This is a genomic window from Variovorax sp. P1_G12 (assembly GCF_056405555.1).
The window spans coordinates 1-55342 of the sequence record NZ_JBFUBW010000017.1 but is presented as its reverse complement, the minus strand read 5'-3'; the positions used below and the strand labels follow the sequence as shown (position 1 = coordinate 55342).

The window sequence follows — 55342 nt, the reverse complement described above, 5'->3', positions numbered from 1 at the left end:
CAAGCGGCTCGACAACCGCGTCGACCTGGTGATCAGCGGCCACACGCACTCGGCCTACAACTGCTCGGCCAGCACGGTCGACGTCAAGAACGTCAACGGCGTGGCGGTCAGCGCACCGCGTCCGACGGGCTTGCCCAACAGCGAGGGCCGCCTGGTCCCCGTCACCAGCGCCAGCGCCTTCGGCCGTGTGCTGAGCGACATCGACCTGACCCTGCATCCGCGTTCGCACAAGGTGCTTGCGGTGTCGGCGACCAACCGGCTGGTCGATCGCACGGACGTCGCGATCAACGACGCCATCCGCACCGACCCCAGCGTCAAGAACATCGTGGACGGTTACAGCGCGCTGGTGTCGCCGCTGGCCAACCAGGTCATCGGCACGATCGCCGCGCCGCTGCCCAACAGCGCGAACAGCGCCGGCGAAATGCCGGCCGGCAGCCTGATCGCCGACGCCCAATTGCAGGCCACGCAGCCCGCTGCGCTCGGCGGCGCGGTGATGGCTTTCATGAACGCGGGCGGGGTGCGCAGCCCGGGCTTCGCGATCGCCGGTAGCAGCTACCCGTACCACGTGACTTACGGCAATGCCTTCACGGTGCAGCCGTTCGGCAACAGCCTGGTCACGATGACGCTGACCGCGCAGCAGCTGAAGAACCTGCTGGAGCAGCAGTTCGTCGGCTGCCAGGGCCAGACTGCGCAGCGCATCATGCAGGTGTCGAACGGCCTGAAGTATTCATGGAGCGCCTCCGCCGCGCCGTGCTCGAAGATCGTCAACGTGGTGCTCACGCCGACCGATGTCACCGTGACGCCGCCGGTGCCGACCGGCGCGTCCGAGACGATCGTCGCCAACGGCGTGGTGCAGAACGCGGCCAGGACCTACCGGGTCACCGTCAACAACTTCATGGCCAGCGGCGGAGACGGCTTCACGGTGCTGCTGGGCGGCACCGGCGTGCTGGGCGGCGCGCAGGACGTCGATGCGCTCACGGCCTATTTCAACGCCGGCTACAAATCGCCGAAGCCGGCCTACGACCCGACGCTGCCGGCCCTCGCGATCCCGCGCATCACGGCCTTGCCCTGACGGTTCGAGGATTGGACTTGAGCCATCGGGCCGCATGCTTCGCAGTCGCCATCGGGCTCGGGCTCTGCGGCGCGCAGGTCGATGCACAGCCGGCAACGGCCGGCGCGTTGCCGCGCTCTGCCGCATCGATCACGGACATGCGGGTGCGCGACCCGGCGCTGATGGAGGCGCGCTCGGCACTGCTGGGCAGTGCCGAGGCGGCCCTCGCGCGTGGAGACACCGTGGCGGCCACCGACGTGCTGGACCGCGCCGCGATGATGCTGCACGCACCCGACACCGAGATGGGACTGGTGCGGGCTTACATGCAGGCCGGCCAGTACCGGCGTGCACTCGCGTTTTGCGCCCACACCTCGGGGGCGCACCTCGAATCGGCAGCGGCCGGCGCGCTGTACGCGTGGCTGCTGCGGGTCGGCGGCCAGGACGCGTTCGCGCAGCGGGTGCTGGACGGCACCCTCCAGAGATCGCCGCAGGACCCGGTGCCATTGGAGGTCCGCCGCGCCTTCGCGGCGCCCTTGCCGGTGGCGGCGGGGCCCTTGCTGCAGACGCCGCACCGGATGGCGCCGCAGGCCGTGATGGAGCGAGGGCAGGCGGCGATGCCGGACGCCGCGCGCGTGATCGCAAGCGCTGTCCTGATCGGCGATGGAACGCTGGCCCTGGTGCCGAACGCCGCCGTGCGGCTGGCGCCCGCCAGCACGCTGTGGGTGCGCAATGGCCTGGGCCGGACCACCCGGGCACGGGTGGACGCCGGCCTGCCCGCGCTGGAGGCGCTCGGCGTCGCGGTGCTGCGCCTCGACGCCGCATTGGACGCGACGGCATCGCAGGCCGTCGCGCCGCGCGATCCCTTCGCCGGAAGCCCCGGCTTTGCCCTGCAATATGCCGAGTCGGGCGCCGCCGTGCCCGCCTGGCCGTGGCTCAGCCAGGGCTTCTTCGGCTCGTTCCAGGGCAGCACCGGACTCCGGCGCCTGGGCATCCCGGTCGCCGACGGGCCGCAGGGCGGGCCGGTGCTCGATGCCCAGGGACGCCTTGCGGGCATGGCTTTGCCGGGGCCGGACCGCGAGGTCCTGATGCTGCCCGCCGCGCGCTGGCAAGTGCTCTCCGAGACCGCCGCCGCACCCGCGCCGCCGAGTGAGCCGGGCGCCGCGGCATCGGCGCGGCCATCGGGTGCGTTGCCGGCCGACGAGGCCTATGAACGCGGACTGCGCCTCGCGCTCCAGGTCCTCGCCGTTCCCTGATCGCCGCCGCCCATGGTTCATCCGGTTGTCACGCAGGACGCCTACCGTGCCGAGGCACACACCCACAGGAGATCTCCCTTGACCCACCCAAAGAAGTTCTGCGCCGCCCTGCTCGGCATGGGCATGCTGTTCGCATCCGTGGCGCCTGCCGTGGCGCAACAAGAGCAGGCACGACGTCGGGCCGACAACGCGCCGCTGGTGATCGGCCACCGAGGGGGCGCCAGCGGCTATCTGCCCGAGCACACCCTGGAAGCCTATGCACTGGGCATCGCCCTGGGGGCGGACTACATCGAGCCCGATCTGGTCGCCACCAAGGATGGGCAGCTGATCGCGCGGCACGAGCCCAACCTGATCGACACCACCAATGTCAAGAGCCTGCCGCAGTTCGCCGATCGGCGGCGCACCGTCATGCTGGACGGGGTCGCGACCGACGGCTTCTTCGCCAGCGACTTCACGCTGGCGGAGATCAAGCAGCTGCGCGCGGTCCAGTCCTTTCCCGAACGCGACCAGGCCTTCAATGGCAAGTTCCAGATCCCGACGTTCGCCGAGGTGATCGAACTCGCCAAGCGCAAGTCGCGCGAAGAAGGGCGCCGCGTCGGCATCTATCCGGAGACCAAGCATCCGACCTACCACCAGGGCATCGGCCTGCCGCTGGAAGACCGGCTGCTGGCCGTGCTCGGCGCGGCCGGTTGGAACCACCGCAACGCGCCGGTCTTCATCCAGTCCTTCGAGACCGCCAATCTCCGGTACCTGCGCAGCAAGACCAGCGTGCGGCTGATCCAGCTGGTCGATGCCAACGACGTCAAGCCCGACGGCTCGCTCGACTTCAGCAAGCCCTACGACAAGCCGTACGACTGGGTGGTGTCGAACCGCGACGGCCTGTTCAAGGACCTGCTGACGCCGCGAGGCCTGCAGGAGGTGAAGGGCTATGCCGACGGCATCGGGCCGTGGAAGCCCTACCTGATCCCGAGCGCCTGCAAGTCGGTGCAGGGCGGGGCCTGCGTCGACGTGACGGGCGACGGCGTGGTCGACGAGCGCGACCGCGTCCTGCTGCCGCCCACCGATGTGATCGCCAATGCGCACCGTCTGGGGCTGCTGGTGCATCCGTACACCTTTCGCAGCGAGCAGAAGCGGCTGACCGGCAGCTTCGGCGGCAACCCGGTCAACGAATACCTCGCGTTCTACGAGGCCGGCGTCGACGGGGTGTTCAGCGATTTCGCCGACACCGCGGTCGCCGCGCGTGCGATGTTCCTGCTCAAGCACGATCCCGACTACGCCGGCTGCCTGGTCAATTCGCGCAAATGCGAACGCAGCAACGATTGAGCTGGCGCCGCCGTCCCTCCGGCATCCGGATGCGCAGGCTTCGGCTCGCGAGTGTCGTCCTGGCCGCCGCGGCGTTCGGGCCATGGGCCCATGGCGAAGGCGGTTTGCCCGGCTCGCCCGGCGCGGTCGTGTCGAACGCCGCCGCGGCGGAGCCGTCAGGGGATGAGGCGTCGAGCCACGCGGCCGCCGGGGAGGCGGCGCGGGGCGGCGCGGTCTTCAGCCCGTTTGCCGAGGCGGCGCCAGCGGCGCCGCCACCGTCGGCGCGGATGGCCCGCGATGACGAATCGCGGGCGCCGGGCTTTGGCCTGACGCTGGTGGCGGGCCTTGCCGGCATCGCCGCGATCGGCTGGCTCGTTCTTCGCGCCTTGTAGGGCTCGCTGTTGCGTCGATGGCGCAGAGCCCCGGCGGCGGCGGCGCGGCGTAAATCAGGGCGATCCCGCCCGCGCGACAATCGCCCCATGAATTTCAGCAAAATCCTCGTCCCCGTCGGCGGCCTCATCCTGCTCGGCGTGGCCTATCGCAGCTACGGCTGGGCCGGCGTGGCACTGGTCGGCGGCGCCATCGTCATGTTCCTGCTGATGCACTTCAACCGCACGATGCAGGTGCTCAAGCGCGCCGCCGACCGGCCGATCGGCACGGTCGCGAGCGCGGTGATGCTCAACGCCAAGCTCAAGCCCAAGGTGACCCTGCTGCACGTGATCGCGATGACGCGCGCGCTCGGCGAGCAGCGCTCGCCCAAGAACGAGCAGCCCGAGCTGTTCCGCTGGACCGATGCCGGCGGCTCCTGGGTCGATGCCACCTTCGTGGGCGGCAAGCTCACCGAATGGACGCTGGTGCGGCCCCCGGTGGCCGAGGACGACGCGTCGCCGGCCGATGCGCCCAGCGCCGACGCCGTCAAGCCCGGCGCCGCCGACGCGCTGCGCCCGCCGGTCTAGGGCCGGCCAGCCCGGATCAGAACGGCGCCGAGTCGTCGTCGACCAGCGCGGCCTCGGCATCGGCCTTGGGCGCTGCCGAAGCAGCAGGTGCCGCAACCGCCGCCGCCGTGCCCAGGCGCATCTCGCCGCCCAGCGCTTCGAGCAGCTCGGGCACCAGCTGCCCCAGCTCGCCGGTCGCGATCGCCGCGTCGGCATCGAAGTTGTCTTCCTTGCCCGAGGCCGGCGCGTCGTCGAGCGTGCCTTCGAGGAACACGATCTTGCGCAGCTGCAGGCCTTCGGTCAGCTCGAAGGAGACGCGGTCGTCCCAGGTCATGGCGAGGCGGGTCGGGCGCTTGCCGTCGGCAATGTGCTGGCGCACCTCGTCGATGTCCAGCGGGTGCTTGGCGTAGCGCACCACGGCCTTCGATTCGTCGGTGGCCTTGAGCTCGCATTCGCGGTCGATCGTGAAACCGGCGGGCGGCTCCTGGCTCGACAGCCACTCCGACATCGCGACCGCAGGCTCGACCTGCGAGTTGACCAGCGCCACCGCGAAGCCGTCGAGCGACTTCACGAGGCTGGTGACCACTTCGTCGGCACGCGCCGCGTTGCTGGCGTTGACCACCAGCCGGTGCGCCTTGGGGTCGATCCATACCGCGACCCGGGCGTGCCGCGTGAAGGCCAACGGGAGCAGCTCGTGGGTGACGTCTTCCTTGAGCTCCTTTTTTTCCTTCTTGCCGGGCTTGCGGCCGGTGGTGGCCTCGATCTGCGCGGCGCGCTCCTCGACCTTGCGGCGCACCACCGAGGCCGGAAGCGTCTTGCTTTCGATCATGAATTCGAGCAGCCACTGGCCGGCGACCGATTCGGCGAGCGGGCCGTGGTCTTCGCCGCGGGGCTCGACCCAGCCGGCGGACCTTTCCTGCGACGGGCTGCAGGGGGCGAAGCGCTGCGTGCCGAGGCCCAGTTCGACCTGGTCCAGCGACTGCGACCACGTGGTTTCGATGCGGTAAACGATGACGTTCTTGAAGACGGACACGGAATCCCTTTTCTGGCTGTTTGGCAAAACCGACCATTGTCGGTGCCGCGCCTGCGGTCGTCGCCGGTAAAATCGAAAGCTTTTGCGACATACCCCCCGGTTGAAGGACAAAGACATGAGCGCGCTGCCCCCCGCACTGGACGACCGTGACGGCAAGATCTGGATGGACGGTGAACTCGTGGACTGGCGCGAAGCCAAGATCCACGTGCTGAGCCACACGCTGCACTACGGCTGCGGCGTCTTCGAGGGCGTGCGCGCCTACGACACGGTCGACGGCACCGCCATCTTCCGGCTGGCCGAGCACACCGAGCGGCTGTTCAACAGCGCCAAGATCCTGCGCATGAAGATCCCGTTCACGCAGGAACAGGTCAACGAGGCCCAGAAACAGGTGGTGCGCGAGAACAAGCTCGACAGCTGCTACCTGCGCCCGCTGGTCTGGATCGGCTCCGAGAAGCTCGGTGTCAGCCCCAAGGGCAACAGGATCCACGCGATGGTCGCGGCCTGGGCCTGGGGCGCCTACCTCGGCGAAGAAGGCATGAAGCGCGGCATCCGCGTCAAGACCTCGAGCTACACGCGCCATCACGTCAACATCACGATGACGCAGGCCAAGGCGGTCAGCAACTACAGCAACTCGATCCTGGCCAACATGGAAGCGCTCGACGACGGCTACGACGAGGCGCTGCTGCTCGACGCCAGCGGCTTCGTCTCCGAAGGCGCCGGCGAGAACATCTTCGTGGTCAAGGGCGGCGTGGTCTACACGCCCGACCTCTCGGCCGGCGCGCTCAACGGCATCACGCGCAACACCATCCTGCACATCTGCAAGGATCTCGGCATCGAGGTGGTGCAAAAGCGCATCACGCGCGACGAGGTCTACATCGCCGACGAAGCCTTCTTCACCGGCACCGCGGCCGAAGTCACGCCGATCCGCGAACTCGACCGCGTCGAGATCGGCATCGGGTCGCGCGGCCCGGTCACCGAGAAGATCCAGAACGCCTTCTTCGACATCGTGAACGGCCGCAATCCCAAGTACGCCCACTGGCTCACCAAGGTCTGAAGACGATGTCCACCGCCAAGAGCACCATCGAACTCCTCGCCAAGGACCTGAACGACCAGGGCGGCGTGTTCTGCCCCAATCCCAAGGCCGACATGCAGCTCTGGAGCGCGCACCCGAAGGTCTACCTCGACGTGGCCCGCACCGGCGAGGCCAAGTGCCCGTATTGCGGCACGGTGTACCGCCTCAAGGCGGGCGAGGCTGCGGGGCACCACCACTGAGCTGGCCCGGGCGTCTCGCGCGCAGCGCGTGAAGGCGCGCCGTGGCGGCACGGCGCCGGGAGCGAAACCAATGTTTGGCTTGTTCAAGTCAAAGCAGCCGACGCCTCCGGCGCGCGGCTTGTTCCTCATCAACGTCAAGGTCGGGCGAGGCTCGAACGGCAAGTTGCCGTCGACGCTCGCCGGCGCCTATGTCTCGGCCTACGCGACGGCTGCGGACCAGGAGGCCGCCATGCGGCTCGCGGTGGCGAAGCTGAGGTCCCAGGGCTTTGAATTCCTGGCCACCCAGGGGCCGGTCACGCGGCTCGACCCGGGCGAGTGGTCCCGCCACGTCGCCCAGTCCTGGCCCGAGTTCATCGACGAGCTTCCCAAGCAGCACGAAGTCGCCGCGGGCCTCGAGGGCGAGATGGTGTTCTTCGGCCCGTTCGTGGGCTATGAGCGGGGCCTCGAGGGCTGAGCTCGGGCCGGCGTCGCGGCTCGGCTCTATGCGTCGTTGACCGTCTCGTGTTCGGCGGGCATGAGGATCTCGAGGAGCTCGCAGTCGTCCGACCAGCCGACGACCGTGTGGCGGATGCCGGGCGGCTGGACCCAGCACGATCCGGCGACCAGCCGCTGCGGTCCGACGCCCTCGAAGTCCGTCTCGAACCAGCCCTTCAGGCAGTAGACCAGCTGGAATTGCACATCGTGGTGATGTCGCACGCTGAGTTCGGTGCGGAACGGCGCCACCATGCGGATCACATGGGCATCAGCCAACCCGTTCGTTGCAGCCGCGACACCCAGGTCGCGGTAGGACGAGTAGGCTCGCAAGCCACCGGTCTTGAAATCGGCCTCGTGGTGGTGGCTGATCACGAAGCGCTGCGGTGCCGCATGAGACGGGTGGTCCATCCGATTCTCCGAAATGTTCGTCAGACCGTAATCTGATCGCCAAATCAGAGCGGCGCAAGTGCAGCGGCCGGTGCCACCCCATTTCGCCGCGGCGGCACCAGCCCGCGCCACGAATCCCCCGGCTCCTGCGCCAGCCGCAGGTAGACCATCGCCACCCACAGCAGCGCCAGCCCGATCTGCGCATCACGCAGGGCCGAGTTCACGCTGGTGGCGATCAGCATGACCAGCGTCGCGACGAAGGCCAGGCGCCCGGCGAGGTCGTCGCGCCGCCAGGCCACCCAGACCGCCACGAGGCAGATGACCAGCAGGCTCAGGGCGCCCGGCACACCGCTCTGCGCGCCCATCCAGAGGAAGTCGTTGTGGGGCATGTTCTTGTAGTCCAGCAGCTTCGGCCCGCGCAGGTGCCACTGCTCGGTCCAGCCGCCGATGCCCCAGCCCGTGAGCGGCCGGTCGATGATCATGCGGGCGGTGTCGCGGTACATGTAGTAGCGCACCACCCAGCTGGCCTCGGAGATCTCGCCGGCCTGCGCGGCCTCGATCTCCTGGATGCCGACCGCGAACTTCTGCTGCACCACCGGCGAGTTCCACAGCCCGCCGATGGCGACCACGCCGCCGACCATCAGCACCAGCGCCAGCACCTTGAGCTGCCGCCGCCACTGGTGCACGCAGGCGGCCGGGATCACCAGCAGCAGCGCCAGCAGCGAGGTGCGCGAAGGCAGCGTGAAGGTGATGATCGCGATCACGGCCGGGACCAGCGCGAAGGCCGCCACGGCTCGCCAGGGCCGATGCTCGGCGAGCGACTTGAGTCCGTACACCGCGGCGGAGGCGCCCATGATCGTGAACAGCAGCGCATTGCTGATCGACTTGTTGCCGATCAGGATCAGCACGCCGCGCCAGGGCTCCCACATCGGGAAGCCGACCGTGTAGTACAGCGCGATCATGACGATGTTCGCGAGCCCCATGAGCCAGAAACCGCGCACGGCCCAGATCGCCTCTTCGCGCGTGAGCGCCAGCGCCATCAGCACGGTGGCCGCGATGCGCAGTCCGTGCACCAGGTTCGAGGCTGTCTCGGGGTAGTGCGGCCCGATCGCCAGAATGACCAGCGTCCAGATCACGTAGGCCATCACCGGCCACCACATCGGGTTGCGGCGCAGCCGCACCGCCCGCTCGCGCCAGCCGCCGGCGGCCGCGAGCGCGACGATCAGCAGCAGCGCTGCCAGGTAGGTGACGCCGACCGGCATGAACACCGTGAGCCCCCAGAACATGGCCGCGGCCCGAACGAATTGCGATCTCAGCATGGTGCCGGATTCTAGAAGGTGGCCGCTGCCCCCCGGAGCCCGGCCGGCGAAGCCAGGCCGTGCTGGTGAAACACCGCGGAACCGGCTCCGCCGGGCCGCTGGTGTTGCCCCCGGAAGGGGGCTGAGGAGCCGCGGCTCCAAGCCTGCCTGCGCAGGCTTGGACGGCTCCGAAGAGCCGCTGCCTCTGGCAGCGACTCGAGGCGGCTACACGAAGTGAGCCAACCTGGGGGCGAGCCTAGTGCGGGAGGGTGATTACAAAACTCGCGCCGCCGCCGGGGCGGTCCTCGCAGCGCACGCTGCCGCCATGGCGCTCGGTGATCGACTTCACCAGCGCCAGGCCAAGCCCGACGCCGCCGTTGCGCTCGCTGGCGCCCGGCAGGCGGTAGAAGGGCTCGAAGATGCGCTCGCGCAGCGCCGCCGGCACGCCCGGGCCGCGGTCGTTGACGCGGATCTCGGCCTGGCCGGCCCGGCTGCCGATCTCCACGCTGGTCTCGCCGGCGCCGTAGCGGCCCGCGTTCTCGAGCAGGTTGCGGATCGCGCGGCGCAGCAGGCGCGGCACGCCCCGCACCGTGAGGGCGTCGCTGTCGGTGCCTTCCCTGACTTCGAGGTCGGCGTCGACGCGCGCGCATTCCTCGGCCGCGAGGCCCGTGAGGTCGACGGTCTCGACGGTGCCCATGTCGGCTTCCTTGGCGTCCAGCCGGCTGGCCAGCAGGATCTCGTCGATCAGCTGGTCGAGCTCGGCGATGTTGCGCGAGATCTCCTGGCGCGCGGCCGGGCCGGGCCGCTCGCCCATCAGCTCGAGCCCCATGCGGATGCGCGTCAACGGCGAGCGCAGCTCGTGCGAGGCATTGGCGAGCAGCGACTTGTGCGAGCGCACCAGTTGTTCGATGCGGGCCGCGGCGGCATTGAAGCCGCTGGAAAGATCGGCCACCTCGTCCTGGCCGTCTTCGGGCACGCGCGCCGACAGGTCGCCTTCTCCCCAGCGCTGCACGCCGCGCTGCAGCGCCTCGAGCCGCTTGGTGAGCCGGCGCACGATCGGGTAGACGCCCAGTGCGACCGCCACGCCCACCAGCGCCACCATCCAGCCGAGGCCGAAAGGCGTGCGCCAGGGCGACATGCCCGGCGGCCCGCCCGGGCCGCGGTCGCGCGGCGCCACCTGCAGCGAGAGCGTCCGGCCGTCGTTCAGCGTGACGTCGAATTCCAGCCCCTGGCCCGGCACGCGCATGGCCTTGCCGCTGCCGATGCGGCGGTCCTGCGAATCGAGCACCACGACCTCGCGCGGCACCGGCGCCAGCCGCTCGCGCTCGCTCTCGGCGGCCTCGCGCACGATCCAGTTGGCCGTGAGGGTCAGGATGAAGACGCCCGCCACCACCGCCAGCCAGACGCGGACGTAGAGATGGCGGCGGTAGAGATTGAGGAGCATGTCAGTCCGCCGCCGGGCCGCCCCAAGGCGGACTGGGCCCCCTCGGGGGGCAGCGAGTACACGAAGTGAGGAGCGTGGGGGCCATGTCCGCCGCCGGGCCGCCCCAAGGCGGACTGGGCCCCCTCGGGGGGCAGCGAGTACACGAAGTGAGGAGCGTGGGGGCCATGTATTCAGTCTTGCTGCTTGGCGAAGACGTAGCCCACGCCGCGCACCGTGAGGATGCGCTTGGGGTTCTTGGCGTCGACCTCGATCGCGGCCCGGATGCGTCCCATGTGGACGTCGATCGAGCGGTCGAAGGCCTCGAGCTCGCGTCCGCGCACGGCTTCCATGATCTGGTCGCGCGTGAGCACGCGGCCGGCGCGCTCGGCCATCGCCACCAGCAGGTCGAACTGGTAGGAGGTGAGGTCGGCCGGCGCGCCGCCCACCGTGACGGTGCGCGCGTTGCGGTCGATGTCCAGCGTGCCGAAACGCATCACGGCGGGCCCCTCGGAATTGCTCGCGGTTTCGCCGCGGCGGCGCAGCACGGCGCGGATGCGCGCCAGCAGCTCGCGCGGCTCGAAGGGCTTGGGCAGGTAGTCGTCGGCGCCGATCTCCAGGCCGATGATGCGGTCCATCGGATCGCCCTTGGCGGTCAGCATCAGCACCGACACCTTGGCCTGGCCGCCCGGCAGCGCGCGGATGCGCCGGCAGACCTCGAGGCCGTCGGTGTCGGGCAGCATCAGGTCGAGGATCACGAGGTCGGGCGAGCGCTGCTGCAGCATCTCGAGCCCGCTGGCGCCGTCGGCGGCGTGGGAGAAGCCGAAGCCCGACTGCGTCAGGTATTCGCCCACCATCTGCGCCAGGCGGGTGTCGTCTTCGATCATCAGGAGTTGCGGGGTGCTCATTCGGGGTGTCTCCGCGCGGTGTGCCACGGTGGTTGTACTCAGGGGGCTAGCTTCCTCCTGCGGGGTGGCGCAGGCTTGAACGCTTCGTAAAGTTGGGTAAACCTTGCCGCCGGCGGTTTCATCCGGCGGCGAAAAGAAGGGCCCCGGGCGGCGCGCCGGCGGGTGCGGTCGCCTGCGCCAGCAGCGCGGACAGCGCGCCGCCGTCCAGGCCCGGGTGGTCGCGGCTGGCGCGGGCCAGCATCTCGCCGGCCAGGGCGCTCAGCCGGTCCACCGACTGGCGCATGCGGTGCCTGAAGGCGTCGTCGTCGAGGGTGTCGTTCAGGCTGCGGTTGAGTTCGGCGAACCACGGCAGCGCGGCCTGGTCGAGCAGCACGGCCGGATTGCGCCGGTGGCTCACGGCGGACCAGTCGCGGAAGAAGGCCTGGGCCGCGACGTTGAGGCGCTGGCCCTGCTGCAGCTCGCCGCGCAGGCTGCCCAGCAGGGCGAGGTCGGTGAGCCGCCGCTGGAAGAAGATCTGCGCCAGCACGCCCCAGTAGTAGCTGTAGTCCCAGATCACCTTCACCGGCAGCACCTCGGGGTCGCCGAACAGCGGGTACTGGTCGGTGTAGAGCGCCAGCGTGCTCTCGTAGAACGAGTGGTAGATCTGGTCGTAGAGCTGGGCCCGCGCCGCCAGCGCGAGGCCGGCGCGGTCGCGTCCGACCAGGTCGCAGATGTAGGTGTTGGCCACCGCGATGAAGTCGCTGCCCGGCGAATAGAAGGGGTCGAGGAACAGCCCGGCATCGCCTGTGAGCGCCCAGCGCCGGTCCGAGAACACCTGCTTGCAGCCGTAGGAAAAGTTGCGCAGAAAGGCGAAGTCCTGCAGCCGGTGGCGCTTGCCGTCGAGCGCATCGAAGAGGCGCGGCTGCCAGGTTTGGAGCCACAGCATCGCCTTGTCGAAGGTGTCCATCCGCTCCAGCGGGTGCAGGCGCGGGTCGGCGACGATGCCCACCGAATGCGAGCCCGAGGCCAGCGGGATCAGCCAGACCCAGTAGCCGGCGCCGACCAGGTGGTTGGTCGACAGCCAGCGCGACGGCGGTTCGCAGCAGCGCGTGCGCCAGTGCGGGTCGTCGGACCAGTCGTCGATCGCGATGTGCTCGCCGATGCGGAACCAGACCGCGTTGCAGTCGTGCGCGTTGGCCTGCTCGAGCCCGAGCTTGCGCTTGAGCAGGCCGGCTCGGCCGCAGGCGTCGACCAGCCAGCGGGTGTGCATCTCGAGCGTCTCGCCGCCCCGCGACCATTCGATCCGATGCAGCCGGCGCGGATCGTCGGCCAGGTCGATCCGGCGCACAGTCGCGTGGTCGATGAAGCGCGCGCCCTGGCGCCCGGCCTCTTGGGCCAGGTAGTTCTCGAAGATGCCGCGGTCGATCTGGTAGCTCGGCACCGAGAGGTAGCGGCTGGCGCCGATCTCGGTCACCTGGTCGACGTCGCGCCGGCCTTCGCTGAAGAAGAAGCGGAAGCCGAACTTGCGCAACTGGGCGCCATGAAGGTGCGGCTTGAGGCCGAGCACGGTATCGAAGTAATGGGCGCCGATCTCGACCGATGATTCGCCCACCTTGTGGGTCGCGTGCGGCACCGGATGCGTGCGGCGCTCCAGCACCACGACATCGATCTCGGAAAAGCGCTGGCGAAGTTGCAGCGCCAGCGTGAGGCCTGCGAGCCCGCCGCCCATGATCACGACATCGTGTGCGGGGCGGCTCGCGTCCATGGGGCGTCAGTCCTGCGGTTCGAGCTGCAGTTCCGGTTGCAGCTGGAGCTGCAGCGACAGCGTGGCCGACAGCGGCAGGCTCAGCGACTCGGACTCGCCGCGCGCCAGCGCCTCGAACAGCGGCAGGGCGTCGGCCATCGCGTTGACTTCCAGCGCGCGTGCCGCGGCGCAGCGGGCCCGCGTCGCCGGCAGGGCGCCGCCGGCCAGCGACCACTCGAAGGACGCCACGGTGCGTTCGGTGCGCGTGGGCGACAGCACCAGGGCCACGGCCAGCATCTCGCGGCTGGTCGTCACCGAGGCCAGCGCGCCCACGGCCGGCATGTCGTAACCGGCCAGCAGCACGGCGCGCTGGTCGGCGGCGCACTGCGCCGCCGCTTCCAGCAGGCCGGCAGCGAAGCTGCTCTCGTAGGCCGCGAGCGAATTGCTGGCCGCCATGCAGCCGGTGCCGATGGTCCAGTAGCCGACCGCGGCGTTGTGCACCGAGTTGTGGAACTTGATCGGCGACAGCAGCAGCGGATCGGCCGCCAGCGTGCCGCACATGTAGTCGTTGATGCCCAGGTCGCCATGCGCCGAGGCGAAGACGCAGGGCAGGTCGGCCGCGTTGCGGCCCGAGCCGGCCACGGCGGCGGCGGCCACTTCGAGCGCCAGCGCCACGGTGTCGGGGGCGCGCCGGCGTTCGGCCGGCGCCAGCAGCTGCGGCGAGGGCCGCTTGGCCGGCGGGTCGGCCGGCGTGCCCTCGCCGCGGAACACGGCGCTGGCGATCTCCCAGCCGGGCAGCGTCGCGGCCCAGAAGGCCGGGCCTTCGATGTAGAGCGTGGGGGTCTTGTTCGTCGTCATGTGGCGGCTCCCTTGCCGAAGACCAGCGAGCAGTTGTTGCCGCCGAAACCGAAGGAATTGCTCAGCGCGTAGCGCACCTCGCCGCGCGCGGGCTGCAGCTTGATCTGCGGTCCGCACTCGGCATCGAGCGTGGTGGTGTTGACGGTGCCCGGCTTGAGGCCGGTCTCGATCGCCAGCAGGCTGATCACGGCCTCGACGATGCCGGCCGCGCCCAGCGTGTGGCCGGTGAAACCCTTGGTCGAGCTGGCGTGGATAGTGTCGGGGAATCGGCGCGTCACCAGGGCCCCTTCGACCTCGTCGTTCTTGGTGCTCGCGGTGCCGTGCATGTTGATGTAGTCGATGGCGTCGGCCGCGAGGCCGGCGCGCGCCAGTGCGTCGTCGAGCGCCTTCTCGGCGCCCAGGCCCTCGGGATGCGGGGTGGACATGTGGTGGGCGTCGCTGGCCTCGCCATAGCCCAGCAATTCGAGCCGGCCGCGGCCGCGCTCGACCAGCGCGAAGCCCGCGGCTTCGCCGAGGCTGATGCCGTCGCGTGCGGCATCGAAGGGGCGGCAGGGCGCGGACGAGACCAGTTCGAGCGAGTTGAAGCCGAACAGCACGCTGCCGCACAGCGTGTCGACGCCACCGACCACGGCCGCGTCGACCAGGCCGAGGCGGATCAGCCGCTCGGCCGAGGCGAACACCTTGGCGCTCGACGAGCAGGCGGTGGAGATGGTTTCGGCCGGGCCTTCGAGGCCCAGCGCCTGCTGCACGAAGAGGGCGAGCGAGTGCGGCGTGTGAACCATGGGGCGCTGCTGGGCGGCGGGGAAGGCGCCGTCGACCAGCTGCGTGTAGGCGGCCTCGGTCTCGCCGATGCTGGAGGTCGAGGTGCCGAGCACCAGCGCGATGCGCGTCGGGCCGTAGCGCTCGCGCGCGGCGGCGACCGCTTCATTGAAGCCGTCGGCCTGCAGCCCGAGCCAGGCCAGGCGGTTGTTGCGGCAGTCCCAGGCCGCGAGTTCCTCGGGCAGCCGGAGCGCCTCGAGGCCGTCGACGCGGCCGATCCAGGTCGGCAGCGGCGAGGCGCCGAAGTCGTTGGCGCGCAGGCCGCTGCGCGAGTGCTCGAGCGCGTCGAGCAGCGGGGCCTTGCCCACACCGACGGCCGAGGTCGCGGTGAAGGCGCTGATCTGCAAGGGGAGGATGCGGGAAGGTGTCACGGTGGGCACGTTGCGATGGCTGAAACACGACAGCCTACCAGTTGGGCGCGATCCACCGCGGTCGGTCAGGGCTTGGACCCTGCGGCCGGGCGCCTCAGGGCAGGGCGCCTAGGGCGAATCAGGCGCATCGGCCTTGCCGCGCTTGGCGGCCTGCGACGCCAGCGCCACCAGCAGCAGCACCGGCACCCCCATCACCGCCGTGCCGATGAAGAAGGCTTGGTAGCCAAAGGCGTCGACGAAGACGCCCGAATAGCCGGCGATGAACTTGGGCAGCAGCAGCATCAGCGAGCTGAACAGGGCGTACTGGGTGGCCGAGTAGTTGATGTTGGTCAGGCTCGACAGGTAGGCGATGAAGGCCGCCGAGGCGATGCCGCCGGCCAGGTTGTCGGCCGACACCACCAGCACCAGCGCCGTGAGGTCGTGCCCGCGCGAGGCCAGCCCGGCGAACAGCAGGTTGCTGGCGGCGCTCAGCACGGCGCCCAGCATCAGCACCCGCATCACGCCGAGCTTCATCGACAGCACGCCGCCGACGAAGGCGCCGACCAGCGTCATCACCACGCCGTAGATCTTGCTGACCGTGGCGACCTCGTCCTTGGTGAAGCCCATGTCGACGTAGAAAGGGTTGGCCATGATGCCCATCACCACGTCGCTGATCCGGTAGACCGCGATCAGCGACAGGATCAGCACCGCCTGCCAACGGTAGCGGCGGATGAAGTCGGCGAAGGGCTCGACCAGCACGCTCTCCAACCAGGCGGCGGCGGTCTTCGGCTGCGGCAGCGTGGCGCGCACCGGTTCCGGCGACAGCAGCACGGTGAGCACGCCCACCGCCATCGATGCGGCCATCACGAGGTAGGCGGTCTTCCAGGCGTTGTTCTGGTAGCCCGCGAGGCCGGGCAGTTCAGCCCATGCCGCGACCCAGAGCACGCCCGCGCCGGCCCAGATCATCGCCAGCCGATAGCCCGTCTGGTAGGCGGCGGCCAGCGCGGCCTGCTTGCGCGTGGCCGCCGATTCGATGCGGAAGGCGTCGAGGGCGATGTCCTGCGTCGCCGAGGAGAAGGCGACCAGCAGCGCGCACCACACGAGCGGCGGCAGGCCGTCGCGCGGGTCGTTGAAGGCCATGCCGGCGAGTCCTGCGATCACGCCCATCTGCGCCAGCAGCAGCCAGCCGCGGCGGCGGCCCAGCAGCGTGGTCAGCGGCGGGATCGGCAGCCGGTCCACCAGCGGCGCCCAGACCCACTTGAAGCCGTAGGCGAGCCCGACCCAGCTCAGGAAGCCGATGGTGGTGCGATCGACCCCCGCCTCGCGCAGGCGAAAGCTCAGCGTGCCGAGCACCAGCAGCAGCGGCAGGCCCGCGGAGAAGCCCAGCGCAAGCATGCGCAGAGTTGCGGGTTCGAGATAGACCTTGAGCGCGTCGCGCCAGGGCAGGGAAGGTGGGGCTTCGTCAGCCGATGGTGCGGACATTGAGAGAGGTTCGTTGGGGCTGCTTATTATTCCCGCATGTGTTTGCTCTGCGATTTTCGATCCGCTCCCGCTCGCGGACGCCGCGCCTTCCTGCTGGCGGCGGGCGCTGCCGCCGCATCGCCCGCCCTGGCGCAGGTCGACGTCGGCGAGGCGTCGGTGGCGCGCAACCTGGTGCCTGCGGAGAACATCGAGCGCGCCGGCGTCCAGCAATACCACCAGATCCTGGCGCAGGCTCAGGCCAAGGGCGCGCTCGCGCCCGACAGCAATGCCCAGTTGCAGCGGCTGCGGGCCATCGCCTCGAAGATCACTCCCTTCACGGCGCAATGGAACCCGCGTGCCGCGTCGTGGAAGTGGGAAGTCAACCTGATCGGCAGCAAGCAGATCAACGCCTTCTGCATGCCGGGCGGCAAGATCGCCTTCTTCACGGGCATCCTCGAACAGTTGAAGCTCAGCGACGACGAAGTCGCGATGGTCATGGGCCACGAGATGGCGCACGCGCTGCGCGAGCATGCGCGGGCGCGGCTTGCCAAGAACGCGGGAACGGGGGCGGCGCTGTCGATCGCGGCGCAGTTGTTCGGTCTCGGCCAGGCCGGCGATCTGGCGGCCCGGGCCGGCACCCAGCTCATCACGCTCAAGTTCAGCCGCAGCGATGAGACGGACGCCGATCTCGTCGGTCTCGAACTCGCGGCGCGCGCGGGCTACGACCCGAAGGCGTCGGTGTCGCTGTGGACCAAGATGGCGAAGGCATCGAAGAGCGAAGGCGCGATCGGCTTCCTCTCGACGCATCCGAGCGGGCCGGACCGCATCAAGGTGCTGCAGGCCAACGTGCCCAAGGTCGAAGGCCTGTCAGGCCGTCTTCGCGCAGCGCAATAAGCGCGACAGACTCAGCGCGGCTGACGCGCCCTGACGCCCGGGAGAACCGCGGCGCATCCGCCCGTGCTTGCGAAGGCCTGGCACATCCTTTGCAAGGCATCTTGTACACAAGACAGGATGCTTGATGATGGTGCATGACAAGGCCCCGCCCACGGGCGCGGCCGACGAACAGGTGAAGGCCCGGGCCGCGGCGGCGTGGATCGCGCGCTTCGCGGCGCCTCTGGGCGGTGCTGCCACCGGCCCGCTGGCCGGCCTGCGCTTCGCCGCCAAGGACAACATCGACGTCGCCGGCGTGCCCACCACGGCCGGCTGCCCGGCCTTCGCCCGCACCCCGACGGCACACGCCCAGGTGGTGCAGCGGCTGCTCGATGCCGGTGCGGCGCTCCTGGGCAAGACCAACCTGGACCAGTTCGCCTGCGGGCTGAACGGCACCCGCTCGCCCTACGGCGCGGTGCCCAACAGCTTCGACGCGCGCTACGTCTCGGGCGGATCGAGCTCGGGCTCGGCCTACGTGGTGGCGACCGGGCAGGCCGATTTCGCCCTCGGCACCGACACCGCCGGCTCGGGCCGGGTGCCGGCCGGGCTCAACAACATCGTCGGCCTCAAGCCCTCGCGCGGACTGCTGAGTGCGCGCGGCGTGGTGCCGGCGGCGCAGAGCGTCGACTGCGTCTCGATCTTTGCGCGCACGGTGGCGGTCGCAGCGCGCGTGCTGCACGCGGCGATGGCCTACGACCCCGAGGATCCCTTCGGGCGCAGTCTGGCGCTGGAGACCCGGCCGCTGTCCGCGGGCTTTCGCTTCGGCGTCCCGTCGGCGCTGAACTTCTTCGGCGACGCCCGGTCGGCCGAGGCCTTCGCGCGCGCCATCGAACGGATGCGTTCGCTCGGCGGCACGCCGGTCGAGATCGACTACGCGCCGCTTGCCGAAGCCGCCGCGCTGCTCTACGACAGCGCCCTGGTCGCCGAGCGCTACGCCGCGGTGCGCGAATTCTTCGATGCCCACGAAAGCGAGGTGATGGAGCCGGTGCGCGGCATCCTTGCGCAGGGGCGCGGCTACAGCGCCGCCGACTTCGTCGATGCCCGCACGAAGCTGCAGGCGCTGGGCCAGCGCGCCGCGGCGATGTGGAGCGACATCGATGTGCTGCTGGTGCCCACCGCGCCGACCCACTGCACGATCGAGGCGATGCGGGCCGACCCGGTGGCGCTCAATCGCCAGCTGGGCGAATACACCAACTTCGTGAACCTGCTGGACTACGCGGCGATCTCGGTGCCGGCCAGCCTGCGCGACGACGGCCTGCCCTTCGGCATCACGCTGATCGGCCGCGCCGGCAGCGACTTCCAGCTGGCCGAGTTGGGCCAGCGCTTCCACCACGCCACCGGGCTCCCGCTCGGCGCCACGCGGGAGCCGTTGCCCGCGCCCGAGCCGCTTCCGGTGCTTGCCGAGCCGCCGACGGTGGCCGTGGCGGTGGTCGGCGCCCACCTGTCGGGCATGCCGCTGAACAGCCAGCTCACCGAGCGCGGCGCCCGTCTGGTCGCGGCGACCCACACGGCGTCGGACTACCGGCTCTATGCGCTGCCCGGCACCGTGCCGCCCAAGCCCGGGCTGCTGCGCGTGGCGCCCGGCGAGGGCGCGGCGATCGCCATCGAGATCTGGGACATGCCGCTGGCCCACTACGGCAGCTTCGTCGCCCTGATCCCGGCGCCGCTGGGCATCGGAAGCCTCGTGCTGGCGGACGGTCGCAGCGTGCAGGGCTTCCTCTGCGAGGCGCTGGCGGTGGCCGGCGCCGACGACATCACCGCCCTCGGCGGCTGGCGCGCCTACATCGCGGGGCGCAGCACGGCCGCGACCTGAACCCCTTCCCACTTTTCATCCGGAGTACGCCATGGCCCACAGCAAGAAACCCCTGACTCTCGCCACGCCGGCCTCGCGGCGCCAACTGCTGCAGGCCGGTGCGGCCGGCCTGGCGGTGCTCGCCGCGCCCGCGATCGTGCGAGCCCAGGGCGCGCCCAGGATCCGCATCGGCTACTGGCCGATCGCGGCCGGCCTGCCGTTCTACGCCGCGGTCGAACTGGGCTACTTCAAGGCGGCCGGGCTGGACGTCGAGGTGCAGCGCTATGCCGGCGCGCAGCAGATCATGGAAGCGATGCTGGCCGAGCGCTGCGACGGCAGCGCCAACGGCACCGGCTCGGCCAACATCGCGATCGGCGAGATCGCCGCGCCGGGCAGCTTCAAGATCTTCTGCTCCAACCCGAGCAACGCGCGGAACGTGCTCGACCAGGTGCTGGTGCCGACCGCGAGCACGGCCAAGGTGATGGCCGACCTCAAGGGCAAGCGCGTGGCCTCCGGCCCCGGCATCCAGAACGTGACGCTCGCCAAGGCGGTGCTCGAACGCGGCGGCGCCACGGGCGCCACGGTGGTCGAGCTGCCGATCGGCCAGCATGTCGCGGCGCTCGCGGCCGGCCAGGTCGACGGCTGCTACACGCTGGAGCCGACCGGCACCATCGGCCGCCTCAACGGCAGCACCCGTGTGCTCGAGGCCGGGGTGATCGCGAAATACGTACTGGGCGATCCGATGGCCCCGTGGTTCGGCGGCTCGGCCTCGCTGACCTCGGCGCTGATCAAGAAAAATCCCGACGCGGCGAAGAAGTTCATCGCCGCCTATGGCCAGGGCGTGGCCTTCGTGCGCAGCAAGCCGGCCGAGGCGCGCCAGTACCTCAAGGGCTACACCGCGATCGAGGGGCCGCTGACCGGCGAGGTGCCGCTGGCGGCCTACACGATGTACAACGAGTTCACGCCCGGCGACATCGCGTACTTCCAGAAGTTCTTCGACCTGTTCTCCGACAAGGGCATCTTCTCGTCGCGCCTGATGGTCGACACGATGCTCTACAAGGGCTGATGGCATGACGACGCCCTCGTCCGGCACGGCGCCCTGGTCGCCCCCCGCAACCGGAGCCGACGCCGCGCCGCCGCGCGAATCGCACTGGGTCAAGGCGCTGCCCTTCATCGGCCCGGTGGTGCTGTTCATCGTCTGGGACCTGGCCGTGCGGCTCGGCTTCATCAAGGCGATCCTGCTGCCGATGCCGGGCGACACGCTGCTCACCCTGGTCTCGGGGCTGGCCGGCGGCGCGCTGCTGACCGACTTCGCGGTCACGGTCTGGCGCACGCTGCAGGCCTTCCTGATCGCCGCCATCGTCGGCGTGCCGCTGGGCGTGCTGCTCGGCAGCAACGAGCGCGCCTACCGCAGCGTCGAGTTCCTGATCGACTTCTTCCGCTCCACGCCCTCGTCGGCGCTGATCCCGCTGTTCCTGATGATCTTCGGCGTGTCGGACGTCAACAAGGTGGCGATCGCGGCCTTCGGCGCGCTCCTGATCGTGGTCTTCAACAGCGCCTACGGCGTGATGAACGCGCGCAAGCAGCGGGTGATGGCGGCCAAGGTCATGGGCGCCTCGCGCTGGCAGATCTTTCGCGACGTGCTGGTCTGGGAGAGCCTGCAGCCGACCTTCGTCGGGCTGCGTTCGGCGGTGTCGATGGCGCTGGTGATCGTGATCGTGGCCGAGATGTTCATCGGCTCCGACAGCGGGCTGGGCCACCGCATCATCAACTCGCAGCAGGTGATGAACGTGAAGGACATGTACGCCTCGATCCTCGCGGCCGGCGCGCTGGGCTATGCGCTCAACATCCTTTTCCTCGTGGCCGAGCGCCGCATCGTGCACTGGAGCGGAAGATGAGAGCCAGCGTCGAGAACGTCATCAACGGCCCGGTGTACGCCGACGTGCCGAAGCCGGTCTTCACCCCGGGCCCGGCCGGCACCCACATCACCATCCGCGGGCTGACCAAGCACTTCGCGGGCTGGCCGCTGTACCAGAACTTCGACCTCGACATCCCGAAGCACAGGATCGTCTCGGTGTTCGGGCCCAACGGCTGCGGCAAGTCGACGCTGATCAACATGATCGCGGGCCTGATCCCGATCGACGCGGGCGAGATCCTGTTCGACGGCAAGTCGCTCAAGGACACCAAGATCGGCTACGTGTTCCAGAACTACCGCGAGGCGATGTTCCCGTGGATGCGCACCATCGACAACATCGCCTATCCGCTCAAGCTGGAAGGCCGCTCCAAGGCCGAAGTCGACCGGCGCATGGCGGAGCTGGTGGCTTCGTTCGACGTCAAATTCGACCTCAAGCGCTATCCCTACGAGCTCTCGGGCGGCCAGCAGCAGACCGCCTCGATCATGCGGGCGCTGGCGCCCAACCCCGAGGTGCTGTTCCTCGACGAGCCGTTCTCGGCGCTCGACTTCGAGATGACGCTCTTCATCCGAGAGAAGCTGCAGGAGGTGTTCATGAAGACCGGCACCACGATGCTGCTGGTGTCGCACGACCTCGAGGAGGCGGTGTACCTCGCCGACCAGGTGCTGCTCCTGACCAAGCGGCCGACCAAGGTGGCCGAGATCCTCGACTACCGCGACGAGCGGCCGCGCACGCTCGAGACCTTGAGCTCGGCGAGCTTCGTCGCCATGAAGAAGCTCAGCCTCGAGATCTTCCAGCGCGAAGTGCGCCGCTAGGAGTCCCGCCATGACGCCTTCGGAGATCGAAGCCTATGTCGATGCATCGGCGGCCATGCTCGGCCTGAAGCTCAGGCCCGACCAGAGGCCCGGCGTGCTGCGCTACTTCGCGCTGGCCGCGGAGTTTGCCGCGCTGGTCGACGCCGTGCCGCTCGGCGAGCGCGACGAGCCGGCGCTGAGCTTCTCGCCGGTCGCGCCGCGGGAGACGCAGGCATGAACGCTTCGGACTTGCTCCGGCAGGATGCGTCGGCGATGGCCGGTGCGGTGCGCGCCGGCACGGTCGGCGCGGTCGCGCTGGTGCAGGCCAGCCTGGACCGCATCGAGGCCACCGACGCCCGTGTCAACGCCTTCACCGAAGTGGTTCGCGCGCGCGCGCTGCGGCGCGCGGCGCAGGTCGATGCGTCGCTGGCTTCGGACCAGGGCGCGCGCACGCGCGAGCTGCCGTTGCTGGGCGTGCCGTTCGCGGTCAAGAACCTGTTCGACATCGCCGGCCTCGCGACCCTGGCCGGATCGAAGATCGAGCGCGAAAGCATGCCGGCGCGCGACGACGCCGCGCTGGTGCGGCGGCTCGAGAGCGCGGGCGCGGTGCTGGTCGGCGCGCTCAACATGGACGAGTACGCCTACGGCTTCACGACCGAGAACAGCCACGTCGGCGCGGCCCACAACCCGCACGACCTGACACGCATCGCGGGCGGCTCCTCGGGCGGCTCGGGCGCCGCGGTCGCGGGGGGCCAGGTGCCGCTGACCCTGGGCTCCGACACTAACGGCTCGATCCGCGTGCCTTCGTCGCTGTGCGGCGTGTTCGGCCTCAAGCCGACCTTCGGGCGCCTGCCGCGCACCGGCAGCTTTCCCTTCGTGTCCAGCCTCGATCACCTCGGGCCGTTCGCGCGCACGGTGCGCGACCTGGCGCTGGCCTACGACGCGATGCAGGGCCCCGAAGGCCCCGGCCCGCGCGACCCGGGCTGCGCGCAGCGCGCGGCCGAGCCGGTGGCCGCGGCGCTGGCGCTCGGCGCACGGGGGCTGCGCATCGGCGTGCTGGGCGGCTACTTCCGTCAGCATGCCCAGCCGGAGGCGCTGAGCGCGGTCGACGCGGTGGCCCAGGCGCTGGGCGCCAGCCAAACGGTCGAACTGCCGATGGTCGAGGTCGGACGGGCCGCGGCCTTCCTGATCACCAACGCCGAAGGCGCGGCACTCCACCTGCCCGACCTGCGCACGCGCGCGCAGGACTTCGAACCGCTGTCGCGCGACCGCTTCCTGGCCGGCGCGCTGCTGCCGGCCGCATGGGTCGCGCGCGCGCAGCGCGTGCGGCGGCTCTATGCCGAGCAGGTGGCGCGGCTGTTCGAGCGCTTCGACATCCTGCTGGCGGCCGCCACGCCCTCGGCCGCGACGCCGATCGGCGCCGAATGGTTCGAGCTCAACGGCCGACGGCTGCCGGTGCGTCCCAACCTGGGCCTGCTGACCCAGCCGATCTCCTGCATCGGCCTGCCGGTGTGCGCGGTACCGGTGTGGGGCGCCCACCCCGCGCTGCCGATCGGCGTGCAGGTCATCGCGGCGCCGTGGCGCGAAGACCTGGTGCTGCGCGTCGCCGCCGCGCTCGAGTCGGCCGGCGTGGTGCGGTCGCCGGTCGCAACGCTTTGATGAAGGAGGGACGATGAACCAGCCCATCAACCTGCCCGAGGTGCTCGCCGAAGTCGAGGCCGCCTGCGACCGCTACGAAGACGCCCTGGTCCACAACAAGGTCGAGGTGCTCGACGAGCTGTTCTGGAACAGCCCGCACACCCTGCGCTACGGCGCCACCGAGAACCTCTACGGCTACGACGAGATCCAGGCCTTCCGCGCCGCGCGGCCCTCGCAGGGCCTGGCGCGCGAAGTGCTGCGCACGGTCATCACCACCTACGGCCGCGACTTCGCCACCGCCAACCTCGAATTCCGGCGCGAAGGAAGCACAAGGACGGGGCGCCAGAGCCAGACCTGGATGCGCACCGCACAAGGCTGGCGCGTGGTGGCGGCCCACGTGAGCCTGTTGGCCTGATTTCGGGGGCAAGGCGCTGGTACGGTTTTTGCACACCAACTTGTATCCAAGACAGGACACCCCGGCCTTCTGATTCTTCCATCACCTGGAGTAAGCACCATGAGCCAGTTCAACCGTCGCGATTCCCTCAAGTCCCTGGCCGCGCTGGCCTCCGCCACCTCGCTGGGTGGATGGAGCGCGCTGGCCCGTGCGCAGAAGCCGCTGACCGTCGGCGTGATCTATGTCGGCCCGCGCGACGACTATGGCTACAACCAGTCGCATGCGCTGGCGGCGGCCGAACTCAAGAAGATGCCGGGCCTCAAGGTGGTCGAGGAAGAGAACGTGCCCGAGACCGCGGCGGTGCAGAAGACCATGACCGGCATGATTTCGCAGGATGGCGCCAAGCTGCTGTTCCCGACCTCCTTCGGCTACTTCGACCCGCACATCCTGGCCGTGGCGCCGAAGAACCCGGACGTGCGCTTCTCCCATTGCGGCGGCCTCTGGAGCGAGGGCAAGCACCCGAACAACGTCGGCAGCTTCTTCGGCTACATCGACGAGTGCCAGTTTCTCAACGGCGTGATCGCCGGCCACATGACGAAGAGCAACAAGATCGCCTTCGTGGCCGCCAAGCCGATCCCGCAGGTGCTGCGCAACATCAATGCCTTCACGATGGGCGCGCGCTCGGTCAAGCCCGGCATCACCTGCAGCGTGATCTTCACCGGCGATTGGTCGATGGCGGTGAAGGAAGCCGAGGCCACCAACAGCCTGGCCGACCAGGGCTGCGACGTGTTCACGATGCACGTGGACGGCCCCAAGGTGGTGGTCGAGACGGCTGCCAAGCGCGGCAAGATGGTCTGCGGCTACCACGCGAGCCAGGCCAAGCTGGCACCCAACGCCTACCTCACCGGCGCCGAGTGGAACTGGCTCACCGCCTACAAGACCGTGGTCGATGCGGCGCAGGCCGGCAAGCCGCATCCGAACTTCCTGCGCGGCGGCCTCAAGGAAGGCTACGTGAAGATGTCGGCCTATGGCCCGATGGTCACGGACCCGGCCAGGAAGAACGCCGACGAGATCAAGGCCAGGATGCTCGCGGGCAGCTTCGACATCTTCCAGGGCGGCCTGAAGGACAACAAGGGTGTGGTCGTGATCCCGGCCGGCAAGGCGCTCAAGCAGACCGACCTCGAGCTCGAGAAGATGAACTACCTGGTCGAAGGCGTCGTAGGTTCCGTCGGCTGAATACCTGACTTCGCGAGCCGACGATGCGCCACGCATTGAAAGAGATCGCGCTGCCGGTGTTCGCCATCGCGGCGGCACTGCTTCTCTTCGGCGTCTTCGTCTGGTTCGCCGGCGTGAGTCCGCTGGAGGTCTGGGTCATTCTCTTCAAGGGGGCCTTCGGCGACTGGTTCTCGTGGCAGAGCACGCTGCAGCGCGCCGCGCCGCTGATGCTGACCGCGCTGTGCGTGGCCATTCCCGCGCGCGCCGGGCTGGTGATCATCGGCGGCGAGGGCGCCCTGGTGCTCGGCGGACTGGCCGCCGCGGCGCTGCCCTATGCGCTGCCGCTGCCGGCCAATCTCGCGGGCACGCTGCTGCTGTGCATCGCGGGCGCCATCGCCGGCGCTGCCTGGATCGCGCTGGCGGGCTGGCTGCGCCAGTACCGCGGCATCAACGAGACCATCAGCAGCCTGCTGCTGGCCTACATCGCGATCGGGCTTTTCAAGCACCTGGTCGAGGGCGTGCTGCGCGATCCGGCCAGCCTCAACAAGCCGGCGACCCGTTCGCTCGCTGACGGCCTCGCGATCGGCGGCATTGGCGGCTCCGACGTGCACTGGGGGCTGGTGATCGGCATCGTGGCCTGCGCGATCTCGGGGCTCTGGCTGCGTGCCACCGCATCGGGCTTCTCGGTCCGCGTGGTCGGCGGCAACCCGCGCACCGCGCAGTTGGTGGGCCTGCCGGCGAACGGGCTGATCCTGGCGGCCTGCGGGCTGGGCGGTGCCTTCGCCGGCGTCGCCGGCGCGGTGGAGGTCGCGGCGGTCCATACCAATGCCAACGCCTCGCTGATCGCGGGCTATGGCTACGCCGGCATCCTGGTCGCGTTCATCGCCCGCCACAACCCGGTGGCGGTGATCCCGGTGGCGATCCTGTTCGGCGGCTTTGGTGCCGCGGGCAGCCTGCTGCAGCGGCGCCTGGGCCTGCCCGATGCCTCGGTTCTGGTGCTGCAGGGCCTGGCCTTCGTGCTGATCCTCGCGAGCGAGGGGCTGCGGATGATCGACTGGAAGGCGCTGCTGAAGAACCGCATGCCGCGTGCGGTGCAGCCGCGCCTGACCAAGGAGCCCGTATGAGACGCCGGGCCGCTCCCAAGTCGAATACCGCAGCGCGCAGCGCGGAGGTTGCTCTATGACTTCCGACCAGTGGATCGCGCTCGTGGCCGGCATCGTCGGCGGCGCATTGCGCGTCGGCGCGCCCTTCCTCTTCGTGAGCCTGGGCGAATGCCTGACCGAGAAGTCGGGCCGCATCAATCTCGGCCTCGAGGGCGTGCTGGTTCTTTCCGCCATGGCCTCGTTCGGCGGCGCCTGGCTCACCGGCTCGGCCTGGCTCGGCGTGCTGGCCGGCGCCGCCGCGGGCGCGCTGCTGGCGCTGCTGCACGGGCTCCTGTGCTCGCTCGACCGCGTCAACGACGTCGCCACCGGCATCGCGCTGATGCTGTTCGGCACCGGGCTCGCCTTCTACCTGGGCAAGCCGCTGATCCAGCCGCAGGCACCGCAACTGCCGGCGATTCCGCTGGGCGACTGGAGCGACAACCCGGTGATCCGGTCGGCGCTGCAGGTCAACGCGCTGGTGCCGGTGGGCATCGCGCTGGCGGTGTTCCTGTGGTGGGGCTTCGCGCGCACCCGCGCCGGCTTGCTGGTGCGCATGGCCGGCGACTCGGCCAATGCGACGCGGGCGCTCGGCTATTCGGTCGCCGGGCTGCGCATCGCCGCCACCACCGCGGGCGGCTTCATCGCCGGGCTCGGCGGCGCCTCGCTCACGCTGTTCTATCCGGGCAGCTGGAACGAGGGCATCTCGAGCGGCCAGGGCCTGATCGCGGTCGCGCTGGTGATCTTCGCGCGCTGGAGCCCGCTGCGCTGCATCGGCGCGGCGCTGCTGTTCGGCGGCGCCGGCGCGATCGGCCCGGCGCTGCAATCGATCGGCGTCGGCTGGGGCTACCACCTGTTCAACACGGTGCCCTACGTGCTCACGCTGGTGATCCTGGTGCTGACCTGCAGGCCCGGCAGCGTCGCCGCGGGCAGCCCGGGCGAACTCTCGTCCACACGTTGAACCACAAGGAGTCTTCGCCATGAGCAGTCCCGCCGCCGGCCGACCTGGCGACTCCGGCTCGATGGACCTCGCGGCCGGCCTCGACACGCGCGCGACCTTCGTCGCGGCCGATCCGTATCCGTGGCCCTACAACGGCGCGCTCAGGCCCGACAACACCGCGTTGATCGTGATCGACATGCAGACCGACTTCTGCGGCGAGGGCGGCTACGTCGATGTGATGGGCTACGACCTGTCGCTCGTGCAGGCGCCGATCGCGCCGATCGCACGCACGCTGGCGCGGCTGCGGCCGCTGGGCTTCCACATCATCCACACCCGCGAAGGCCACCGCCCGGATCTCGCCGACCTGCCGGCCAACAAGCGCTGGCGCTCGCGCCAGATCGGCGCCAACGGCGTGGGCATCGGCGACGAAGGCCCGTGCGGGCGCATCCTGGTGCGCGGCGAGCCGGGCTGGGAGATCATTCCCGCGCTGGCGCCGCTCGCCGGCGAAGTGGTGATCGACAAGCCCGGCAAGGGTTCGTTCTACGCCACCGACCTCGAACTGGTGCTGCGCACGCGCGGCATCGAGAACCTGATCCTCGCCGGCATCACGACCGACGTCTGCGTCCACACCACGATGCGCGACGCCAACGACCGCGGATTCGAATGCCTGCTGTTGTCGGACTGCACTGCGGCCACCGACCACGGCAACCACCTCGCGGCGCTCAGGATGATCACCATGCAGGGCGGCGTGTTCGGCGCGCACGCGAACTCGGGCGCGCTGCTCGAGGCGCTGCCACAGCCCTAGACCGGAGAGAACGGCATGATTGCCCCCGTCGCCCCGCTTCCTCCCGCCACCGGCGCGCTGGCGCTCGACACCTACGAGCTCACCAAGCGCTTCGGCAGCTTCACGGCGATGGACCGCGTGACCCTGCACGTCGAGCCCGGCACGGTGCACGCGCTCCTGGGCGAGAACGGCGCGGGCAAGAGCACGCTGGTGAAATGCGTGGCCGGCTTCCAGCGCGCCGAAGAGGGATCGATCCTGATCGACGGCCGCGAGCAGGACATCGCCAACCCGGTGGTCGCCCGCATGCTCGGCATCGGCATGGTCTACCAGCACTTCACGCTGGCACCCGGCATGACGGTGGCCGAGAACCTGCTGCTGGCCGGCGGCAAGACGCCGGCGCTGATCGACTGGAAGCGCAAGCGCGCCGAGCTCGAGGACTTCCTGGCCGGCACGCCCTTCCGCCTCGCCCTCGACGCGCGTCCGTCGGAACTCGCGGCCGGCGAGAAGCAGAAGCTCGAGCTGCTCAAGCAGCTCTACCTGAGGCCGCGCCTCCTGATCCTCGACGAGCCGACCTCGGTGCTGACGCCGCAGGAGGCCGACGAGGTGCTGGGCCATGTGCGCGAGTTTGCGCAGAGCGGCCTGTGCACCGTGCTGATCATCACGCACAAGTTCCGCGAGGTGATGGCCTATGCCGACAGCGTCACGGTGCTGCGGCGTGGCAAGGCGGTGCATCACTGCAAGGTGGCCGACACCACGCCCGCGCGGCTGGCGGCGGCGATGATGGGCGAGGGCGAAGCGCCGCCGCCCGCCGAGGGCGACACCGCCGCGCCGATCGGCCGCGCCCTGCATGCGATGCAGCCGACCCCGCCCGACGCCCCGATCGCGCTGCATGTCGACGGCCTTCGGGCCCTGGGCGACCGCGGCACGCTGGCGGTGCATGACCTGAGCCTGTCGGTGCGTTCCGGCGAGATCCTCGGCGTGGCCGGCGTCTCGGGCAACGGCCAGCGTGAACTGGTCGAGGCCCTGGTCGGCCAGCGGCCGCGCCTCGCGGGCCGCGTGACCGTCATGGGCAAGCCCTACGCCGCCAAGCGCGAGGAGAACCGCCGCCTCAAGGTGCGCAGCCTGCCCGAGGAGCCGCTGCGCAACGCCTGCGTCGGCGACCTCAGCGTGGCCGAGAACATGGCGCTGCGCGACTTCGACCAGCCTCCTTTGGCCTGGCCGGCGTTCGGTGCCGACGTGCTGAACTTCCCGCTGTGGCGCAGCCGGGCCCGCGAATGGATCGCCGAGTACGGCGTCAAGACCCAGGGGGAGGGCGCGCCGATCCGCAGCCTGTCGGGCGGCAACGTGCAGCGCGCGGTGCTGGCGCGGGAGCTGGCCGGGGACATCAACGTGTTGATCGCGGCAAATCCGGTGTTCGGCCTGGACTTCGCGGCGGTGGCCGAGATTCACAGCCGCATCGTGCAGGTGCGCGCCCGCGGCGGTGCCGTGCTGCTGATCAGCGAGGACCTGGACGAGCTGCTCGAGATGGCGGATCGGATCGTGGTGATGAGCGAAGGGCGGATCGTCTACGAGACCGATGCTGCGACTGCCGAGCGACATGTTCTTGGCGCGCACATGGGGGGCGGTGATCACCATGCGCCGGTGGCTGCATGAGGCTCTTCGTTTCCGTTTCCTTGGAAGCGCGCCCGGCATGCGGTGCGGGCCGGACGACCCCACTGCGCCGGCCCTTCGGGCTCCCTTGCGGTGCTCGCTCCAGGCGGGGTCCGCGCAAACTCGCTGCGCTCAAACACGCGCGGCCCTTGATCCGCCTGAAGCTGCGCTCCTCAGCGGCGCAGAGGGGATCGCTCGTCCCGCACCGCATGCCGGGCTTCGGGGGGGACCCACGGACGGGCGCGCCTCCAGCGTCGAGGGCCTGCGGGTCAGAGCAGCTGTGGCGGGGGGCTGTTCACCCCCAACGTTTCCACGGCGGTGGGCGGTATGCCCCGGGCCGGCCGTTGAGGCACCGCCGAGCAGCGCAGCGGTACGCGGATCAGGGCTCGCGACTGTTTGAGCCGAAGGCGAGTTTGAGCGAGACCCCGCGTACCGCGAGCAGCGCAGGGCAGCCCGAAGGGCCGGTGACGTCGGCCGGCCCGGGGCATACCGCCCGCCGCCGCCCACGCGCCCACAACCTGACATCGTCGAAAGCCAAGACATGAAGATAGAAGCGCAACCCTTCGCCTACGAATTCGACATCAACAAGACCGCCCTGGTCCTGATCGACATGCAACGGGACTTCATCGAGCCCGGCGGCTTCGGAGAAACCCTGGGCAACGACGTCTCCCTGCTCGAGGCCATCGTCCCCGCCACGAAGAAGGCCCTCGAAGCCTGGCGAACGGCAGGCGGCCTTGTCATCCATACCAGAGAGGCCCACAAGCCCGACCTCTCCGACTGCCCACCGGCCAAGCGCAACCGCGGCAATCCCGCCTTGCGCATCGGCGACGTCGGCCCCATGGGCCGCATCCTCGTGATGGGCGAACCGGGCAACCAGATCATCGATGCGCTGGCACCCGTCGAAGGCGAGATCGTGGTCGACAAGCCCGGCAAGGGCGCCTTCTACGCCACCGGCCTGCACGAGACGCTGAAGCGGCGCGGCATCACCCACCTGCTGTTCGGCGGCGTCACGACCGAGGTCTGCGTGCAGACCAGCATGCGCGAGGCCAATGACCGCGGCTTCGACTGCCTGCTGCTCGAGGACTGTACCGAGAGCTACTTCCCCGCCTTCAAGGCGGCTGCCATCGAGATGATCCGCGCCCAGGGCGCGATCGTCGGCTGGACCGCGCCGAGCGCCGCCTTGCTGGCCGCGCTGGGCAAGCACTAACATGGCCTGTGTGACGACCGTCCGAACGCCTTCCCAGTCCGCTGCATCGGCACCCGTGTTCCGCACCCGGGCCGACGAGGTCTATGCGCAGCTCAAGCGCGACGTCGCCGAGTTCAGCCTGGTCCCGGGCGACCGCTTCACCGAGAACGAGATCAGCGAGCGCCTCGGCGTCTCGCGCACGCCGGTGCGCCAGGCGCTCTTCAGGCTGCAGCAGGAAGGCTACGTCGAAGTCCTGTTCCGCAGCGGCTGGCGCGTGCTGCCCTTCGACTTCGAACAGTTCGAGCAGCTCTACGACCTGCGCATGGTGCTCGAGACCACGGCCGTGCACCGGCTCTGCGAGAGCGACCATCGCGTCGACCGCAGCCTGCTCGACACGCTGGCCGGCATCTGGCTGGTGCCCGCCGCCCAGCGCAGCGCCGACTCGGTGCAGGTGGCGCAGTGGGACGAGGCCTTCCATTGCTCCCTGGTCGCGGCCGCCGGCAACGCCGAGATGGCGCGCGTGCACCGCGACGTCACCGACCGCATCCGGATCATCCGCCGGCTCGACTTCACCAAGCAGCCGCGCATCGACGCGACCTACGACGAGCACGCCAAGATCCTGAAGGCGATCCGCGCCAACCGCGGCGATCAGGCCGCCATGCTGCTGCGCGCGCACATCGAGACCAGCCAGGCCGAGGTGCGCAAGATCACGCTGCACGAGGTGCACATGGCGCGGCACGCGGGGCGGGCTCAGGCCGCGGAGGCCGTGCCCGCCGTCTCTGTCAGCCGCTTGCGCAGGAATTCCGCGAACGCATAGGCGATGACCGGCAACTGGCGTCCGCGCAGGCTGGCCAGCACCAGTTCGCCGCGCGGAAAGCCCCGGTCCTCGATGTCGCGCGCCACCACGTCGTGGTCGTCGCTCGACACGACTTCCGACGGCGCCTGTCACTTCTTGTAACGATTGTGTAAAAATCGCTCGTCCGCATTGGGCGGGCAGGCGCAGCAGATGGCTGCGCCGGCGTTCACAGGGAAAAGTCGTAGTCCACCGTGATCGGCGCGTGGTCGCTGAACTTGACGGTCTTGAAGATCGCCTCATGTCGCGCCAGGGCGCCGAGCTTCGGCGTCGCCAGGTGGTAGTCCAGCCGCCACCCCACGTTGTTCGCATAGGCCTGGCCGCGGTTGCTCCACCAGGTGTAGGCGTCGCCGGTGGTCTCGGGCTTGAGCATCCGGTAGACGTCGACCAGTCCTGCGCCCTCGGCGCCGGCGTCGAGCAGCTTCGTCATCCAGGCGCGCTCCTCGGGCAGGAAGCCGCTGTTCTTCTGGTTGCCGCGCCAGTTCTTGAGGTCGATCTCCTGGTGCGCGATGTTGATGTCGCCGCACAGGATGAACTCGCGTTCGCGCTTCAGTGCGCGCAGGTGCGGAAAGAAGCCCTTGAGAAAGCGGAACTTCGCCGCCTGCCGCTCTTCGCCCGACGAGCCGCTGGGGAAGTAGCAGCTGATGATCGAGAGTTTGCGCTTCGGCGTGTCGAAGCGCAGCTCGAGGTAGCGGCCCTCGGCATCGAATTCGGCATCGCCCCAGCCCACCACCACCTCGCTGGGCGCATGCCTGGTGTAGATCGCAGTGCCGGCGTAACCTTTCTTCTCGGCGAAATGGAAGTGGCCCTTCAAGCCCGCCATCTCTTCGAAGCGTCCCTCGATGTCGCTGGCCTGGACGCGGATTTCCTGCATGCAAATACAATCCGGCGCCAGTCCGCCGACCCAGTCGGCGACGCCCTTGGTGGCAGCCGATCGCAGGCCGTTGAGGTTGAGGCTGGTCAGTTTGAACACGAGGACATTCCCTATGGCTGAAAAGATGGAAAAGGACGGCGCACTGGCACAGGCGTTCGTGCAGTTTGCGCTGGAGTCGGGGGTGCTGCGCTTCGGCGAGTTCAAGACCAAGGCCGGCCGCATCAGCCCGTATTTCTTCAACGCGGGCCTGTTCGACGATGGCGCCAAGCTCGCGCGGCTGGCCGAATTCTATGCAGACCGGCTGATCGCCAGCGGGCTGGAGTTCGACATGATCTTCGGCCCGGCGTACAAGGGCATTCCGCTCGGCGCCACGGTGGCGGCCGAACTCGCGCGGCGCGGCCGCAACGTGCCCTTCGCCTACAACCGCAAGGAAGCCAAGGACCATGGCGAAGGCGGCACGCTGGTCGGCGCCCCGCTCAAGGGCCGGGTGCTGATCGTCGACGACGTGATGTCGGCCGGGACCGCGGTGCGCGAATCGATCGCCGCCATCCGCGCTGCCGGCGCCACGCCGCACGCGGTCGCGATCGCACTGGACCGGCAGGAGAAGGCGACCGAGAACGGGGTCGACGTGGACCACAGCGCCGTGCAATATGTACGCAATCAGCTCGGACTTGTAGTAATTTCCATTGCAACGCTGGACGACTTGTTACAGTATCTCTCGGGCCGCGCGGATGACGAGCTGGGCACCCACCGCCAGCACGTGCTGGCGTACCGGGCACGTTACGGCGCGGGCTGATTCAACCCGTCTGAAGGATTGATGTTGGCGAGCAAGCAAGCACTGAAGGCATTTCTGGCGTTCTCGCTGGCTGCGGCCGGCGCGGTGCAGGCACAGCAGCCCGCGCGCACGCCATCCGCCTCCGCCGGCATCTACAGCTGCACCGACGCGCGCGGGCGCACCATCACGGCCGACCGCCCGATCCCCGACTGCATCGACCGCGAACAGCGCGAACTCAACCCGAGCGGCACCATGCGCCGCAAGGTCGAGCCGACCTACACGGCGCGCGAGCAGGCCGAGCGCGAGGAGCGGGAACGCCTGACGCAACTGCAGGCGGCCCGGCTGCTGGAAGAGCGGCGGCGCGAGCGAGCGCTGCTGGTGCGCTACCCCAACGCGGCAACCCACGACCGCGAGCGCGCCGAGGCGCTGGTACAGATCGACGTCGTCATCCAGGCCGCCAGGAAGCGCCTGGGCGAACTGGCCGAGGACCGCAAGAAGGTCGACGACGAGCTCGAGTTCTACAAGAAGGACCCGAGCAAGGCCCCGGAAGCGGTGCGTCGCAAGATGGAAGACAACGCCAGGAGCGTCGCGGTGCAGAACCGCTTCATCGGCGAGCAGGAAGAGGAAAAGAAGCGCCTGAATGCGCGCTTCGACGAGGAACAAGCGCGTCTCAAGCCGCTCTGGGCGTCGAGCGCGGCTGCCGCTTCAGCGCGGTAGCGATCGGCGCGCCCTGACTGCATGCAAGGAGCCAGTCGCATGGGCAACCGAATCTTCACGCTGGACTATCTGCGCGGCCTCGCGGCGTTGATGGTGTGCATATGCCACTTCGCTCCAGCACTGTCGGGGGCAGCGGCCGAGCTCGCGAAGCACGGAGCGGTCGGCGTCCAGGTGTTCTTCGTCATCTCGGGCTACATCATTCCCTACAGCCTTCTGAAGGGTGAGTACCGGATCACGGACATCGGCCGGTTCTGGCTCAAGCGGCTGTTGCGCCTGCAGCCCACGTACGCCGTCGCGCTGCTGTTCACGTTCACGCTCTCGCTGGGGGCAGCGATGGTCAAGGGCGAGGCGCCGAAGATCTCGGTGCTGCAGCTGTCGCAGTATGTCCTGTACCTGGACGTCCCGGGCGAGAATCCGGTGATATGGACGCTCATCGTGGAGATGAAATATTACCTTTTCATCTCCATTTTCTTTCCGCTCCTCTTCTCGCGGCGCCGCCTGGTCCGCATCCTCTCGTTCTGTGTCTGTGCCGCGGTCGCCGCGTTCGGGGCCGATCAGCTGGACGTCGTCCGCCATCTTCCCTATTTCCTGATGGGATTCGTGGCCTGCTACGTCGCCATCCTTCGGATCCCCGTGGCCGAGGCCGCAGGGCTGGTCCTGCTGGCCGCCGCCGCCGCCATACCGAAGTCCTCCTACCCCGAACTGGCGGCAGGCCTCTCGTGCTACCTGGCGATCCGCTACCTGCCGGCGATGCGGCTGAGGGTGGCGCTTTTCCTGGGCTCCATTTCCTATTCCCTGTATCTCATCCATTTCCCGCTCGGAGTGAAGCTGCTCAACCTGGTGCTCCCCCGCACGCCGGAGTCGCTGCATGCCGTGTGGGTGCCGATCGGCGTTGCAGTGTGCACTGCGGCGGCCTACCTGCTTTTCAGGCTGGTCGAGAAGCCATCGAGCGAGTGGTCGCAACGGCTGCCGATATCGGCAACAAGGGCGCTGCAGCAGCGCCAGCTCAAGGCCGCGCGCACCTGAAGCAAAGATCCGGCCGGCGCAGCCAGGCCCGCTGGTGAAACACCGCGGAACCGGCTTCGCCGGGCCGCCGGTGTTGCCCCCGGCAGGGGGTGGGCGGCTACACGAAGTGAGCCAACCTGGGGGCGAGCGAGATCACCCCAGCTTGGCTTTCAGCAGCGCATTGACCTGCGCCGGGTTGGCCTTGCCCTGGCTGGCCTTCATGACCTGGCCGACCAGCGCGTTGAAAGCCTTCTCCTTGCCGGCGCGGTACTCGTCGATGTTTTTCTGGTTGGTGGCCAGCACGCCGTCGATGATCGTCTCGAGCGCGCCGCTGTCGCTCATCTGCTTCAGGCCTTTGGCCTCGATCAGCGCGTCGACGTCCTGGCCTTCGCCGGTCCAGAGGGCGTCGAAGACCTGGCGCGCCGCATTGTTCGAGATCGTGCCGTCGCCGATGCGTTCGACCAGCTTCGCGAGTTGCGCTGCCGTCACCGGGGCTTCGGTGATCGCGATGTCCTGCTGGTTCAGGCGCCGTGCGATCTCGCCCGTGATCCAGTTGCTCGCCAGCTTGGCATTGGCGCCGGCGGCCACCGCACCCTGGAAGTAGTTCGCCAGGGCCGGGCTCTGCGTGAGCTGCGCGGCGTCGTAGTCCGACAGGCCGTGATCGCGCACGTAGCGCTCGGCCATCGCGCGCGGCAGCTCGGGCATCTCGGCGCGCACGCGCTCGATCCATTCGGCCGCGATCGCCAGCGGCGGCAGGTCGGGGTCGGGGAAGTAGCGGTAGTCGGCCGCGTCCTCCTTGGTGCGCATCGCGCGGGTCTCGCCCGTGTCGGGGTCGAACAGCACGGTGGCCTGCTGGACCTGGCGGCCGTCCTCGATCTCCTCGATCTGCCAGCGGATCTCGTAGTCGATCGCCAGCTGCATGAACTTGAAGCTGTTGAGGTTCTTGATCTCGCGCCGCGTGCCGAGCTTGTCGCCGGGCTTGCGCACCGAGACGTTGGCATCGCAGCGGAAGCTGCCTTCCTGCATGTTGCCGTCGCAGATGCCGATCCAGGTGACGATCTTGTGCAGCTCGCGCGCATAGGCCACGGCCTCGGCGGAGGAGCGCATGTCGGGCTCGGTCACGATCTCGAGCAGCGGCGTGCCGGCGCGGTTGAGGTCGATGCCCGACTGGCCGATGAAGTCCTCGTGCAGCGACTTGCCTGCGTCCTCCTCGAGGTGGGCGCGCACCAGGCGCACGGTCTTGGGCTCGTCGCCGAGGAAGAAGCTGACCGAGCCGCCCTGCACGACCGGGATCTCGAACTGGCTGATCTGGTAGCCCTTGGGCAGGTCGGGATAGAAGTAGTTCTTGCGCGCGAACACGCTGCGCGGCGCGATCGTCGAGCCCAGCGCCAGGCCCAGCTTGATGGCGCGCTCGACCGCGCCCTTGTTCATGACCGGCAGCGTGCCGGGCAGCGCCAGGTCGACCGCGCAGGCCTGCGTGTTGGGCTCGGCGCCGAAGGCGGTCGAGGCGCGGCTGAAGATCTTCGAGGCGGTCGAGAGCTGGGCATGGGTCTCGAAGCCGATGATGACTTCATAGCCGCGGACCAGCGGGCCGGTGGGCCGGCCGGCCTGCAATTGTTCGGTGATGTCTTGCTGCGTCGTCATGTCAAAAGCCTTCGGGCTTGCGCTGGTGCCAGTCGGTGGCCTGCTGGAAGCGGTGCGCCGCGTTGAGCAGCTTCGCCTCGGCGAAGTAGTTGCCGATCAGCTGCACGCCGACCGGCAGGCCGCCGTCGAAGCCCGCCGGCACGCTCATGCCGGGCAGGCCGGCCAGCGAGGCCGGCAGGGTGAAGATGTCGGCCAGGTAGTCGGCCACCGGGTCGCCGCCGTGTTCGCCGAGCTTCCAGGCCACGCTGGGCGCGGCCGGTCCGGCGATCACGTCGCACTGGGCGAAGGCCTGCTGGAAGTCGTCCGCGATCATGCGGCGCACCTTCTGCGCCTGCAGGTAGTAGGCGTCGTAGTAGCCGTGCGAGAGCACGTAGGTGCCGATCATGATGCGGCGCTTGACCTCGTCGCCGAAGCCTTCCTCGCGGGTCTGGGCGTACATGTCGGCCAGGTCGCGGTAGTTCTTGGCGCGGTGGCCGAACTTGACGCCGTCGAAGCGGCTCAGGTTGCTCGAGGCCTCGGCGGCCGCGATGATGTAGTAGACGGGAATCGACAGCTCGGTGCGCGGCAGCGTGATCTCGACGCGGCGCGCGCCGAGCTTCTCGTACTCGGCCAGCGCGGCGTCGACCGCGGCGCGCACGCCGGGCGCCACGCCTTCGCCGAAGAATTCCTTCGGCACGCCGATGCGCAAGCCCTCCAGGGAATCCTTGAGCGAGCGCGAGAAGTCCTCGGCCGGGCGGGCCAGCGAGGTCGAGTCGCGGTCGGGGTCGGGCCCGCACATCGCCGACAGCAGCAGGGCGCAGTCCTCGGCCGAGCGGGCCATCGGGCCGGCCTGGTCGAGGCTGGAGGCGAAGGCGACCATGCCGTAGCGCGAGGCGCGGCCGTAGGTCGGCTTGATGCCGGTGACGCCGCAGAAGGAGGCCGGCTGGCGGATCGAGCCGCCGGTGTCGGTGCCGGTGGCGGCCGGGGCCAGGCCGGCCGCCACGGCCACGGCGCTGCCGCCCGAGGAGCCGCCGGGGATGCGGTCGGTGTCCCACGGGTTGCGCACCGGCACCGCGTGGTCGAAGCCGATCGCGGGCACGGCGACGTTCTCGTTGGCCGAGCCCATCGCGAACTCGTCGCAGCTCAGCTTGCCCAATGTCACGGCGCCGGCCTCGGCCAGCTTGCGCACCACGGTGGCGTCGAAGGGCGAGCGGTAGCCCGCCAGGATGCGCGAGCCGGCGGTGGTCGGCAGGTCGGCGGTGACGAAGATGTCCTTGTGGGCGATCGGCACGCCCTCCAGCACCGCGCCGGAGCCGGCGGCGATGCGGGCATCGGCGGCGCGGGCCTGGGCCAGCGTGAGGTCTGCGTCGAGCGCCACGAAGGCGCCGAGGTCCTGGTGGGTCCGGATCCGGGACAAGTGGTGCTGGGCGGCCTCGACCGCCGACACCTTGCGCTGGCGCAGGGCCGCGGCCAGCCCGGCCACGCCCATCTGGTGAAGTTCGCCGCTCATTCAATCACCTTCGGGACCAGGAACAGGCCGTTCTCGACCGCCGGCGCACTGCGCTGGTTGGCCTCGCGGTTGTTGGGCTCGCTCACCACGTCGTCGGCCAGCCGAAGCGTGATGTCCTCGATGGCGGCGACCGGGTGGGCCAGCGGCTCGACGCCGGCGGTGTCGACCGCGCGCATGCGCTCGACCAGGTCGAAGAAGCCGTTGATCTGGCCGAGCATGCGCTCGCTTTCGTCGGGGGCCAGCTGGAGCCGCGCGAGCGAAGCGATGCGCGCGATATCGTTGGAAGTGAGGGACATCGAAAAAAAGAGCGTTCTGACGCGAAAATCGGGCGTGTTCACCCCCCGCAAAGGTGCGTGAAACCGCGGGAGAGTCAGGGGATTCGGGTATTATCCCGCCTTTGCCGCAACCCCCGCGAACGCGCCGGCATTTGCCGCAAAAACGTTTCAAACCACCCGTCACACGACCCAAAAAAGAGGGCGATGGCTGCCGACGCGCATGCCGTGCCCCAGAGGATTCCACCATGTTTGGAGCTTTTCGTCGGTACTTCTCGACCGACCTGGCGATCGACCTCGGCACCGCCAACACCCTGATCTTCGCCCGCAACAAGGGCATCGTCCTGGACGAGCCCTCGGTCGTCGCGATCCGCCACGAAGGCGGCCCGCACGGCAAGAAGGTGATCCAGGCCGTGGGCCGCGAAGCCAAGGCGATGCTCGGCAAGGTGCCCGGCAACATCGAGGCCATCCGCCCGATGAAGGACGGCGTGATCGCCGACTTCGTGATCACCGAGCAGATGATCAAGCAGTTCATCAAGATGGTGCACCCGCGCTCGCTGCTCACGCCGAGCCCGCGGATCATCATCTGCGTGCCCTGCGGCTCGACCCAGGTCGAGCGCCGCGCGATCAAGGACGCGGCCGAAGCGGCCGGCGCCACCTCGGTCTACCTGATCGAGGAACCCATGGCCGCCGCGATCGGCGCCGGCCTGCCGGTGTCCGAGGCCAGCGGCTCGATGGTGGTCGACATCGGCGGCGGCACCACCGAAGTCGGCGTGATCTCGCTCGGCGGCATGGTCTACAAGGGCAGCGTGCGCGTCGGCGGCGACCGCTTCGACGAGGCCATCATCAACTACATCCGCCGCAACTACGGCATGCTGATCGGCGAGCCGACGGCCGAAGTCATCAAGAAGAACATCGGCTCGGCCTTTCCGGGCTCCGAAGTCAAGGAGATGGAAGTCAAGGGCCGCAACCTCAGCGAAGGCGTGCCGCGCAGCTTCACGATCAGCAGCAACGAAGTGCTGGAAGCCCTGACCGATCCGCTCAACAACATCGTCTCGGCCGTCAAGAACGCGCTCGAACAGACCCCGCCCGAACTCGGCGCCGACATCGCCGAGCGCGGCATGATGCTGACCGGCGGCGGCGCGCTGCTGCGCGACCTCGACCGCCTGCTGGCCGAAGAGACCGGCCTGCCGGTGCTGGTGGCCGAAGACCCGCTGACCTGCGTGGTGCGCGGCTGCGGCATCGCACTCGAGCGCATGGACCGCCTCGGAAGCATCTTCACTAGTGAATAGCTCGCCCCCAGGTCGCGCGCACTTCGTGTCGCGCTCCCACCCCCTACCGGGGGCGGCGCCTGCGGCCCGGCGGAGCCGGTTCCGCGGCACCTCCCGAACCATTTAAATAGCGCTGCTGTCGTGGCATAAAGCGTCATGCCGCTTGGCACTCTCGATCGAACTGCACCGCCCCTCTTCAACCAGGGGCCGTCGGCGCTGAGCAAGCTGATCTTCTTCAGCGCGCTGGCGCTGTTCCTGATGGTGGCCGACGCGCGCTTCCACCTTGTGCAGCCGATCCGGCTGGCGATCGGCACGGTGCTCTATCCGGTGCAGTGGCTGGCGCTCAAGCCGGTGCAGCTGGTGGCCGGCGGGGGGCGCTACCTGGAGGACCTGCAGACCGCGCAAGGCAACGAGGCGGACGCCCGCAAGGCGCTCGCGCTGCAGTCCGAGCGCGCCAGCCAGGCCGACACCCTCGCGCAGGAGAACGCGCGCCTGCGCGCCATGCTCGAACTGCGCCAGACCACCCAGACCCCGGGCCGGGTGGCCGAGGTGCTCTACGACGCGGCCGATCCGTACACCCGCAAGCTGGTGATCGACCAGGGCCTCACCAACGGCATCGTGCCCGGCTCGCCGGCGATCGACGAGCTCGGCGTGCTCGGCCAGGTGACGCAGGTGCAGCCCTTCTCGAGCGAGATCACGCTGGTGATCGACCGCGACCTGGCGATCCCGGTGCAGAACGTGCGCACCGGCGCGCGCAGCGTGGCCTTCGGCGACGCCAGCGCGCACGGCGGCGGGCTCGAGCTGCGTTTCATGCAGGCGAATTCGGATGTGCAGGAAGGCGACGTGCTGACCACCAGCGGTGTCGACGGGGTCTATCCTCCGGGTCTGCCGGTGGCGAAGATCGACCGCATCGAGCGCCGTGCCGACTCCGCCTTCGCGCGCATCCATTGCCTGCCCGTGGCCCGTGTGAGCGCGGCGCGCTATGTGCTCGTGCTCGCGCCCACCGGTGCCCAGGCGGTGCCGAAGCCGACCCCGCCCAACTCCCCCTCGGCCGTCGCCGCGAAGAAGAAGGCCGACAAGGCGGATGCCAAGGCCGACGCCAAGGCGGATGCGAAAGCGGCCAAGAAGACCGACAAGAAGGAAGCGGCCCCGCGATGATCATGCGTCCCGGCCAGCAGCAGCTTCTGCTGCCCGTCAGTCCTCTGTTCATGTGGGCCAGCCTGATCATGGCCCTGCTGTTCAACATGGTGCCGCTCGGCCGCGCCGCCTGGACGCCCGACCTGCTGGCGCTGGTGATCGTGTTCTGGAGCGTGCACCAGCCGGCGCGCATCGGCATCGGTGCGGCCTTCGTCTTCGGCCTGCTGATGGACGTGCACCAGGCCGCCATGCTCGGGCAGCATGCCCTCTCCTACACCACGCTCGGTTTCCTGGCGACCATGGTGCACCGGCGCCTGCTGTGGTTCCCGCTCTTCTCGCAGGCGCTGCAGGTGCTGCCGCTGTTCGCGCTGTCGCATCTGATCGAGCTCGCGATCCGCATGATCGGCGGCGGCGTCTTCCCGGGCTGGACGCTGCTGCTGGCACCGGCGCTGGAGGCCGCCCTGTGGCCGCTGGTCAGCCTGGTGTTGCTGGCGCCGCAGCGCCGAACCCCGGAACCCGATGCCAACCGGCCGCTCTAAGATGGCGCCCGCTGCTGCATGACCGAAATCCGCAACGTCGCCGCCGACCTCTCCCGCTTCAGGCGGCGAGTGATCGTGATTGGCGCGGTCGTGCTCGTGGCCTTCGGGCTGCTGTGCACGCGGCTGGCCTACCTGCAGGTGGTCCGGCACGAAGACCTGGCCGAGCAGGCCGAGAGCAACCGCACGGCGATCGTGCCGGTGGTGCCGAACCGCGGCCTGATCCTCGACCGCAGCGGGATCGTCCTGGCCTCCAACTACTCGGCCTACACGCTCGAGATCACGCCCTCCAAGGCCGGCAATCTCGAGGACACCATCGATGCCCTGACCGAGGTGCTCGAGATCTCGCCGCGCGACCGCCGCCGCTTCAAGCGGCTGCGGGAAGACTCGCGCAGCTTCGACTCGGTGCCGATCCGCACCCGCCTGAGCGACGAGGAAGTGGCTCGCTTCGCGGCCCAGCGCTACCGCTTTCCGGGCGTGGAGATCAAGGCCCGGCTGTTCCGCAACTATCCCCACGGCGAGCTGGCCAGCCACGTGCTGGGCTACATCGGCCGCATCAACCAGGCCGAGAAGACGGCGATGGAAGACTGGGAAGACGAGGACCTGGCCAACTACAAGGGCACCGAGTACATCGGCAAGCTCGGCGTCGAGCAGAGCTACGAGAAGACGCTGCACGGCCAGACCGGCGTCGAGCAGATGGAGACCTCGGCCGGCGGCCGCGCCGTGCGGCGGCTCGCCGCCCATCCGGCGACGCCCGGCAACACGGTCATGCTGTCGCTCGACATCAAGCTGCAGAAGCTGGTCGAGGACATGTACGGCGAGCGCCGCGGCGCCCTGGTCGCCTTCGACCCCAAGACCGGCGAGATCCTGGCCTTCGTGAGCAAGCCCACCTTCGATCCGAACCTGTTCGTCGAGGGCATCGACACCGAGAGCTGGAAGGAGCTCAGCGAGTCGCTCGACAAGCCGCTGCTCAACCGTGCGTTGCGCGGCACCTATCCGCCGGGCTCGACCTACAAGCCCTTCATGGCGCTGGCTGCGCTGCAGACCGGCAAGCGCGGCCCCAGCGTGCTGGTCAACGACCCCGGCTACTTCAACTTCGGCGGCCACCGCTTCGGCAGCCCCGAAGGCAACATCGGCAACGTCGACATGCGCCGCTCGATCCAGCTGTCGAGCAACATCTATTACTACTCGCTGGCCAACGAGATGGGCGTGGACCTGATCCACGACGCGATGAAGCCGCTGGGCTTCGGCCAGATCACCGGCATCGACATCGGCGGCGAGGTGCGCGGCGTGCTGCCCAGCACCGAGTGGAAGCGCCACGCCTACCGCCGGCCCGAGCAGAAGAAGTGGTATGCCGGCGAGACCATCTCGCTGGGCATCGGCCAGGGCTACAACACCTTCACGATGCTGCAGCTGGCGCAGGCGACCTCGATCGTGGCCGATGGCGGCATCAAGCATCGGCCGCACCTGGTGCTGGCGATCCGCGACACGGTCACCGGAGAGGTCAAGCCGGTGGTGCAGCCGCCGGCCGAGAACCTCGGCTACAAACCAGCCGACATCGCCGTGGTCCGCGAGGGCTTGACCGCGGTGGTCACCGCCGGCACCGCCCGCGGCGTGTTCGCGGGCGCCGGCTACCAGGCCGCCGGCAAGACCGGCACCGCGCAGGCCGTGACGCAGGCGCAGAACACCAAGTACAACGCCAAGGCGCTCGAGGAGCACCAGCGCGACCACGCCCTGTTCATGGCCTTCGCGCCGGTCAACGACCCGAAGATCGCGGTGGCGCTGATCGTCGAGAACGCCGGCTGGGGCGCGGGCGCCGCGGCGCCGATCGCGCGCCGCGTGTTCGACTACTGGCTCATGAACCAGTATCCGAGCGAGGCCGACATGGCGGCCATCCAGATCGGCAAGGCCACGGCGCCGATCGGCAAGCCGCGCGTGGCGAGCGAAGTCGCCTGGACGGATTGAGCTCGCCCCCAGGTTGCCCGGCACTTCGTGTCCGGGCGCCCACCCCCTGCCGGGGGCAACACCAGCGGCCCGGCAAAGCCGGTTCCGCGGTGTTCACCAACAGGCCGGGCTGCGCCGGCCGCTAGCGAAGGAAGGCGTCGTAGGCGGTCTTGAGGATCAGCGCGCCGACCACCACGATGAAGACCTTGCGCACGAACGCGGCGCCATGCTTGATCGCAACCCGCGCGCCGATCACGCTGCCGGCCACGTTGGCCACCGCCATCGTCAGCGCCAGCTGCCACAGCACGTGGCCCTTGAGCCCGAACAGCAGCAGCGCACCCAGGTTGGTCATGGTGTTGAGCAGCTTGGCCGAGCCCGCCGCGTTGAGGAAGTCGTAGCCCAGCCAGCGCACGAACAGGAAGACGAAGAAGCTGCCGGTGCCGGGCCCGAAGAAGCCGTCATAGAGGCCGAGCAGGACGCCGATCGAGCAGGTGGCGAGCAGTTCGGCGCGGCCGCTGAAGCGCGGCGCGTGGTGGCGGCCCATGTCCTTGCGCGCCAGCGTGTAGAGCAGCAGGGCGACCAGCACCAGCGGCAGCAGCTTGCGCAGGAAATCCCCCGGCACCACGGTCACGGCCCAAGCGCCGGCCAGCGAGCCCGCGAAGGCCAGCGCGCCGGCCGGCAGCAGCGTGTGCCAGCGCAGGCCGACGCGATGGTGGAACTGCGCCGCGGCCGCGGCCGTGCCCCAGACCGAGGCGCTCTTGTTGGTGCCCAGCAGCGTGGCAGGGGCGGTGCCCGGCAGCACGCTGAACAGCGCCGGCACCAGGATCAGGCCGCCGCCGCCGACGATGGAATCGATGAAACCCGCGAACAGCGAGGCGAGGGTCAGCATCAGAACGTCCATGGACGAAATTGTCTCACCCGGGTTGCTCTCCCTCTCGCGCGAGACCACCGGTGGCGAGCCCAAAAGAAAAGGCGCCGACTTGCGGCGCCTTGTTCAAAAAAACGGCATCTCGTGCGGATGCCTTAGCTGAGCTTGTTCTGGTTCTTCGAAAGATGTCTCCTCGGTCCCCCGCGCTGCGGGCTGGCCCGTTTGCGAGTGCCGAGACTTTAGTTCGACGCACCGTGCCAGTGCATCGGGGATTACCCGCCAACAGAAACAAATGGACACATCACGAGGCGGCGGCGGCCTCTCGCACCCATCCGGCCGCCTTCTCGGCCATCATCAGCGTCGGGCTGTTGGTGTTGCCGCTGGTGATGGTGGGCATGGCCCCGGCGTCGACCACCCGCAGCCCCTGGATGCCGCGCACGCGCAGGCGCGAGTCCAGCACCGCCATCGGGTCGCCGTCGGCGCCCATCCGGGTGGTGCCCACCGGATGGAAGATGGTGGTCGCGATGTCGCCGGCCAGCCGCGCCAGCTCCTCGTCGCTCTGGTACTGGATGCCGGGCTTCCATTCTTCGGGGGCGTACCTGGCGAGCGCGGGCTGGGCCGCGATGCGCCGGGTCACGCGCAGCGAATCGGCCGCCACCTTGCGGTCCTCGTCGGTGCTCAGGTAGTTGGGCGCGATCGCGGGCGCGTCGCCGAAGCGCGCGCTCTTGATGCGCACCGTGCCGCGGCTGGTCGGGTTCAGGTTGCACACGCTGGCGGTGAAGGCCGGGAAGCTGTGCAGCGGCTCGCCGAAGGCATCGAGCGAGAGCGGCTGCACGTGGTACTCGAGGTTCGGCCATTCGTGCTCGGGCGAACTGCGCGTGAAGGCGCCGAGCTGCGAGGGCGCCATGCTCATCGGCCCGCTGCGCTTGAGCAGGTACTCCAGGCCGATCTTCGCCTTGCCGTAGAGCGACGAGGCCATCACGTTGAGCGTGGGCGCGCCCTGGATCTTGTAGACCGCGCGGATCTGCAGGTGGTCCTGCAGGTTGGCGCCGACGCCGGGCAGGTCGGCCACCACCTCGATGCCGTGCTGGTTCAGCAGCTCGGCCGGACCGATGCCCGACAGCTGCAGCAGCTGCGGCGACCCGATGCTGCCCGCGCACAGCAGCACCTCGCGGGTCGCATACGCCGTGACCATTTCGTGGCCGTCCCAGACCTGCACGCCGGTGCAGCGCCGCGTGCCGTCGGCCCGCGTCTCGACGATCAGTTTCGTCACCTGGGCGTTGACCCACATCTCGAAGTTGGGCCGGCCGTAGCAGGTCGGCCGCAGGAAGGCCTTGGCCGTGTTCCAGCGCCAGCCGTCCTTCTGGTTGACCTGGAAGTAGCCCACGCCCTCGTTGCTGCCGCGGTTGAAGTCGCTGCTGTGCGGGATGCCGGCCTCTTGCGCCGCCTGCGCGAAGGCGTCGAGGATGTCCCAGCGCAGGCGCTGCTTCTCGACCCGCCACTCGCCGCCGGCACCGTGCATCTCGTCGGCGCCGAGGTAGTAGTCCTCGTGCTGCCTGAAGGCCGGCAGCACGTTGTTCCAGCGCCAGGTGTCGTCGCCGGTGAGCGCGGCCCACTGGTCGTAGTCGCGCGACTGGCCGCGCATGTAGATCATGCCGTTGATGCTGGAGCAGCCGCCCAGCGTCTTGCCGCGCGGGTAGCGCAGCGTGCGGCCGTTCAGGCCGGCATCGGGCTCGGTGCTGTAGAGCCAGTCGGTGCGCGGGTTGCCGATGCAGTAGAGATAGCCCACCGGGATGTGGATCCAGTGGTAGTCGTCCTTGCGCCCGGCCTCGATCAGCAGGGTGCGCTGCTGCGAGCTGCGGGTCAGGCGGTTGCACATCAGCGCGCCGGCGGTGCCGCCGCCGATCACGATGTAGTCGAAGGTGGTGTCGCTCATGAAGCTCTCCCCCAGCCTCGCCCACTTCGTGTGGCTCTGACACCCCCGCTCCGGGGGCAACCCCAGCGGCCCGGCGAAGCCGGTTCCGCGGGGCTCCTGGCCTTGAATGTCTGTGGAGCCATCATTTTGCCGTGGGCATCACGAACTCGGCCCCCTTGGGCGTGCTCTCGGGCCAGCGCTGCATGATCGACTTCTGCTTGGTGTAGAAGCGCACGCCTTCCTCGCCGTAGGCGTGCATGTCGCCGAACAGGCTCTTCTTCCAGCCGCCGAAGCCATGCCAGGCCATCGGCACCGGGATCGGCACGTTGATGCCCACCATGCCGACCTGGATGCGCCGGCTGAACTCGCGCGCCACGTTGCCGTCGCGCGTGAAGCAGCTCACGCCGTTGCCGAACTCGTGGGCGTTGATCAGGTCCACCGCTTCCTTGAGGTCGTGCACCCGCACGCAGGACAGCACCGGGCCGAAGATCTCTTCCTTGTAGATGCGCATCTCGGGCGTGACGTGGTCGAACAGCGAGCCGCCCATCCAGAAGCCGTCGCTGCAGCCTTCTCCTGCCGCGTCGCCGTCGAAGCCGCGGCCGTCCACCACCAGCTTCGCGCCCTCTTTCTCGCCCTGCGCGATATAGCCCGTGATGCGCTCGTGCGCCGCGCGCGTCACGATCGGGCCCATCTCGGCCTCGAGATCGGTGCCGTTGCGCACCTTCAGCGTCCTGGCGCGCTCGGTCAGCAGCGGCATCACGCGGTCGGCCACGTCGCCCACCAGCACCGCCACCGAGATCGCCATGCAGCGCTCGCCGGCCGAGCCGTAGCCCGCGCCGATCAGCGCGTCCACGGTCTGCTCGATGTCGGCATCGGGCATCACCACCATGTGGTTCTTGGCGCCGCCGAGCGCCTGCACCCGCTTGCCGTGGCGCGCGCCGGTCTCGTAGATGTAGTTGGCGATCGGGGTCGAGCCGACGAAGCTGACGGCCTTGACGTCCGGGTGGTCCAGCAGCGCGTCGACCGCCTCCTTGTCGCCCTGCACGACGTTGAAGACGCCGTCGGGCAGCCCGGCCTCCTTGAGCAGCTCGGCCATGCGCAGCGACGGGCTCGGGTCGGTCGGGCTGGGCTTGAGCACGAAGGTGTTGCCGGCGGCGATCGCCACCGGGAACATCCACATCGGCACCATCACCGGAAAGTTGAACGGCGTGATGCCGGCCACCACGCCCAGCGGCTGGCGCAGGGTCCAGTTGTCGATGCCGGTGGAGACCTGGTCGGTGAAGTCGCCCTTGAGCAGCTGCGGGATGCCGCAGGCGAACTCGACGATGTCGATGCCGCGCGTGACCTCGCCCTGCGCGTCGGTGAAGACCTTGCCGTGCTCGGCGGTGATCAGGTGGGCGAGTTCGTCCTTGTGCCGGTTCAGCAGTTCGAGGAACTTGAACATCACGCGGGCGCGACGGATCGGCGGTGTGTCGGCCCAGGCCGGGAAGGCGGCCTGGGCGGCGGCCACCGCTGCATCGACGTCGGCGCGGTTGGCCAGCGCCACGCTGCCGGTGGCGGCGCCGGTCGCCGGGTTGAAGACGTCCTGGGCGCGGGTGGACTTCGGGGCCGCGACGCGGCCGCCGACGAAGTGATGGATCGGGGTCTTGCTCATCTGCATGGTGTTCTCCTGCCGGCACGGCCGGCGAGTGGGGGAGTGGCGGGACAGGACGGGGAGAGTGCGGTCCAGCGCCGATTGTGGCAAACGCCCGCGGGTTGCGCGAACGCCTGCACGCAGGGCGGCCATCGCGAGCTCCGGCGCAGACGCACCCGGTTACGATGTTGCGTTTTTCGCTGTACGACCTGCCGCCGCCTCCATGCCGACCGATTCGCCGATGCCCGCCGACGCGCCAGATGCGCAGGGCGCGCCGCCGCTCGTCGCGGAGCGTGAACAGGAGGGCCGCCGATGGGCGATCGCCAGCGGCCGATGGACCGTGCTGGCGATGTCCGCCCCGACCGCCTGGAGCGTCCTGTCCGAGAGCCTGAAAGGGGTTCCCGCGCAGGCCGATCAGACCTGGGACCTGCGGCCGATCGAGCAGCTCGACCACATCGGCGCCCAATTGCTCTGGGATCACTGGCAGCAGGCCTGGCCGGCTCGCGTCGAGATGGACTCGCGGCACAAGGCCGTGCTCGACCAGGTCGCGCTGTACACCTGCAGCGCGCCCATCGAGCCTGCGGTGACGCTGGCCGCGCGCTTCAAGGCCTTCGCCCACAACGGGCCGCGCATGATGTTCGCGGCGCGCGATTTCCTCGGCCTGATCGGCCAGCTCACGCTCGACCTCGGCAAGCTGGCCCGAGCGCCGCACCGCGGCCCCTGGCGCGATTTCTCGGGCCAGATCTACCAGTTCGGCACCACCGCGCTGCCGATCACGGCGCTGGTGGGACTTCTGATCGGCGTGGTGCTGGCCTACCTGACCTCGCAGCAGCTGCGCCAGTACGGCGCGGAGACCTTCATCGTCAACATCCTCGGCCTGTCGCTGATCCGCGAGCTCGGCCCGGTGCTGGCGGCGGTGCTGATCGCGGGCCGTTCGGGCTCGGCCATTACCGCGCAGATCGGCGTCATGCGGGTCACAGAGGAGCTGGACGCCATGCGCGTGATGGGCATCCCGCACGGCTTCCGGCTGGTGATGCCGCGGGTGCTGGCGCTGGCCATCTCGATGCCGCTGATCAGCATGTGGACCTCGATGGCGGCGCTGTTCGGCGGCATGATCGCGGCCGACCTCGCGCTCGACATCTCGCCGGCCTATTTCCTGTCGGCGCTGCCGCGCGCGGTGCCGATGTCGAACCTGTACCTGGCGCTGGCCAAGTCGGCCGTGTTCGGCGTCCTGATCGCGCTGATCGGCTGCTACTTCGGCCTGAAGGTCAAGCCCAACACCGAAAGCCTCGGCCGCGGCACCACCTCCTCGGTCGTGACCTCGATCACGGTGGTCATCCTGGTCGATGCGCTGTTCGCGGTGCTGTTCAAGGGCGTGGGACTGCGCTGATGGCCGACCTTCCGTCCAACGAGGCCGAGCGCGTGGTGGACATCCGCAAGCTCTGGACCGTCTTCAAGACGCCCGACGGCGACCAGGTGGTGCACCGCGATCTCGACCTGACCCTCTTCCGCGGCGAGGTGCTGTCGCTGGTGGGCGGCTCGGGCACCGGCAAGACCGTGCTGCTGCGCCAGATCCTCGGGCTCGAGCATCCGGCGAAGGGCGAGCTCACGGTTCTGGGCCGGCCGCCCGGCCAGCTCAGCGCGATGGGCGCCGCCAACGTCGGCATGCTGTTCCAGCACGGCGCCCTGTTCTCGGCCTTCAGCGTGCTCGACAACATTGCCTTCCCGCTGCGCGAACTCAAGCTGCTGCCCGACGACCTGATCCGCGACGCCGCGCTGGTCAAGCTGCAGATGGTCGGCCTGAGTCCGCAGCAGGCCGCCAAGAGCCCGTCCGATCTCTCGGGCGGGATGATCAAGCGGGTGGCGCTGGCACGCGCGCTCATCATGGATCCGCCGCTGCTGCTGCTCGACGAGCCCACGGCGGGTCTGGACCCCGAAAGCGCCGACGGCTTCTGCGACCTGCTGCGCGGCCTGCATCGCGAGCTCGGCCTCACGGTGGTGATGGTCACGCACGACCTCGACACATTGTTCGACCTCAGCAGCCGGATCGCGGTGCTGGCCGACCAGAAGGTGATCGTTTCCGGAACGGTGCGCGAGGTGATCGCCTATCCGCATCCGTTCATCCACGAGTACTTCCTCGGTGGCCGCGGCAAACGCGCCGTGGAAGCGCTCCATGAAGGGGCAGCCAGCCGGCCGGCTCCTCTGAACCAAAGGTAGCCGCCATGGAAAACAAGTCCCATGCCATCGCTGCCGGTGCCTTCGTGCTCGGCCTGGCCGCCGTGCTCGTGGCGCTGGTGGTCTGGCTCACGCGCGACGACACCGTGCGCAACATGTACGAACTGTCCACGCGCGACCCGGTGAGCGGATTGCAGCCGCAGGCGATGGTGCGCTACCGCGGCATCGCGGTCGGCAAGGTCGCGTCGATCGACTTCGACCCCAAGGTCAAGGGCAATGTGCGCGTGCGCATCAGCGTCGACGAGCGCGTGCCGCTCACCACCTCCACCTTCGCGACGCTGAGCTATCAGGGCGTCACGGGGCTGGCCTTCATCGCGCTCGACGACCGGGGCGAATCCCAGGTCTCGCTGGTGCCCGACAACGCCAACCCGCCGCGCATTCCGCTCAGGCCTTCGCTGCTGGCGCAGCTGCAGGACCGTGGCGAGGCCATCATCAACCGGGTCGAGGAAGTCACCCAGCGGGTCAACACGCTGCTCGGCGACGACAACCAGAGGCGCATCGCCGATGCCCTGGAGAGCATCTCGGCCGCCGCGGCGGGTGCCAATCAGCTCACGAAGTCGCTCGACAACACCGTCAAGACCGGGCTGAACCCGGCGCTCAAGGCGCTGCCGCCGCTGGTGGAGCGCACCAAGGACACCATGGTGACGGTCAAGGCCGCTGCCGCGGACGTCTCGCGCGTGGCCAACAACTTCAGTGCCACCGCGACCCGCCTGAACGCCAAGGACGGCCCGATCGACCGCCTGGGCGACGGCACCAAGGCCTTGTCGCAAGCGGTGGATTCCTTCAACAACGCCACGCTGCCGCGCGTGAACCGCGTCGCCGACGACACCTCCCGCGCGGTGCGCCGTCTCGGGCGCGCGGCCGACGGTATCAGCGACAACCCGCAGTCGCTGCTGTTCGGCAATGGCGGCGTGGTTGCCGGTCCGGGCGAACCCGGCTTCTCCGCGCCGGCGGTGACCGCGAGTCCGTGAAGGCCATTCCATGACTCCCATGAACGACGCTCTGAAGCATTCCCTCGCCGGCCTGGCCGCCGCGCTGCTGCTGGCGGGTTGCGGCGCGCTGCCCGACAAGCCGGCCCGGGCCGCCCTCTACGATTTCGGGCCCGGCAACACGGTGCCGGCACCGGCTGCCGCCGCCTCGCCGGCCCCGCGCGCGCGGCCGATGATCGCGCTGGCCGAAGTCGATGCCAATTCGCGGCTCGACGGCACCCAGCTGCTGTACCGCCTCGGCTACGCGGATTCGAACGAGTTGCGGCCCTACGGCCAGTCGCGCTGGAGCCAGCCGCCGGCGCAGCTGCTGCGCCAGCGCCTGCGCGAAGCGCTCTCGGCCGGCCGCACGGTGCTGGGCCCGGAGGAGAGCGCCACCATCGCCCGCAGCGCGGGCCGCCTGCCCGACACCCTGCGCGTCACGCTGGAGGAGTTCAGCCAGTACTTCGAGTCGCCCGAGCGCAGCATCGGCCTGGTGCGCGTGAGCGCCACGCTGACCCGCAGCCAGCCCGCCGGCGACAAGGTGCTGGCCCAGCGCAGCTTCACGGTCCGCAAGCCCGCGCCGACCCCCGACGGGCCCGGCGGCGTCAAGGCCCTGGCGGCGGCCAGCGAGGTCGTGGTGGCCGAGCTGGTGGCCTGGGTCGACGCGCAGTAGGCCGGCGCGTCCGAGACCATCGGCAGCCGCCATGCGCATCGGCATCATCTCCGACACCCACGGGCTGCTGCGGCCCGAAGCGCTGGACTTCCTGCGCGGCTGCGATCACATCGTGCACGGCGGCGACATCGGCGGGCTGGAGATCATCGACGCCTTGTCCGCGCTGGCGCCGCTGACCGTGGTGCGCGGCAACAACGATGGCGCTGCCTGGGCCGAGGCGGTGCCGGAAACGGCGCTGCTGGAAGCCGGTGGCCTGCGCCTCTTCGCGATCCACGATCTGGCGCAATTGCGCATCGACCCGGTCGCGGCCGGCATTCGCGTCGTGGTGTCCGGCCATTCACACCGCCCGCGGGCCGAGCAGCGCGGCGCGGTGCTCTATCTGAATCCCGGCAGTGCGGGGCCGCGCCGCTTCAGGCTGCCGGTCTCGGTGGCCGAGCTGCGGATCGATGGCGAGGCGATCGTGCCGCGCATCGTCGACCTGGGCGCGTAGCGCTCAGGTGGCGCGGTGCAGCACCGGGAACAGGGTGCCCAGCCCGTCGGCCATCACCTCGACCGCCAGCGCCGCCAGGATCAGGCCCATCAGCCGCGTCATGACGTTGATGCCGGTCTTGCCGAGCACCCGCGAGATCGGTTCGGCCAGCGAGAAGGTGACGCCGGTGGCCAGGCCGATCACCACGCCGTACCCGACCAGGATCGCGAGCTCCCAGACATGCTGCGTCCGGTCGGCGAAGATGACCACCGTCGACATGGTGGCCGGGCCGGTCAGCAGCGGGATGGTCAGCGGCACGACCGCGATCGAGGCGCCGAGCGATGCCTTCACCTCCGTCGCGCGGATCTCCTCCTTGTTGGTCTTCGACTCCGCCGGCTCGGCGTTCAGCATGGAGAGCGAGCTGATCAGCAGCAGCATGCCGCCGCCGACCTGGAAGCTCGCGATCGAGATGCCGAAGAAGGACAGCAGCTGCAGCCCCAGCAGCGCGCTGACCGCGATCACGATGAAGGCGCTGAAGGCCGACACCCAGGCCGTGCGCTTGCGCTGCTGGTCGGTGCAGCCCTGCGTGTAGTGGATGAAGAAGGGGACGATCGCCAGCGGGTTCACGATGGCCAGCAGCGTGATCAGCGGCTTGATCAGATCCATCGCGGGGGGCGCCATCAGCGTCCACCCGTGACGTCGAGGAAGGTTCCGGTGACGTAGCCGGCCTCGGCCGACAGCAGCCACAGGATGCCGTGGGCCACCTCGTCGGCGCTGCCGGTGCGTTTCATCGGCACGGTCGAGGCGAGCTGGAAGGCGCGCTCGGGCAGGCCGCCCGAGGCGTGGATCTCGGTGTCGATCAGGCCCGGGCGCACCGCGTTGACGCGGATGCCTTCTTCGGCCACTTCCTTGGCCAGGCCGATCGTGAAGCTCTCGATCGCGCCCTTGCTGGCGGCGTAGTCCACGTACTGGCCCGGCGAGCCCAGGCGCGCGGCCGCGCTGGAGAGGTTGACGATCGCGCCGCCGCCGCCGCCATGCTTCGTGCTCATGCGCCGCACCGCCTCGCGGGCGCAGACGAAACTGCCGATCACGTTGATGCGCAGCATGCGTTCGAGCCGCGCCACGCTCATCTGGTCGACGCGCGACTGCATGTCGACCACGCCGGCGTTGTTGACCAGCGCCGTCAGGCGGCCGAGCTTGGCGTCGACCTTCTCGAACATCGCGAGCACCTGCGCCTCGTCGCCGACGTCGGCCTGGACCGTCATCGCGGTGCCGCCGGCGGCGCGGATGGCCCGCACCACTTCGTCGGCGGCCAGCGAGTTGCTGGCATAGTTGACCGCGACCGCGTAGCCGCGGCGCGCCGCCAGCAGCGCGGTCGCGGCGCCGATGCCGCGGCTGCCGCCGGTGATCAAGAGCACCTGGTCCAAATCCCACCTCCTGCACGAAAGCCGCGCGTCAGTTAAAACCACAGCGGATTACATCATCGAGGAGACGCTCTTGAGCCGCAGCATCGACTACTACTTCACGCCGCAGAGCCCCTGGACCTACCTCGGCCATGCGCGCTTCGCCGCCATCGCGAAGGCCGCGGGCGCCACGGTGCGCGTTCGGCCGATCGATTTCGGCGCCGTGTTCCCGGTCTCGGGCGGGCTGCCCCTGGGCAAGCGCGCGCCGCAGCGGCAGGCCTACCGCCTGGTGGACCTGGCCCGCTTCTCGCAGCACCTGGACATCGCCCTGAACCCCAAGCCCAAGTTCTTCCCGGTGGCCAGCGACGATGCCGCCCGGCTCATCATCGCGGCCGACCTGCACGACGGCACCGAGGCCGCGATGAAGCTCTGCGGCGCGGTGTTCGCAGCGGTGTGGGTTCAGGAACGCAACATCGCCGACCCCAAGGTGCTGGAAGCGCTGGCGGCGGAATGCGGGCTCGACGCCCGCTGCGCCGGCCAGGCGCAAAGCCAGGCGGTGCAGGAGCGCTACGAGGACTACACGCAGCAGGCCATCGACACCAAGGTCTTCGGCGCCCCGAGCTACGTGATCGACGGCGAGATCTTCTGGGGCCAGGACCGCCTCGATTTCGTCGAACGCGCCCTCAAGCGCCAGGCATCCACCACCGGAGCATGACCATGGGCCAATTCATCGATCTCACAGCCAGCGACGGCTTCAGCTTTCCCGCCTACGTGGCCGAGCCGGCGGGCCAGCCCCGGGGTGCCGTCGTCGTGGTGCAGGAGATCTTCGGCGTCAATTCGCACATTCGCGCGGTGGCCGACGGCTATGCGGCCGAAGGCTACCTGGCGGTGGCGCCGGCGACCTTTCACCGCGCGCGGCAGGGTGTCGAGCTGGGCTACACCGACGACGACCTGAAGGCCGGCTTTGCGCTCAAGACCGCGGTCGAGGCCCTGCCGGCGCCCGGCGTGCTGCAGGACATCCAGGCCGCGGTCGATCACGCGGCGCGGGCGGGCAAGGTCGGCATCGTGGGCTATTGCTGGGGCGGCCTGCTGACCTGGCGCGCGGCGGCCGGCGTGTCGGGCCTGGCGGCGGCGGCCCCGTACTACGGCGGCGGCATGACCACGCCGAAGGAAAGCGCGCTCGAGCCCAAGGTACCGGTGCTGGTCCATTTCGGCAGCAACGACCATTGGATTCCGCTCGACACCGTCGATGCCTTCAGGAAGGCGCATCCCGAGGTCGAGGTCCAGGTCTACGAATGCGGCCACGGCTTCAACTGCGACCAGCGCGGCTCCTACGACGCGTCGGCGGCCAGGCTGGCCAAGGAGCGCACGCTGGCGTTCTTCGCCAGGCACCTGGGCTGAGCCGGCCCCCCGCGCCGGCCGTCGCCGGTTCGCGCCGTCCGCGCGGGTTTCAGGCAGCCGGCGGCTGTTTTGCGCGTCGGCCGCCGGCCGCGGGGCGGCTTTCCTCGGATTCGGCCTGGGGCTCGGGGTCTCGCACGCGCGCTTCGAGAAAGTCCAGCAGCGCCCGCAGCGCGGCACTGTTGTGACGGCGCTGCGAATAGGCGGCGTACAGCCAGAGGTCGCGTGGCATGAACTCCTTCAGCACCGGCACCAGCGCGCCGCGTTCGATGTGCGACTGCGCCATCATCGTCGGCACGCAGACCGCGCCGAGTCCGGCCAGCGCGACGCCGATCAGCGGCGCG

57 protein-coding genes (1 of these 57 cut by a window edge) are annotated in these 55342 nt (G+C 69.5%); 37 read left to right on the top strand and 20 right to left on the bottom strand.

Annotation, left to right across the window (positions count from 1 at the left end; translation table 11 throughout):
- The 5 genes from AC1D2O_RS20120 to AC1D2O_RS20100 form a co-directional block, all read left to right on the top strand.
- Positions 1-1072, top strand: partial view of a bifunctional metallophosphatase/5'-nucleotidase gene (locus AC1D2O_RS20120; RefSeq protein WP_478157790.1) — the 3' portion only. The gene continues 938 nt to the left of window position 1, outside the view; only the last 1072 of its 2010 coding nucleotides appear in the window; its start codon lies beyond the left edge, outside the window; the stop codon is at positions 1070-1072.
- 17 nt (positions 1073-1089) lie between these two features.
- A complete protein-coding gene (locus AC1D2O_RS20115; RefSeq protein ID WP_478091172.1) occupies positions 1090-2304 on the top strand; it encodes a tetratricopeptide repeat protein in 1215 nt (404 codons plus the stop codon).
- Between the two features lie 78 nt (positions 2305-2382).
- A complete protein-coding gene (locus AC1D2O_RS20110) occupies positions 2383-3627 on the top strand; it encodes a glycerophosphodiester phosphodiesterase (RefSeq protein ID WP_478157789.1) in 1245 nt (414 codons plus the stop codon).
- Entirely contained in the window at positions 3606-3998 is a 393-nt protein-coding gene (locus tag AC1D2O_RS20105) for a hypothetical protein (protein WP_478091169.1), read from the top strand. The genes AC1D2O_RS20110 and AC1D2O_RS20105 overlap by 22 nt, the downstream gene beginning before the upstream one ends.
- Positions 3999-4085: 87 nt before the next feature.
- Entirely contained in the window at positions 4086-4562 is a 477-nt protein-coding gene (locus tag AC1D2O_RS20100; RefSeq protein WP_478091168.1) for a glycerate kinase, read from the top strand.
- Positions 4563-4578: 16 nt separating this feature from the next.
- Here the strand turns inward: AC1D2O_RS20100 and AC1D2O_RS20095 are convergent, their stop codons facing one another.
- Entirely contained in the window at positions 4579-5574 is a 996-nt protein-coding gene (locus AC1D2O_RS20095; protein WP_478091166.1) for a recombination-associated protein RdgC, read from the bottom strand.
- Positions 5575-5689: 115 nt separating this feature from the next.
- Here AC1D2O_RS20095 and AC1D2O_RS20090 point away from each other — a divergent pair, with 115 nt between their 5' ends.
- The 3 genes from AC1D2O_RS20090 to AC1D2O_RS20080 all read left to right on the top strand — a co-directional run bounded on the left by AC1D2O_RS20090 (position 5690) and on the right by AC1D2O_RS20080 (position 7300).
- On the top strand, positions 5690-6628 hold the full coding sequence (locus AC1D2O_RS20090) for a branched-chain amino acid transaminase (RefSeq protein WP_478091165.1): 939 nt from the start codon (positions 5690-5692) through the stop codon (positions 6626-6628).
- A 5-nt stretch (positions 6629-6633) separates the two neighbouring features.
- Entirely contained in the window at positions 6634-6846 is a 213-nt protein-coding gene (locus AC1D2O_RS20085; RefSeq protein ID WP_442285544.1) for a zinc-finger domain-containing protein, read from the top strand.
- A 70-nt stretch (positions 6847-6916) separates the two neighbouring features.
- Positions 6917-7300 (top strand): hypothetical protein, encoded by a 384-nt coding sequence (locus tag AC1D2O_RS20080; RefSeq protein WP_478091164.1) that lies wholly within the window; start codon positions 6917-6919, stop codon positions 7298-7300.
- A 26-nt stretch (positions 7301-7326) separates the two neighbouring features.
- Here the strand turns inward: AC1D2O_RS20080 and AC1D2O_RS20075 are convergent, their stop codons facing one another.
- From AC1D2O_RS20075 to AC1D2O_RS20040, 8 genes are all read right to left on the bottom strand, one after another.
- On the bottom strand, positions 7327-7728 hold the full coding sequence (locus AC1D2O_RS20075) for a cupin domain-containing protein (protein WP_478091162.1): 402 nt from the start codon (positions 7726-7728) through the stop codon (positions 7327-7329).
- 44 nt (positions 7729-7772) lie between these two features.
- The gene (locus AC1D2O_RS20070; RefSeq protein WP_478157788.1) at positions 7773-9026 is read right to left on the bottom strand and encodes an O-antigen ligase family protein; all 1254 of its coding nucleotides are present in this window, start codon (positions 9024-9026) and stop codon (positions 7773-7775) included.
- A gap of 235 nt (positions 9027-9261) precedes the next feature.
- Entirely contained in the window at positions 9262-10449 is a 1188-nt protein-coding gene (locus AC1D2O_RS20065) for a HAMP domain-containing sensor histidine kinase (protein ID WP_478087065.1), read from the bottom strand.
- Between the two features lie 170 nt (positions 10450-10619).
- Positions 10620-11333, bottom strand: a complete 714-nt coding sequence (locus AC1D2O_RS20060) for a response regulator (RefSeq protein ID WP_478087067.1) — start codon at positions 11331-11333, stop codon at positions 10620-10622.
- Between the two features lie 118 nt (positions 11334-11451).
- Positions 11452-13077: an NAD(P)/FAD-dependent oxidoreductase gene (locus AC1D2O_RS20055; RefSeq protein ID WP_478087069.1), complete on the bottom strand. Its 1626-nt coding sequence runs from the start codon at positions 13075-13077 to the stop codon at positions 11452-11454.
- A gap of 6 nt (positions 13078-13083) precedes the next feature.
- On the bottom strand, positions 13084-13914 hold the full coding sequence (locus AC1D2O_RS20050; protein WP_478087070.1) for a beta-ketoacyl synthase chain length factor: 831 nt from the start codon (positions 13912-13914) through the stop codon (positions 13084-13086).
- Positions 13911-15104: a beta-ketoacyl-[acyl-carrier-protein] synthase family protein gene (locus tag AC1D2O_RS20045; RefSeq protein WP_478087072.1), complete on the bottom strand. Its 1194-nt coding sequence runs from the start codon at positions 15102-15104 to the stop codon at positions 13911-13913. The genes AC1D2O_RS20050 and AC1D2O_RS20045 overlap by 4 nt, the downstream gene beginning before the upstream one ends.
- 108 nt (positions 15105-15212) lie before the next feature.
- Entirely contained in the window at positions 15213-16565 is a 1353-nt protein-coding gene (locus AC1D2O_RS20040; protein WP_478087073.1) for an AmpG family muropeptide MFS transporter, read from the bottom strand.
- A gap of 36 nt (positions 16566-16601) precedes the next feature.
- Between AC1D2O_RS20040 and AC1D2O_RS20035 the strand changes: the two genes are divergently transcribed.
- The 15 genes from AC1D2O_RS20035 to AC1D2O_RS19965 all read left to right on the top strand — a co-directional run bounded on the left by AC1D2O_RS20035 (position 16602) and on the right by AC1D2O_RS19965 (position 31736).
- Entirely contained in the window at positions 16602-17438 is an 837-nt protein-coding gene (locus tag AC1D2O_RS20035; protein WP_478087074.1) for a M48 family metallopeptidase, read from the top strand.
- 124 nt (positions 17439-17562) lie between these two features.
- Complete coding sequence (gene atzF / locus AC1D2O_RS20030; protein WP_478087075.1) at positions 17563-19287, top strand: allophanate hydrolase; 1725 nt, start codon at positions 17563-17565, stop codon at positions 19285-19287.
- 31 nt (positions 19288-19318) lie between these two features.
- A complete protein-coding gene (locus AC1D2O_RS20025; protein ID WP_478087077.1) occupies positions 19319-20332 on the top strand; it encodes an ABC transporter substrate-binding protein in 1014 nt (337 codons plus the stop codon).
- Positions 20333-20336: 4 nt separating this feature from the next.
- A complete protein-coding gene (locus AC1D2O_RS20020) occupies positions 20337-21164 on the top strand; it encodes an ABC transporter permease (RefSeq protein ID WP_478087079.1) in 828 nt (275 codons plus the stop codon).
- The gene (locus tag AC1D2O_RS20015) at positions 21161-21994 is read left to right on the top strand and encodes an ABC transporter ATP-binding protein (RefSeq protein ID WP_478087081.1); all 834 of its coding nucleotides are present in this window, start codon (positions 21161-21163) and stop codon (positions 21992-21994) included. Before AC1D2O_RS20020 ends, AC1D2O_RS20015 begins: the two co-directional genes overlap by 4 nt.
- A 10-nt stretch (positions 21995-22004) precedes the next feature.
- On the top strand, positions 22005-22211 hold the full coding sequence (locus AC1D2O_RS20010; protein ID WP_478087083.1) for a DUF4089 domain-containing protein: 207 nt from the start codon (positions 22005-22007) through the stop codon (positions 22209-22211).
- Complete coding sequence (locus AC1D2O_RS20005; RefSeq protein WP_478087084.1) at positions 22208-23632, top strand: AtzE family amidohydrolase; 1425 nt, start codon at positions 22208-22210, stop codon at positions 23630-23632. The genes AC1D2O_RS20010 and AC1D2O_RS20005 overlap by 4 nt, the downstream gene beginning before the upstream one ends.
- Before the next feature lie 13 nt (positions 23633-23645).
- Positions 23646-24026: an oxalurate catabolism protein HpxZ gene (gene hpxZ / locus AC1D2O_RS20000; protein ID WP_478087085.1), complete on the top strand. Its 381-nt coding sequence runs from the start codon at positions 23646-23648 to the stop codon at positions 24024-24026.
- 99 nt (positions 24027-24125) lie between these two features.
- On the top strand, positions 24126-25241 hold the full coding sequence (locus AC1D2O_RS19995; protein ID WP_478087087.1) for a BMP family ABC transporter substrate-binding protein: 1116 nt from the start codon (positions 24126-24128) through the stop codon (positions 25239-25241).
- 23 nt (positions 25242-25264) lie between these two features.
- The gene (locus AC1D2O_RS19990) at positions 25265-26344 is read left to right on the top strand and encodes an ABC transporter permease (protein ID WP_478087088.1); all 1080 of its coding nucleotides are present in this window, start codon (positions 25265-25267) and stop codon (positions 26342-26344) included.
- A 55-nt stretch (positions 26345-26399) separates the two neighbouring features.
- Positions 26400-27320 carry an ABC transporter permease gene (locus AC1D2O_RS19985; protein WP_478087090.1) on the top strand — a complete coding sequence of 307 codons (921 nt, stop codon included), beginning with the start codon at positions 26400-26402 and terminating at the stop codon, positions 27318-27320.
- A 61-nt stretch (positions 27321-27381) separates the two neighbouring features.
- Positions 27382-28104, top strand: a complete 723-nt coding sequence (gene biuH, locus AC1D2O_RS19980; RefSeq protein WP_478087103.1) for a biuret amidohydrolase — start codon at positions 27382-27384, stop codon at positions 28102-28104.
- 15 nt (positions 28105-28119) lie between these two features.
- Positions 28120-29736, top strand: a complete 1617-nt coding sequence (locus AC1D2O_RS19975) for an ABC transporter ATP-binding protein (RefSeq protein ID WP_478087092.1) — start codon at positions 28120-28122, stop codon at positions 29734-29736.
- 538 nt (positions 29737-30274) lie between these two features.
- Positions 30275-30940, top strand: coding sequence for a cysteine hydrolase family protein (locus AC1D2O_RS19970; protein ID WP_478087093.1), 666 nt, complete (start codon positions 30275-30277; stop codon positions 30938-30940).
- 10 nt (positions 30941-30950) lie between these two features.
- Complete coding sequence (locus AC1D2O_RS19965) at positions 30951-31736, top strand: GntR family transcriptional regulator (protein WP_478087094.1); 786 nt, start codon at positions 30951-30953, stop codon at positions 31734-31736.
- On the opposite strand, the gene AC1D2O_RS19960 is transcribed toward AC1D2O_RS19965, so the two are convergent.
- Positions 31670-31846, bottom strand: coding sequence for a hypothetical protein (locus tag AC1D2O_RS19960; RefSeq protein ID WP_478087096.1), 177 nt, complete (start codon positions 31844-31846; stop codon positions 31670-31672). The genes AC1D2O_RS19965 and AC1D2O_RS19960 overlap by 67 nt on opposite strands.
- Before the next feature lie 95 nt (positions 31847-31941).
- A complete protein-coding gene (locus AC1D2O_RS19955; protein WP_478087097.1) occupies positions 31942-32745 on the bottom strand; it encodes an exodeoxyribonuclease III in 804 nt (267 codons plus the stop codon).
- A gap of 13 nt (positions 32746-32758) precedes the next feature.
- On the opposite strand from AC1D2O_RS19955, the gene pyrE reads away from it, so the two are divergent.
- From pyrE to AC1D2O_RS19940, 3 genes are read left to right on the top strand one after another with little or no spacing between them, the layout of a single operon-like run.
- Positions 32759-33442 carry an orotate phosphoribosyltransferase gene (gene pyrE / locus AC1D2O_RS19950; protein WP_478087099.1) on the top strand — a complete coding sequence of 228 codons (684 nt, stop codon included), beginning with the start codon at positions 32759-32761 and terminating at the stop codon, positions 33440-33442.
- Between the two features lie 24 nt (positions 33443-33466).
- Positions 33467-34138 (top strand): DUF4124 domain-containing protein, encoded by a 672-nt coding sequence (locus AC1D2O_RS19945; protein WP_478087100.1) that lies wholly within the window; start codon positions 33467-33469, stop codon positions 34136-34138.
- Positions 34139-34177: 39 nt separating this feature from the next.
- On the top strand, positions 34178-35164 hold the full coding sequence (locus AC1D2O_RS19940) for an acyltransferase family protein (protein WP_478087102.1): 987 nt from the start codon (positions 34178-34180) through the stop codon (positions 35162-35164).
- A gap of 132 nt (positions 35165-35296) precedes the next feature.
- Here AC1D2O_RS19940 and gatB read toward each other — a convergent pair whose 3' ends face one another.
- Genes gatB through gatC form a run of 3 tightly spaced genes read right to left on the bottom strand, consistent with a single transcriptional unit; the run spans position 35297 to position 38572 of the window.
- Positions 35297-36787 carry an Asp-tRNA(Asn)/Glu-tRNA(Gln) amidotransferase subunit GatB gene (gene gatB / locus AC1D2O_RS19935; protein WP_478157787.1) on the bottom strand — a complete coding sequence of 497 codons (1491 nt, stop codon included), beginning with the start codon at positions 36785-36787 and terminating at the stop codon, positions 35297-35299.
- A 1-nt stretch (position 36788) separates the two neighbouring features.
- Entirely contained in the window at positions 36789-38276 is a 1488-nt protein-coding gene (gene gatA / locus AC1D2O_RS19930) for an Asp-tRNA(Asn)/Glu-tRNA(Gln) amidotransferase subunit GatA (RefSeq protein WP_478089407.1), read from the bottom strand.
- On the bottom strand, positions 38273-38572 hold the full coding sequence (gatC, locus tag AC1D2O_RS19925) for an Asp-tRNA(Asn)/Glu-tRNA(Gln) amidotransferase subunit GatC (protein WP_478089406.1): 300 nt from the start codon (positions 38570-38572) through the stop codon (positions 38273-38275). The genes gatA and gatC overlap by 4 nt, the downstream gene beginning before the upstream one ends.
- Positions 38573-38796: 224 nt before the next feature.
- Between gatC and AC1D2O_RS19920 the strand changes: the two genes are divergently transcribed.
- From AC1D2O_RS19920 to mrdA, 4 genes are all read left to right on the top strand, one after another.
- Positions 38797-39840 carry a rod shape-determining protein gene (locus AC1D2O_RS19920; protein WP_077002382.1) on the top strand — a complete coding sequence of 348 codons (1044 nt, stop codon included), beginning with the start codon at positions 38797-38799 and terminating at the stop codon, positions 39838-39840.
- Positions 39841-39975: 135 nt separating this feature from the next.
- Entirely contained in the window at positions 39976-40977 is a 1002-nt protein-coding gene (mreC, locus tag AC1D2O_RS19915; RefSeq protein WP_478089404.1) for a rod shape-determining protein MreC, read from the top strand.
- Entirely contained in the window at positions 40974-41495 is a 522-nt protein-coding gene (mreD, locus tag AC1D2O_RS19910) for a rod shape-determining protein MreD (protein WP_478089403.1), read from the top strand. Before mreC ends, mreD begins: the two co-directional genes overlap by 4 nt.
- Before the next feature lie 18 nt (positions 41496-41513).
- Positions 41514-43457 (top strand): penicillin-binding protein 2, encoded by a 1944-nt coding sequence (gene mrdA, locus AC1D2O_RS19905; RefSeq protein ID WP_478089402.1) that lies wholly within the window; start codon positions 41514-41516, stop codon positions 43455-43457.
- Between the two features lie 121 nt (positions 43458-43578).
- Here mrdA and AC1D2O_RS19900 read toward each other — a convergent pair whose 3' ends face one another.
- The 3 genes from AC1D2O_RS19900 to AC1D2O_RS19890 all read right to left on the bottom strand — a co-directional run bounded on the left by AC1D2O_RS19900 (position 43579) and on the right by AC1D2O_RS19890 (position 47873).
- Positions 43579-44337, bottom strand: a complete 759-nt coding sequence (locus AC1D2O_RS19900; protein ID WP_478089401.1) for a sulfite exporter TauE/SafE family protein — start codon at positions 44335-44337, stop codon at positions 43579-43581.
- Positions 44338-44605: 268 nt separating this feature from the next.
- Positions 44606-46240, bottom strand: a complete 1635-nt coding sequence (locus AC1D2O_RS19895) for a GMC family oxidoreductase (protein WP_478089400.1) — start codon at positions 46238-46240, stop codon at positions 44606-44608.
- A gap of 121 nt (positions 46241-46361) precedes the next feature.
- Positions 46362-47873 (bottom strand): CoA-acylating methylmalonate-semialdehyde dehydrogenase, encoded by a 1512-nt coding sequence (locus AC1D2O_RS19890; RefSeq protein WP_478089409.1) that lies wholly within the window; start codon positions 47871-47873, stop codon positions 46362-46364.
- Between the two features lie 202 nt (positions 47874-48075).
- On the opposite strand from AC1D2O_RS19890, the gene AC1D2O_RS19885 reads away from it, so the two are divergent.
- From AC1D2O_RS19885 to AC1D2O_RS19865, 5 genes are read left to right on the top strand one after another with little or no spacing between them, the layout of a single operon-like run.
- On the top strand, positions 48076-49242 hold the full coding sequence (locus AC1D2O_RS19885) for an MlaE family ABC transporter permease (protein WP_478089399.1): 1167 nt from the start codon (positions 48076-48078) through the stop codon (positions 49240-49242).
- On the top strand, positions 49242-50069 hold the full coding sequence (locus AC1D2O_RS19880) for an ABC transporter ATP-binding protein (protein ID WP_478089398.1): 828 nt from the start codon (positions 49242-49244) through the stop codon (positions 50067-50069). The genes AC1D2O_RS19885 and AC1D2O_RS19880 overlap by 1 nt, the downstream gene beginning before the upstream one ends.
- A gap of 5 nt (positions 50070-50074) precedes the next feature.
- Positions 50075-51058 carry an MlaD family protein gene (locus tag AC1D2O_RS19875; RefSeq protein WP_478157786.1) on the top strand — a complete coding sequence of 328 codons (984 nt, stop codon included), beginning with the start codon at positions 50075-50077 and terminating at the stop codon, positions 51056-51058.
- Between the two features lie 19 nt (positions 51059-51077).
- Entirely contained in the window at positions 51078-51728 is a 651-nt protein-coding gene (locus tag AC1D2O_RS19870) for an ABC-type transport auxiliary lipoprotein family protein (protein WP_478157785.1), read from the top strand.
- 31 nt (positions 51729-51759) lie between these two features.
- The gene (locus AC1D2O_RS19865; protein WP_478093900.1) at positions 51760-52218 is read left to right on the top strand and encodes a metallophosphoesterase family protein; all 459 of its coding nucleotides are present in this window, start codon (positions 51760-51762) and stop codon (positions 52216-52218) included.
- Between the two features lie 3 nt (positions 52219-52221).
- Here AC1D2O_RS19865 and AC1D2O_RS19860 read toward each other — a convergent pair whose 3' ends face one another.
- Complete coding sequence (locus AC1D2O_RS19860; RefSeq protein ID WP_478093899.1) at positions 52222-52863, bottom strand: MarC family protein; 642 nt, start codon at positions 52861-52863, stop codon at positions 52222-52224.
- A gap of 14 nt (positions 52864-52877) precedes the next feature.
- Positions 52878-53624 carry an SDR family oxidoreductase gene (locus AC1D2O_RS19855; protein ID WP_478093897.1) on the bottom strand — a complete coding sequence of 249 codons (747 nt, stop codon included), beginning with the start codon at positions 53622-53624 and terminating at the stop codon, positions 52878-52880.
- A gap of 70 nt (positions 53625-53694) precedes the next feature.
- On the opposite strand from AC1D2O_RS19855, the gene AC1D2O_RS19850 reads away from it, so the two are divergent.
- Positions 53695-54315: a DsbA family protein gene (locus AC1D2O_RS19850; protein WP_478093896.1), complete on the top strand. Its 621-nt coding sequence runs from the start codon at positions 53695-53697 to the stop codon at positions 54313-54315.
- A 2-nt stretch (positions 54316-54317) separates the two neighbouring features.
- Complete coding sequence (locus AC1D2O_RS19845; protein WP_478157784.1) at positions 54318-55001, top strand: dienelactone hydrolase family protein; 684 nt, start codon at positions 54318-54320, stop codon at positions 54999-55001.
- A 49-nt stretch (positions 55002-55050) separates the two neighbouring features.
- Here the strand turns inward: AC1D2O_RS19845 and AC1D2O_RS19840 are convergent.
- Positions 55051-55342: LysR substrate-binding domain-containing protein (locus AC1D2O_RS19840; RefSeq protein WP_478157783.1), on the bottom strand; the 292-nt coding region annotated here is incomplete at its 5' end.

Bases quoted from the DNA above. Each gene is read 5' to 3' on its own strand.
- AC1D2O_RS20105 (WP_478091169.1), top strand. From the start codon at position 3,606: ATGCGAACGCAGCAACGATTGAGCTGGCGCCGCCGTCCCTCCGGCATC.
- AC1D2O_RS20100 (WP_478091168.1), top strand. From the start codon at position 4,086: ATGAATTTCAGCAAAATCCTCGTCCCCGTCGGCGGCCTCATCCTGCTC.
- AC1D2O_RS20090 (WP_478091165.1), top strand. From the start codon at position 5,690: ATGAGCGCGCTGCCCCCCGCACTGGACGACCGTGACGGCAAGATCTGG.
- AC1D2O_RS20085 (WP_442285544.1), top strand. From the start codon at position 6,634: ATGTCCACCGCCAAGAGCACCATCGAACTCCTCGCCAAGGACCTGAAC.
- AC1D2O_RS20080 (WP_478091164.1), top strand. From the start codon at position 6,917: ATGTTTGGCTTGTTCAAGTCAAAGCAGCCGACGCCTCCGGCGCGCGGC.
- AC1D2O_RS20075 (WP_478091162.1), bottom strand. From the start codon at position 7,728: ATGGACCACCCGTCTCATGCGGCACCGCAGCGCTTCGTGATCAGCCAC.
- AC1D2O_RS20070 (WP_478157788.1), bottom strand. From the start codon at position 9,026: ATGCTGAGATCGCAATTCGTTCGGGCCGCGGCCATGTTCTGGGGGCTC.
- AC1D2O_RS20065 (WP_478087065.1), bottom strand. From the start codon at position 10,449: ATGCTCCTCAATCTCTACCGCCGCCATCTCTACGTCCGCGTCTGGCTG.
- AC1D2O_RS20060 (WP_478087067.1), bottom strand. From the start codon at position 11,333: ATGAGCACCCCGCAACTCCTGATGATCGAAGACGACACCCGCCTGGCG.
- AC1D2O_RS20055 (WP_478087069.1), bottom strand. From the start codon at position 13,077: ATGGACGCGAGCCGCCCCGCACACGATGTCGTGATCATGGGCGGCGGG.
- AC1D2O_RS20050 (WP_478087070.1), bottom strand. From the start codon at position 13,914: ATGACGACGAACAAGACCCCCACGCTCTACATCGAAGGCCCGGCCTTC.
- AC1D2O_RS20040 (WP_478087073.1), bottom strand. From the start codon at position 16,565: ATGTCCGCACCATCGGCTGACGAAGCCCCACCTTCCCTGCCCTGGCGC.
- AC1D2O_RS20035 (WP_478087074.1), top strand. From the start codon at position 16,602: ATGTGTTTGCTCTGCGATTTTCGATCCGCTCCCGCTCGCGGACGCCGC.
- atzF (WP_478087075.1), top strand. From the start codon at position 17,563: ATGATGGTGCATGACAAGGCCCCGCCCACGGGCGCGGCCGACGAACAG.
- AC1D2O_RS20025 (WP_478087077.1), top strand. From the start codon at position 19,319: ATGGCCCACAGCAAGAAACCCCTGACTCTCGCCACGCCGGCCTCGCGG.
- AC1D2O_RS20020 (WP_478087079.1), top strand. From the start codon at position 20,337: ATGACGACGCCCTCGTCCGGCACGGCGCCCTGGTCGCCCCCCGCAACC.
- AC1D2O_RS20015 (WP_478087081.1), top strand. From the start codon at position 21,161: ATGAGAGCCAGCGTCGAGAACGTCATCAACGGCCCGGTGTACGCCGAC.
- AC1D2O_RS20010 (WP_478087083.1), top strand. From the start codon at position 22,005: ATGACGCCTTCGGAGATCGAAGCCTATGTCGATGCATCGGCGGCCATG.
- AC1D2O_RS20005 (WP_478087084.1), top strand. From the start codon at position 22,208: ATGAACGCTTCGGACTTGCTCCGGCAGGATGCGTCGGCGATGGCCGGT.
- hpxZ (WP_478087085.1), top strand. From the start codon at position 23,646: ATGAACCAGCCCATCAACCTGCCCGAGGTGCTCGCCGAAGTCGAGGCC.
- AC1D2O_RS19995 (WP_478087087.1), top strand. From the start codon at position 24,126: ATGAGCCAGTTCAACCGTCGCGATTCCCTCAAGTCCCTGGCCGCGCTG.
- AC1D2O_RS19990 (WP_478087088.1), top strand. From the start codon at position 25,265: ATGCGCCACGCATTGAAAGAGATCGCGCTGCCGGTGTTCGCCATCGCG.
- AC1D2O_RS19985 (WP_478087090.1), top strand. From the start codon at position 26,400: ATGACTTCCGACCAGTGGATCGCGCTCGTGGCCGGCATCGTCGGCGGC.
- biuH (WP_478087103.1), top strand. From the start codon at position 27,382: ATGGACCTCGCGGCCGGCCTCGACACGCGCGCGACCTTCGTCGCGGCC.
- AC1D2O_RS19975 (WP_478087092.1), top strand. From the start codon at position 28,120: ATGATTGCCCCCGTCGCCCCGCTTCCTCCCGCCACCGGCGCGCTGGCG.
- AC1D2O_RS19970 (WP_478087093.1), top strand. From the start codon at position 30,275: ATGAAGATAGAAGCGCAACCCTTCGCCTACGAATTCGACATCAACAAG.
- pyrE (WP_478087099.1), top strand. From the start codon at position 32,759: ATGGCTGAAAAGATGGAAAAGGACGGCGCACTGGCACAGGCGTTCGTG.
- AC1D2O_RS19940 (WP_478087102.1), top strand. From the start codon at position 34,178: ATGGGCAACCGAATCTTCACGCTGGACTATCTGCGCGGCCTCGCGGCG.
- gatB (WP_478157787.1), bottom strand. From the start codon at position 36,787: ATGACGACGCAGCAAGACATCACCGAACAATTGCAGGCCGGCCGGCCC.
- gatA (WP_478089407.1), bottom strand. From the start codon at position 38,276: ATGAGCGGCGAACTTCACCAGATGGGCGTGGCCGGGCTGGCCGCGGCC.
- gatC (WP_478089406.1), bottom strand. From the start codon at position 38,572: ATGTCCCTCACTTCCAACGATATCGCGCGCATCGCTTCGCTCGCGCGG.
- AC1D2O_RS19920 (WP_077002382.1), top strand. From the start codon at position 38,797: ATGTTTGGAGCTTTTCGTCGGTACTTCTCGACCGACCTGGCGATCGAC.
- mreC (WP_478089404.1), top strand. From the start codon at position 39,976: ATGCCGCTTGGCACTCTCGATCGAACTGCACCGCCCCTCTTCAACCAG.
- mreD (WP_478089403.1), top strand. From the start codon at position 40,974: ATGATCATGCGTCCCGGCCAGCAGCAGCTTCTGCTGCCCGTCAGTCCT.
- mrdA (WP_478089402.1), top strand. From the start codon at position 41,514: ATGACCGAAATCCGCAACGTCGCCGCCGACCTCTCCCGCTTCAGGCGG.
- AC1D2O_RS19900 (WP_478089401.1), bottom strand. From the start codon at position 44,337: ATGGACGTTCTGATGCTGACCCTCGCCTCGCTGTTCGCGGGTTTCATC.
- AC1D2O_RS19895 (WP_478089400.1), bottom strand. From the start codon at position 46,240: ATGAGCGACACCACCTTCGACTACATCGTGATCGGCGGCGGCACCGCC.
- AC1D2O_RS19890 (WP_478089409.1), bottom strand. From the start codon at position 47,873: ATGAGCAAGACCCCGATCCATCACTTCGTCGGCGGCCGCGTCGCGGCC.
- AC1D2O_RS19885 (WP_478089399.1), top strand. From the start codon at position 48,076: ATGCCGACCGATTCGCCGATGCCCGCCGACGCGCCAGATGCGCAGGGC.
- AC1D2O_RS19880 (WP_478089398.1), top strand. From the start codon at position 49,242: ATGGCCGACCTTCCGTCCAACGAGGCCGAGCGCGTGGTGGACATCCGC.
- AC1D2O_RS19875 (WP_478157786.1), top strand. From the start codon at position 50,075: ATGGAAAACAAGTCCCATGCCATCGCTGCCGGTGCCTTCGTGCTCGGC.
- AC1D2O_RS19870 (WP_478157785.1), top strand. From the start codon at position 51,078: ATGAACGACGCTCTGAAGCATTCCCTCGCCGGCCTGGCCGCCGCGCTG.
- AC1D2O_RS19865 (WP_478093900.1), top strand. From the start codon at position 51,760: ATGCGCATCGGCATCATCTCCGACACCCACGGGCTGCTGCGGCCCGAA.
- AC1D2O_RS19860 (WP_478093899.1), bottom strand. From the start codon at position 52,863: ATGGATCTGATCAAGCCGCTGATCACGCTGCTGGCCATCGTGAACCCG.
- AC1D2O_RS19845 (WP_478157784.1), top strand. From the start codon at position 54,318: ATGGGCCAATTCATCGATCTCACAGCCAGCGACGGCTTCAGCTTTCCC.